This is a genomic window from Streptomyces sp. NPDC017448, from assembly GCF_044330565.1.
GTDB lineage: Bacteria > Actinomycetota > Actinomycetes > Streptomycetales > Streptomycetaceae > Streptomyces.
The window spans coordinates 1-55,456 of sequence record NZ_JBIRLM010000027.1; the positions used below are offsets into that span (position 1 = coordinate 1).

A 55,456-nucleotide genomic window follows, 5' to 3' on the forward strand; every position below is an offset into this window, starting at 1 on the left:
CGAATCGCTCCGCGATGCAGGCATTCCAGCGCCTTGCGATGCACCGCACCAGACGCCGCGGCCTCTCCGATCCTGATCCGCCGGACACACCCTAGAGCGGCAGCAGATCCGGCCGCTTCGCCTCGACGTGGTCGCCGGAGGACTCGCCGCGCAGTCGTCGGCCGATCCACGGGACCAGGTATTCGCGGGCCCACTGGACGTTGTCGCGCCGCGCGTCGAAGGGGCTGCGCTGGGCCTGCGGAGGCCAGGGCTGGTCGGGGTCGGCGGGCACGTCGTGGCCGAGGACCTGGGCGGCGCGCAGGGCGACGCGGGTGTGGCCCTCGGGCGACAGGTGCAGCCGGTCGGCGTCCCACGCGCGCCGGTCCTGGACGGACCGGAGCGACCACAGGTCCAGTACGGGGCACCGGTAGCGGTCGGCGATGGCCCGCAGGTGGACGTTGTACGTGGCGATCTTGCCGCGCATGTGGCGCAGCACCGGAACGCCCCGGGTGTCGAAGCCGGTGGTCACCATGACCGTGCCGACGGCGTTGCTCAGATCGGCGACCGCCCGCTCGTAGCGCTCGGCGAGGTCGTCGGGGTCGGTGCCGGGCCGGATGATGTCGTTGCCGCCCGCGCAGAAGCTGACCAGGTCGGGGGCCAGTTGCTTGGCGCGGGGGACCTGCTCCGCGACGATCTGGTCGAGGAGGCGTCCGCGTACGGCGAGATTGGCGTAGCGGAAGTTCCCGTGCGGGGAGTCACCGGGGACGGACGCCTCGTCGGGAACGGGGAGCCGGTCCGCCAGGAGCACCGCGAAGCGGTCCGCCCAGCCGACGAAGGTCCCGTCCGGGCCGGGGTCGCCGACGCCCTCGGTGAAACTGTCGCCGATCGCCGCGTACGACCCGATGGTGTTCTGCCGGTTGTTTCTCGAATCGTCTGCCACAACCCCGTATCCTGCACCGTTCGATGTGACCTACGCGACCGTAATATGGGGTTGACGGGTGGTGAGATAGACCACCCGGTCAGTTTTCGGTAAAGGCGGAATAAGCCGAGGGGTGATGTGCTGTCGCGCATCACCCCTCGCCCTTCTCGTCGTGCCGGATCAGACGGAGACGCCGTGCTGGCGCAGGTACGCGATCGGGTCGACGTCCGAGCCGTAGCTCGGGCCGGTGCGGACCTCGAAGTGCAGGTGCGGGCCGGTGGAGTTTCCGGTGGAGCCGGAGAGGCCGACCTGCTGGCCGCCGGTGACGGTCTGGCCGACGGAGACGTTGAGGGCGGACTGGTGGGCGTACTGGGAGTACATGCCGTCCTCGTGCTTGATGACGACCTCGTTGCCGTACGAACCGCTGTTGCCGGCCGAGACCACGGTGCCCGGTCCGATGGCCAGGACGGGGGTGCCGGAGGCGGCCTGGAAGTCCGAGCCGGTGTGGTAGCCGCTGGACCAGCTGGCGCCCGAAGCGCGGTACTGGGTGGTGACGTTGGGGTTGGCCAGCGGGGCGGACCAGCCCGATCCGGTGGCCTGGGAGGAACCGGTCTGCGCCGATTCGCCGGAGCCCTCGGAACCGTCCGCGGAGACCGTGTCGCCCCGGGGGGCCTCCTGGGGCGCGGCCTTCGGAGCCGGTGCGGCCTTCTTCGGCGCGGCCTCGGGGGCGGCGGACTTCGCGGCCGGGGCGGAGCCCTCGGCGCCGAGGGTCAGCTTCATGCCCGGGTGGATCAGGCCGGGGTCGTCGCCGACGGTGGAGCGGTTGTCCTGGTAGAGCTTCTCCCAGCCGCCCTTGACCTTGTGCTCGGCGGCGATCTTCGAGAGGTAGTCGCCGGAGACGACGGAGTACGTCTTGGAGGAGGCCGCGGCGGGGGCGGCGGCCGGGGCGGTGTGGGCGGCGGCGACCGAGGCGGCGGCGGGCTTCACGGCCGGGGCCGCCTGGTCCGCCGCGTTGGCGGCGGTGGCGCCGATGAACGGGAGGGCGAGTGCGGCGCCACCGGTCCCGGCGGCGAGGACGCCGCGGGAGATCGGGCCGGACTTCGGACGGCGGTGCTTACCCTGTGCGGGCATGGGGGATTTCCTCTCCGGCGCCTGCGAGGTGAGCTGTCGGGTTCGGGCTGGAGATGCCCGGTCGCGTTGCGGCGACTTCACCCCGAGCCGGTCCGGATCGCTCCGGGCCGGCGGCTTACCTGGTTCCCCCGCTCCTGCCACGTCTGTGTGGATGGGTGCGAATTCCGGGCGGCGGCAGGATTAGGCGGTCCGTCCGGATTGACGGTGACCGTAAACCGGCCGGGACGAGTGGAACAAGCCATCGGTTGCCCGGCGGAATCACCGATTCGACGGCGTCCGGGATTTCCCGTCACACTCCGTGGATTACGGATCTTGAATTTCCGCACGGGCCGGGGGAATGCCCCTGGGCGCGTTCACCACGGTCCGTCACCGATATGATCCCGCTCACCCCCGAATTCCCATCTCCCCCGTTAGCGGGGCATGTTCACCGAAATACACCAATACGGACAGGGGGTGGGCGGCGCCCTGACGCCGGGTCGGCCACGGTCGGCGCCAGGGGCCGCCCCGGGGGGCGTGAACCGGGATGATTTCCTGCCGAATCCATGTCGTATCGTCACGGGAGCGCCCTCGCCGGCGAGCCGCGCCGGCGCCAGAGACCCCAGGAGCCACCGTGACGCAGCAGGTGCCGCAGGTCCCTCCGACAGAGACCGTGCTGAGCGGAGTCCGCAACTTCCGCGACGTGGGCGGGCTCCCCACCACGGACGGGCGGCGCACCGCCTTCGGCCGGCTCTACCGCAGCGGCCACCTCGCGCACGCCACCGCCGAGGACGCGGCCTTCCTCGGCGGGCTGGGACTGCACACGATCTTCGACTTCCGCCACTCCGCCGACCACCGGCTCGACGGGTACGACATCGAGCTGCCCGGTGTCCGCAACATCAGCATTCCGCTCTCGGACCCGGCCGACGGCGCGGAGTTCTGGCGGCTGGTGGGCGACGGCAACATCGAGCAGCTGCGCTCGGTCCTCGCGGGCGGCAAGGGGGTGGACCGCATGATCCGGATGTACCGCGCGACGATCGAGGAGCGCACCGCCGAGCACAGCCGGGTCCTGCACGCCTTGGCGGAGGACAGCGTGCCGGCGCTGATGCACTGCGCGGCGGGCAAGGACCGGGCCGGCCTCTCGATCGCGGTCGCCCTGCTGGCGGTGGACGTGGAGAGGGAGGCGATCGAGGAGGACTACCTCAAGTCCAACGACCTCCACCGCCGCTACGCCGTGAAGCGTTCCGACACCTCCGAGTCCGGCATGTCGCCCGAGGTGGTGGAGCTGCTGGATCCTCTCTTCGGGGCGCGGCCCGCCTATCTCGCGGCGGCTTTCGGGGCCATCGAGGAGAACTGGGGCACGACGGACCGCTACCTGGCCGAGGGGCTGAAGGTCTCCGCGGCGACCCGGGAGCGGCTGCGCGAGCGCCTGCTCGACCAGGGCTGAACGCCCCGGCGGCGGGCCACCCCCGGGCGGGCCCTCACTTGCTCCCGGCCACCACGAAGAGCACGTAGAGGAAGCCCGCGACGACGTGGCCCGCCACCAGATAGGCGAAGAGGCGGATGATGAGGCCGCGCGGCATCCGCTTCTCCTGCGGATCCTCGCCGGCCCGGCGTCCGGGGCCCAGCGGGTCGTAGTGTTCGGAATCGGACATGACGGTCCTCTCTGTCGGCCTCGCGGCCGGTGGAGCGAAGGGCGGATCCGGCGGTGAGCGCCGGTCAGCGCGGGTGGAGCCCACTGCCGAGGCAGAGCTCGGCGGCGGGACTCTGCAGCAGGGAGTGGACGAAGAGAAGCTCCGCGCCGCAGCGGTCGACGGCCGCGATCCGGTGCGGGGTGAGCGAGTCGAAGTGGGCGCTGTCGCCGGGTTCGAGGTCGTGGACGGTGTCGCCGAGCCCGACCCGCAGCCGGCCCTCCAGGACGTACAGCCACTCCTCGCCCGGATGGACCCGGACCAGGTCGCCCTGGGCCCCGTGGGGGACGCGCACCCGCAGCGCCTGCATCGCACGGCCGGAGCCGCCGGCCTGCCGGTACATCCAGCCGTCGGCCTCCGTCCCCGCGAAGGGGCCGCCGCGTACGATCGCGTCACGTTCGGGCGGCTGCTCGCCGAGCAGCTCGGAGACCGTCGTACCGTAGATGCGGGCGAGCCCCAGCAGCATGGGCAGCGAGGGCTGCCTGCGGCCGGTCTCCAGCCGGGAGAGGTGGGCCGGGGAGAGCCCGGCCCGGCCGGCGGCGGTCTCCAGGGTGAGACCGCGGGCGCGGCGCAGGTCACGCAGGCGGGGTGCGACGCCGGGGAGCTCGTCCGGCGCCCCTTCGTCCGGAGGGTTCATGGAACCATTGGGCCAGGATCTTTCCTCAGAGGCAAATAACTTGCCCCAGAGGCAAATAACCCTCGCCTCCCGGGCCGGTCAGCGGTCGGCCACCGCCTGTTTGACCAGCGTCCGGCCGAAGTCCCACATCAGTCCACCGCCGCTGTGCGCGTCGTCCATGACGGAGGTGAACGCCGTCACGAAGCGGTCCACCTCCGCGTCCCCGATGATCAGCGGGGGGATCAGCTTGATCACCTCCAGGCGGTCGCCGGACACCTGGGTGAGGATGCGGTGCTTCCGGAGCAGCGGTACCACGACCATCTGGGCGAAGAGGCCCTTGCGGGCCGCCTGGAGCACGGTCCAGCGGCTGCGGAGCTTCAGCGAGGCGGGCCGGCCGAACTCGATGCCGATCATCAGCCCGCGCCCGCGCACCTCGTGCAGCAGCTCGTAGCGGTCCACCAGGGCGGCCAGCCGCTCGCGCAGCAGGTCGCCGGTGCGGCGGGCGTTCGCCACGGTCTCCTCGTCCTCCATGACCGCGAGGACGGCGAGGCCGGCCGCCATCGCCTGGGCGTTGGACCCGAAGCTGGCGGAGTGGACGAGGACGCGGTCCATCGAGGAGTAGACCTTGCGGAAGATCCAGTCCTTGCCGAGGGTCGCGCCGACCGGCACGTAGCCCCCGGAGAGCGCCTTGGCCACGCACACCAGGTCGGGTTCCACGCCCTCCTCGTGCTGGTAGGCGTAGAAGTCCCCGGTCCGGCCCAGGCCCGTCTGGACCTCGTCGGCGATCAGGAGCGCCCGGTGCCGGTGCAGCAGCTCCTGCGCCTCGCGCAGATAGCCGGGCGGGGCCGCGTGCACGCCCTTGCCCTGGATGGGCTCGACGACCAGCGCCGCCACGTCGCCCCGCCCCAGCTCGCGGCGGAGCGCGTCCAGGTCGCCGAGCGGGACGGCCGTGTCGGGCAGCAGCGGGGCGAAGCCGTCGCGGAAGCCGCGTTCCCCGTTGACGGACAGGGCTCCGGTGGTCAGCCCGTGGAAGGCGTGGTCGCAGTAGAGGACCCTGGGCTTCCCGGTGGCGTACCGCGCGAACTTCAGCGCCGTCTCGACCGCCTCCGTGCCGCTGTTGCCGAAGAAGACCCGGTCCAGATGCGGGCTGTGGGCCAGCAGCCTCTCGGCGAGCAGGCCGGGCAGCGGCTGGCAGTCGAAGCGGGTGAGGTCGGCGAGCTGGGCGTCCAGCACGTCGTGCAGGGCCCGGCGGACGACGGGGTGGTGGCGGCCGAGGCCCATGACGCCGAACCCGGCGAGCATGTCGAGGTAGTCGTCGCCCTCCGCGTCCCAGAAGTACGCTCCCTCGGCCCGCTCGTAGACCTTGTCGAAGCCGATGGTGTGCAGCATGCGCGGCAGCTGGTGGTTGAGGTGGCGCGCGTGCAGGTCGTACCGCTCGGCCCCGCGCTCGGCCAGGAGCCGTGCCAGGTCGAAGCCCTGGCGTCCGCCGTCCGTCATCGCCCGCTCTTCTCCTTCGAGGTGCTGCCGCACAGGGCCGGGGAAGTGCTGCCGCGCGGGTCCGGCCGCCCCGGGGGCGCCGTGGCGGCCGGACCCGCCGCGTCGGTCACCGGCTCACCGGTTGCTGCTGACGGTCTCCCGCGCCGCGCGCAGGGACTCCTTGAGGGACCCCATGGTGGCCAGCACCGCCGTGGGCTCGTAACCGCAGTGCGCCATGCAGTTGGCGCAGCGCGGGTCCTTGCCCCGGCCGTACTTCTCCCAGTCGGTCTCCTCGATGAGCTGCCGGTACGTCGGTACGTAGCCGTCGTTCATGAGGTAGCAGGGGCGCTGCCAGCCGAAGAGGGAGTAGTTGGGGATCGCCCAGGCGGTGCACGGGAAGTCCGCCTTGCCCTCCAGGAAGTCCAGGAAGAGCGGCGAGTGGTTGAGCCGCCAGCGGGCCCGGTTGCCGCCCGCGAACGCCTTCCTGAACAGCTCCCGGGTCTGCTCGACGCCGAGGAAGTGCTCCTGGTCGGGTGCCTTCTCGTAGGCGTAGGCGGGCGAGATCATCATCTCGTCGACGTGCAGGTCGTCGTTGAGGTAGTCGAGCACCTCGATGATGGTCTGCGGGGTGTCGGTGTTGAAGAAGGTGGAGTTGGTGGTGGTGCGGAAGCCGCGCCGCTTGGCTTCCTTCATCGCGGCGACGGCCTCGTCGAAGACGCCCTCCTTGGCGACCGACTCGTCGTGCCGCTCACGCAGTCCGTCGATGTGCACGGCGAAGGCGAAGTACGGGGACGGGGTGAACTTGTCGAGCTTCTTGCGCATCAGCATCGCGTTGGTGCAGAGGAAGACGTACTTCTTCCGCGCGACGAGCTGGCGCACGATCTCGTCGATCTGCGGGTGCATCAGCGGCTCGCCGCCGGCGATGGAGACCATCGGGGCCCCGGATTCGAGTACCGCGCCCACCGCCTGGGCGACCGGCATGCGCTGCTTCAGCACACCGGCCGGGTGCTGGATCTTCCCGCAGCCCTCGCAGGCGAGGTTGCAGGCGAACAACGGCTCCAGCTCGACGATCAGCGGGAACTTCTCACGCTTGCGGAGCTTCTGTTCGAAGAGATACGTCGCGACCTTGATGGACTGACGGAGCGGCATGGCCATCTGGCTCACCTCCTGGGGAGCGTTGAGGATCGGTGCCATTCGTGGAAAGCCGGAAGGACGGCACGAAGAACGAGGAACGCCGATATTCCACCGCGTACGGTGCCGATGCGGACGAGCTCATGCTCTGGAGCGTCCACGACCACCCGGACGGCCGCAACCGGACGGGGCCCGTGGCACAGGGCGGTACGCAGGGTCGCGGCGGACTCCATGTCGACCGCGACGGCCCCGCCCGCCCGCAGCGCGGCCCGCTCGGGCCCCCGTACGACGTGGTCGGAGCCGGTGAGGGGGCCGGTGTGGACCGTGCGGCCGGGGAAGGCGCGGGAGAGGGCGGCGACCAGGACGCCGGTGCCCGTACAGGGGGTGGTGCCGTCGGCGTCGCGGGTCTCCTCGGCGACGACGAGGTCTCCGGGGTGCATCCCCGGGGCGAGGCCCGCACAGAAGCCGGAGGCGACCACCGCCGCCTCGGGGGCCCCGCCGGGCCCGAGGGCCCGCGCCACGGCCGCCTCCGCCGCCCGCGGCCCCATCCCGGTGCGCAGCACCCGGAGCGGGCCCGGGGCGCCCCGGGCGCTGCGCAGGGCCGCCTGCTCGATACCCAGGGCACAGGCGACCAACAGCGGCGGCACCGTCCCCCCGGGCCCCCGCGGATCGCCCATCAGGCCCCCTCGGCGGCGTCCGGGCGGGCGGCGAAGGGCTCGCCGTGCACGAAGCGGCCGAGTGCGGTGAGGGGGAAGACCTGGCGGTAGAGGTGGTAGTTGATGGAGAAGTCCCAGGGGAAGCCGGTGCCGGTGAAGTACGGCTCGTCCCAGGAGCCGTCGGCCTGCTGCGCCTCGGTCAGCCACAGGACGCCCCGGGCGACGGAAGGGGTGTCCCGGCGGCCCGCGGCGAGGAGCGCGAGCAGCGCCCAGGCGGTCTGGGAGGCGGTGGACTCGCCGTGCCCGATCCACTTCTCCTCCTGGTAGGAGCGCAGGTCCTCGCCCCAGCCGCCGTCGTCGTTCTGCACGGACTCCAGCCAGGCGACGGCCCGGCGGATCGCGGGGTGCCCCGCGGGCAGCCCGGCGGCGATCAGGGCCGGCACCACGGACCCTGTGCCGTAGACGTAGTTGACGCCCCAGCGGCCGAACCAGGCGCCGCACGCCTCCTGTTCGGCGAGCAGCCACTCGACGCCCTCGCGGGTACGGGGGTGGCGCGCGAGCCCCTCGACGGCGAGCATCTCCACGACATGGCCGGTGACGTCGGCCGAGGGGGGATCGATGACCTCCCCGAAGTCGCAGAACGGGAGGCGGTTGGGGAAGGCGCTGGTGTTGTCGGCGTCGAACGCTCCCCAGGCCCCGTTCCGGGACTGCATGCCGAGGCTCCAGCGGACCCCGCGTGCGATGGCCGCCTCCAGGCGGGCGGGATCGGGATGGCGCACCCGGCGCAGCGCCAGGACGACCTCGGCGGTGTCGTCGATGTCGGGGTAGTTGTCGTTGTGGAACTCGAACGCCCAGCCCCCGGGGGCCAGTTCGGGCTTGCGCACCGCCCAGTCTCCGGGACGGGTGATCTCCTCGGCCAGCATCCAGTCCGCGGCCTTCACCAGAGCGGGGTGGTCGGGTCTGAGTCCGGCGTCGGCCAGCGCGATGGTGGCCAGGCAGGTGTCCCAGACGGGCGACTGGCATGCCTCGACCATCCGGGCGCCGTCCTCGCGCCGGACGGCGAAGCGGTCGAGGGAGGCCAGGCCCGCCTTCATCACCGGGTGGTCGAGGTCGTAGCCGAGGAGGTGCAGGGCGATGATGGAGTAGACGGCGGGCGGCTGGATCCCGCCCCAGCAGCCGTCGTTCTCCTGGCGCTCGATGATCCACCGGGCGGCCGCGTTCATCGCGATCCGGCGCACCGGGCCCGGGGCGACCTTGTGGTAGAGGTGCAGCCCCTTGTCGAGGCGTTGGAAGAGCCCGTCCCAACTGGTGGGCGGGGCGAGCTTCCTGGGCGGGTTGGGGTGGTCCGGGTCGGTGTGCAGCTCGTCCAGGGGGAAGGGCGCGGGGCGTACCGGGCGCTTGGCGGAGACGATGGTGAGCGGCACGATGGTCTGCCGGGCCCAGCAGCCGAAGTCGTAGATGTTGAGCGGAACCCACTTGGGGAAGAACATCAGCTCGGGCGGCAGTTCGGGGAGGTCCTCCCATTTCCACCAGCCGAACAGGGCGAGCCAGATGCGGGTGAAGACGCGGGCGGCGGCGATGCCGCCCTGCTCCCGGATCCAGCCGGAGGCGCGTGCCATGTGCGGCTCGTCGGGGCGGTCCCCGGCCAGCCGCAGGGCGACGTACGCCTCGATGGTGGCGGAGAGGTCGCCGGGCCCGCCGTAGAAGGTGTTCCAGGTGCCGTCGCCGAGCTGTTCGCCCCGGATGAAGAGGGCGGCCGCCCGGGTGGTCGCCGCGTCCTGGATCCCGAGGAACTGGCGCAGGAGCAGGTCCTCGGCGTCCATCGTGACGTTGGTGGCGAGGTCGCCCTTCCACCAGCCCTGCTCGTCCTGTCTGCCGAGGAGGTGCTCCACCGAGCGTTCCGCGGCCCGTCGCGCGGCGGCGGTGACGTCGTCCGCGGGAGTGGTGACGTCCTCCGTGGCGGTGGTGGCGCCGTCCGTGGCGGTGGTGACGCCCTCCGCCAGGGTGGTCGTGTCGGTCGGACCGTGGGCCATGGCCCTGACGGGGTTCGCGGCCCCGGTCGATCCGTCGGTCGTCGCTGTCATGAGCTTCCCCTTACGTGCAGTCGGTTCTCTGCTGTGCTGGGGTCTCCGTCGGCCGACGCCCCGTCAGGGGCGCCGGCCGGCGACTGCGAGTCATATGCGAAGCGTGGTCATCTCTTGCGTACCACCACGAAGTCGGCGAGTTCGGTGAGCTGTGCGCGCACCCGGTGCGGCATGTCGACGGCGTGCAGCGCCTCGATGGCGATCGCGTGCTGACGACGGGCTTCCTGGGCGGTCCACTCGCGTCCGCCCGCCTCCTCGATGAGCGCCGCGCGGGCGGCGAACTCCTCTTCGGAGAAGCTGTCGAAGTCGTTGCTCTTGGCGTCGGCGGCGAGCAGTTCGCCCAGCCGTTCGGAGGCCTCGCCGCCGGCGGCGAGCGCCGCCACGACGGGCAGGGACTTCTTGCGCTGGCGCAGGTCGCTCCAGGTCTGCTTGCCGGTGGACTCCGGGTCGCCCCAGATGCCGAGCAGGTCGTCGACGGCCTGGAAGGCGAGACCGAGGTGGTAGCCGTACGCCTCCAGGGTGTCGGCGGTGCGGTCGTCGGCGCCGCCGAGGACCGCACCGATGGAGACCGCGCAGGCCAGCAGGGCGCCGGTCTTGTTGCCCTCCATCTCCAGGCACTCCTCGACGGTGACCCGCTCGCGGTGCTCGTAGGAGATGTCCTGGGCCTGCCCGTCGATGAGCTTGCGGCTGGCGGTGGTCAGCCGGCGGGCCGCGCGGCCCGCCTCGGCCGTGCCGAGCTCCAGCAGCAGGTCGTAGGCGAGCGCGAAGAGCGCGTCGCCGACCAGGATCGCCTGGGCGGGTCCGTGCACCTTCCAGACGGTGTCGCGGTGGCGGCGCTGCTCGTCGCCGTCCATCAGGTCGTCGTGCAGCAGCGAGAAGTTGTGCACGAGTTCGACGGCCACGGCGCCGGGGATGCCGGCCTCGGCGGGGGCGCCGGCCGCCTCGGCGGACAGCAGGGCGAGCGCGGGGCGCACGGCCTTGCCGCCGTCGCCGTCCGAGGGCCGCCCCTCGGCGTCGATCCAGCCGAAGTGGTAGGCGGCCACGGTGTCCATGGGCGGTGCGAGCCGGTCCACGGCAGCCCGCAGGACCGGCGCTGACAGGGCTCGTCCACGCTCCAGAAGCGCGGTGACGTCCGCGGTGTCCACCACGGTGTCGACAGCCGGATTCGCCGGGGTCACTGACTCTCCTCTTGTTCCGGTGGTACTGCTCATGCCGCCTCCTGCAGCGGATGTCCTGGGGGGCGGCCGAGGCCGTGGAGGGCCGCGTCGGCGGCGGCGGCGCCGCTGCGCACGGCGCCCTCCATCGTCGCGGGCCAGCCGGTGTCGGTCCAGGCCCCCGCCAGCTGGAGGCCGGGCAGCCGGGTGCGGGGGCCGGGGCGCAGCCGTCCGACGCCCGGGGTGGGTGCGAAGGTGGCGGTGCGCTCCCGGGTGACGAAGAAGTCGCGGATGCCGGCGCCGCGCGCGGCGGGCAGCAGCCGCTCCAGCTCGGGCAGGTAGCGGGCGCGCAGTTCGGCGACGGGCAGGTCGATCTCGTCCTGGGCGGCCGACTGCGAGACGGCCAGGTACTGTCCGGCGCCGGTCAGCCCCGAGGAGTGGGTACGGTCGAAGACCCACTGGACCGGGGAGCCGATCGCGGCGAAGAACGGCCTGCGCAGCACCTTGCGGTCGTAGACGACGTGCACGTTCAGGATGGGCGCGTTGTCGATGTCGAGCAGCAGCTCGGGCTCGTCCAGCGCCCCGGCGGGCAGCAGGTCGTGGGTCTCGGTCTGCGGCACGGCGAGCACGACGGTGTCGGCGGTGATCCGCTCCCCCACCCGCTCCACGGCCCAGCGGCCGTCCTCGGTGCGGGTGAGGGAGCCGACCTTGGCGCGCAGCTCGGTGCGGACGCCCGCGGTCTCCAGCGCCTTGCGGGCGAGGGTGTCGTGCAGGTCGCCGAGCGGCACGGTGGCCCAGCCGATGTCGGCGGCGCCGGGATCGGAGAGCAGGCCGGTCCGGAAGACCTTCGCCGCGAGCGCCATGGAGGCGTTCGGGGCGGTGGCGTTCAGCGTGGCGACGCCGACGAGGTCCCAGAGGGCTTCGATGGTGCGTTCGGACTGGCCGTGGCGGCGCAGCCAGGTGGCGAAGTCGATCCGGTCCAGCTCGGGGTCGGCGGGGTCCAGGCGGCCCAGCGCGAGGGCGGCGCGGCCCACGCCCGCCTTCTCGGCGAGGGAGAGGTGCGGGTAGGCGGCGAGTCCGCCGGCCAGGTGGAACGGCACCGGCAGGGCGGTACGGCGCAACCGTCCCAGGCGGGGCCCGGCGGCCCGGCCGACGTCCAGCACGGGCACGTCGAGGCGGTCCTGGAGCGGGGCCAGGGAGGCGCCGTCGATCCGGTCGAGGAACCAGCGGTAACCGGTGCAGCAGCGCAGGTAGACGTGCTGGCCGTTGTCGACGGTGAGGTCGCCGCGCTGGAAGGAGAAGGCGAGGCCGCCGAGGCGGGGGCGGCCTTCCAGAAGGGTCACGTCGAGTCCGGCGTCGGCGAGCCGGAGCGCCGCGGTGACGCCGGCGAGGCCGCCGCCGACGACGACGCCGACGGGGCGCGTGCTCTCGTCGCTCATCCCTGCCCCTCTCGCCGGATGGTGGCCCTGTTCCGGGCGCTCACCATGAGGATCGTCGCAGTCGGTGACGCGTCGGGCCACCGGAGGGTTGCCCGGGGGCCGGGTCCGTACGGGGGCATCAGGCACGCCCCCTGGCGGTGAGACGGGAGACGTGGCGGGCGTCCATACCCGACAGGCCGCGCACCGCGACGTACGCCTTCTCGTGGCCGGGCAGCGAGACCCGGCCGCGCAGGACGGCCCCGGGGTCGCGTTCGATCCGGTCGAGGAGGCGTCGGTAGATGCCGGCCATCGCCGCGACGCACGCGCCGCTGCGGCGGTCGAGCATCGGCAGCAGCCGGTAGCCCTCGGCGAACAGGGCGCGGGCCCGGCGGACCTCGAAGTGGACGAGGCCGGCGAAGTCGGAACCGGTGGGCGGGGCGGCCCGGTGGAAGCCTGCCGAGCAGCCGAATTTGGCCAGGTCGTCGGCGGGCAGGTAGGTGCGTCCGTTGCCGGCGTCCTCGCGGACGTCGCGCAGGATGTTGGTGAGCTGGAGGGCGAGGCCGAGGGTGTCGGCGTACTCCGCGGCGCGCTCGGTCCCGGGGGCGCCGGGCGAGGTGCCGAAGACGCCGAGGCTGAGGCGTCCGATGGCCCCGGCCACGCACCGGCAGTAGGCCCTGAGGTCGCCCCACGTCTCGTAGGTGGCGCCCCGCACGTCCATCAGGACGCCGTCGATCAGCTCGTCGAGCCCGTCGAGCGGGAGCGGGAAGCGGCGGGCGGCGTCGGCCAGCGCGACGGCCACCGGGTCGGTGTCGTCCTCGTCGACGGCGTCCTTGCGGATGCGCTCCAGCAGCTCGCGGGTGCTCTCCAGCCGGCTCCGCTTGGTCTCCGGGTCCAGTTCCCCGTCGCCGATGTCGTCGACGCGACGGGAGAAGGCGTACAGCGCCGACATGGCCTGCCGCTTCTCGTTCGGCAACAGCCTGATGCCGTAGGCGAAGTTACGGGCCTGCTGTCCGGTGACGGCCTCGCAGTAACTGTACGCGGCCTGCACCGGCGGCGACATGGACGTCGTCTGTCCCTCCACGGCGCGGCTCACCTCTCTCCACGTGCTCTGCTCAAGACGGTTCCCACTTCCCGCAGCAGGCGGGTCCTGGTGGACTTCGGCGGTCCGGGCAGGACGTCGAACCCGGCGGCCGAGATCGCGCCCAGCGCGGCGCGGCCGCCTCCGACGAATCCGGCCAGGAGCAGTCTCAGCCTGCCCTCGACGCTGCCCACCAGAGGGGGGCCTTCCTCCAGCAGCTCGCTCGCCCGCTGCGCCTCGTACGCGATGAGGGCGCGTACGGAGGCTCCCGCGGAGGGCGCGGCCAGGTCGGATTCGGTGACCCGGAAGCGTTCCATGTCCTCGGCGGGCAGGTAGATCCGGTCGCGTTCCAGGTCCTCGGCCACGTCCTGGACGTGCTCGACGAGCTGGAGCGCGGTGCAGACGGCGTCGGAGCGGCGGATGCGGTCCGGGCTCGCGGTGCCGGTGAGGGCGAGGACCAGGCGGCCGACCGGGTTGGCCGAGAGTTCGCAGTAGGCGGCCAGCTCGGCGTAGGTGCCGTAGCGGCGGATCTTCTGGTCCTGGCGGTTGGCCTCGATCAGGCCGAGGAAGGGCTCGGGGGTGAGCGCCCGGCGTCGCACGGTGGGGCGCAGGCCGCGCAGCAGCGGGTGGCGCGGATCGCCGGTGGCGGCGAAGACCCGGTGGAGGTCGGCCTCCAGGGCGTCGAGCACGGCGAGGCGGTCGTCGCCCTGCTCCGGCTCCAGACCGAGGTGGCGGACGTCCGAGCCGCCGGGGGCGAGGTCGCCGTCACCGATGTCGTCGACGAGCCGGGCGAAGCCGTAGACCGCCATCAGGTCGTCGCGCCAGGCTCGGGGCAGGAAGAACGGCGCCACGGGGAAGTTCTCGTCCGCGGCCTTGCCGAGGGTGGCGTCGCCGGTGCGCGCCTCGGGGGTGGGGGTCACTGCCTACCGCCCGGCGCGGGGACGGCGGAACCACGTCGGAGCTGGAGATCTTCCGTCAATGCCGTCACATCTCCCGTTCTACACTGCTGACCCAAAACAACCCTTTTCGGACACGCCGCTCATTCTTTCGAGTGCATTGCGGCAAAGCGGGCGGTGCCGGGGCGATTCGCCCTACTCGCCATGAATCAGCACCGCTACAGCCTACGTTGTACAGCTCACAGGGGACCGGCGGGGTGGAGTGCCCGCTCCACTCCCCCGCCCGTACCTGTCAACTTTCCCCGCGCATGGCGGGGATGGCCTCATCCGCCGGGAGGAGATCGATCCCGGCGCGTACTGCGAACGCCTCCGGCCGGGGCGGGCACGGCGCGGCCCCCGCAGGACCGGTCCGGCGGGGGCCGCGGCCGGGACGCCTCCCGGCGCTCGGACTACTCGCTACTTGCCCGTCTCGCGCTCGTACGCCTTGAGGACTTCCTCGGTGGGGCCGTCCATCAGGAGTTCGCCCTTCTCCAGCCACAGCGCGCGGTCGCAGGTGTCCCTGATCGACTTGTTGTTGTGGCTGACCAGGAAGACGGTGCCCGCCTCCTTGCGCAGCTCGCGGATGCGCTCCTCGGAGCGCACCCGGAACTTGCGGTCGCCGGTGGCCAGCGCCTCGTCGATCATGAGGACGTCGTGGTTCTTGGCGGCGGCGATCGAGAAGCGCAGCCGCGCCGCCATACCGGAGGAGTACGTCCGCATCGGCAGGGTGATGAAGTCGCCCTTCTCGTTGATCCCCGAGAAGTCCACGATCTCCTGGTACCGCGCGCGGATCTCGTCGCGGCTCATCCCCATCGCCAGACCGCCGAGCACGACGTTGCGCTCGCCGGTCAGATCGCTCATCAGCGCCGCGTTCACCCCGAGCAGGGAGGGCTGGCCGTCCGTGTACACGTGGCCGGATTCGGTCGGCAGGAGGCCGGCGATGGCCCGCAGCAGCGTCGACTTGCCGGAACCGTTGGTGCCGATGAGGCCGATGGCCTCGCCCCGGTAGGCGGTGAAGGAGACCCCGCGCACGGCGTGCACCTTCCGTACGCCGCGCTCCTCGCCCTTGCCGCGCCGCAGCATGCGGCTCAGCGCGGCGGTGGCGCTGCCCCGGCCGCCACCCGTGCCGTTGACCCGGTACACGATGTGCACGTCGTCGGCGATCACCGTGGGGACGCGCCCCTGTGCGTTGTCATCAGCCACGGCCGTACCGTTCCTCTGCCTTCCAGAAGTACACGAATCCCACGACTCCCAGCAGCACGGCCCAGCCCAGAGCGACGGCCCAGACGTGGTCGGGCAGGTTCTCGGAGCCGTATCCGTCGATCAGGGCGAACCGGACCAGGTCCATGTAGACCGCCGCCGGGTTGTACTGGAGCACGTCGGCGATCCAGGCCGGCTTGTCCTTCAGCATCACCGGGATGGAGAACATGACGCCCGAGGCGTACATCCAGGTCCGCATGACGAACGGCATCAGCTGCGCGAGGTCGGGGGTCTTGGATCCGAGCCGTGCCATGACGAGGGCCAGACCGGTGTTGAAGACGAACTGGAGGAGGAGGGCGGGGATCACCAGGAGCCACGACGGCGAGGGGTAGCTGCCGAAGATGACGGCGACCGCGACCAGCACGATCATCGAGAACAACAGCTGCTGGAGCTGTTGGAGGGAGAAGGAGATGGGGAGTGAGGCCCGGGGGAAGTGGAGGGCGCGGACCAGGCCGAGGTTGCCGGAGATCGAGCGGACGCCCGCCATCACGGAGCTCTGGGTGAAGGTGAAGACGAAGACGCCGGTGACCAGGAACGGCACGAAGACGTCGTGGGAGATCCCCTCCCTGGTCCCCAGGATCAGCCCGAAGATCAGGTAATAGACCGCCGCGTTCAGCAAGGGCGTGACCACTTGCCACAGCTGGCCGAGCTTCGCCTGGCTGTACTGCGCGGTCAGTTTCGCCCGGGAGAAGGCCAGGATGAAGTGGCGCCGGCCCCAGAGCTGTCGCATGTATTCGAACAGCCCGGGCCGGGCGCCGCTCACGGTCAGGCCGTACTTGGCGGCCAGCTGGGCCGCGTCGAGGCCCTCGTCGGCGGACGGCGGGGTCCCGAGGGCTACCCCACCGTCGTGGGTGGTGTCACTCACAAGTTGAAACTCTCGTCTTCACGCGCAGCCAGTCGCGAGCGCGGCTCAGGCGGACAGGTTCCGGAAAGAAAATACGCCTCATGCTCTCAGAGGAAAGCCTCTCAGATGACCGGAGGTCGGCCCAGCCTCGTCAGCCGCCACACCGTACGCCACCTCATCGGGCGACGGGGCCCGCAGGGGGTCGACCAGCCCTCCCCGAACCCCCCGAACCATGCCTTGAGCGCGGGCGGCGACGGGCGTCTGACCAGGGTCAGCAGCAGCCAGACCCCGAGGTAGAGGGGGATCAGCGGGGCCGGCAGGTTCCGGCGGGCGAGCCAGACCCGGTTGCGGGCCACCATGCGGTGGTAGACCGCGTGCCGGGACGGGGCGGTGGTGGGGTGGTGCAGCACCATGTCGGCGCGGTAGTCGATCATCCAGCCCGCGTCCAGCGCCCGCCAGGCGAAGTCCGTCTCCTCGTGGGCGTAGAAGAACTCCGCCGGAAGCGGACCTACCTCGGCGATGACCCGGGTCCGCACGGCGTTGGCGCCGCCCAGGAACGTCGTGACGCGCGAGGAGCGCATCGGGTCGGCGGCCCGCAGCCGGGGTACGTGCCGCCGCTGGGTGGCTCCGGTGTCGGGGTCGGTGATGCGGAAGGTGACGATCCCGAGCTCCGGGTCGGCCGCGAAGGCCTGGCGGCACAGCTCGGCGGTGTCCCGGTTCGGGAGCAGCCCGTCGTCGTCCAGGAAGAGCAGGGCGTCCACGTCCGTCCCGCCGGGGCCGAACGCCTCGATGCCGACGTTGCGGCCGCCGGGGATGCCCAGGTTCTCGGGCAGCTCCACCGTGCGCACCCCGGCGGGCACCGCCGGGACCGGGGCGCCGTTGCCGACCACCACGACCTCGATCCGGTCACCGTGCTGGGCGGCGACCGAATCGAGGAGGGCGCGGAGTTCGTCCGGGCGGTCGCCCATGGTGATGATCACAGCGCCCAGCTTCACGGGCAGGGTCACTTCAGCCTGCTGGACGCCAGGACGGAGACCAGGTGCAGCAGGGTCTGCAGGAGCGCGATGCCGGCCATCACGGCCACGGTGAGGCGGGTGTAGAACAGGTCGCCCCCGATCGCGTCCACGACGGCCACCACGAGGATCACCAGCGACGCCTCGATGCCGAGGATCAGCCGGTGGAACTTGAGCGCCGCCGCGGCCCGGCGGGCCAGCGCCATGCCGGAGGAGCGCGGCTCGGAGGCCGCCTCCTTCACCGGCGGCAGCCCGCCCTGGTGGCGGGCCACGCCCACCAGGTCCGTCTCGGCCTTGATCAGGATCGCGCCGAGCGCGGCGAGCGTCCCGAGGAAGGCCCAGAGCCAGTCGATCCGGCCCTCGCCCCAGATGTCGGCGGCGCGCAGGCCGAGGCCGACCAGGACCGCCGCGTCGCACAGGTAGGCGGCGACCCGGTCCAGGTAGATCCCGCTGAGCGAGTACTGCTTCTTCCAGCGGGCCAGCTCGCCGTCCACACAGTCCAGCAGCAGGTAGAGCTGGACCATCAGCACCCCGAGCACGGCGCCCGGGACGCCCGGCACCAGCAGCGCCGGGGCGGCCAGGGCGCCGGCCAGCGTCATCACGTACGTCACCTGGTTCGGCGTGACGCGGGTGTTGACCAGGTAGCGGTCCACGCGCAGCGAGACCTCGCGCATGTACAGGCGTCCGGCCCAGTGCTCGCCGCTGCGCCGGTCCTTCACCCCCGGGGCGTGGACGACCGGACGGAGTTCAGCTACTGATGGTCGTCGCATAGTCGGCGTACGCGTCCCTGATCTGGTCGGTGGACAGGTTGAGGTGTTCCAGGATCGTGAAGCGCCCCGGCCGCGTCTGCGGCGCGTAGCCGACGGCTTCGACGAACTCGTCGACGCTGAACCCGATCTCCTGCGGCAGGACCGGCAGACCGTGGCGGCGCAGTATCGACGCCATCAGGAGGGACTCCTGGCGGGCGCCGCGCAGGTGCATGGCGAAGCAGGCGCCGAGGCCGACCTGCTCGCCGTGGCTGGCCGCGCGCTGGGGGTACAGCAGGTCGAAGGCGTGGTTGATCTCGTGGCAGGCGCCGGACGCCGGACGCGAGTCGCCCGCGACCGACATCGCGATGCCGGTGAGCACGAGCCCCTCGGCCAGCACCTTCAGGAAGGCGTCGTCGCCCACTCCGCCGGGGTGGCGCAGCACGGCCTCGCCCGCCTGGCGGGCCATCGCGGCCGCCAGGCCGTCGATCTCCTCGCCGTTGACCTCGTGGGCCAGCTCCCAGTCGGCGACGCAGGAGATGTTCGAGATCGCGTCGCCGATGCCGGAGCGGACGTACCGGACGGGCGCCTCACGGATCACGTCGAGGTCGATGACCACGGCGATCGGGGTGGGGACTCCGTAGGAGCCGCGCCCGTTGTCGTTGTCCAGCGTGGCGACCGGCGAGCACAGGCCGTCGTGGGAGAGGTTCGTCGCGACGGCGACCAGGGGCAGCCCGACCCGCGCCGCGGCGTACTTCGCCACGTCGATGATCTTGCCGCCGCCGAGGCCGACCACGGCGTCGTACCGGTTGCCCTTGATGCCGTCGGCGAGCTTCACCGCGGAGTCGATCGTGCCGTCGGACACCGGGTACCAGTCGGCGCCCGGCAGGACCGGGGCGAGCCTCTCCTTGAGGGCGCGCCCGGAGCCGTCGCTGATCGCGATGGCGAGCTTGCCCGACGAGGAGATCCGCTGATCGGCCAGAAGACCCGCCAGATCGTCCATGGCGCCCCGTCGGATGTCGACGACGACCGGGGACGGAATGAGCCGGGTCAGTACTGGCACGCGATCTCCCGGCCCTTGGCGAGGTCGTCGTGGTTGTCGATCTCGACCCAGGTCACGGTGCCGATCGGAGCCACGTCCACGGTGAAGCCGCGGTTGACGAGCTCCTGGTAGCCGTCCTCGTAGTAGAGGTCGGGGTCGCGCTCGAAGGTGGCCTTCAGGGCGTCCGCCAGCTCCTCGGCGGCCTCGGCCTCGATGAGGGTGACGCCGATGTACTCGCCGGTGGCGGTGGCCGGGTCCATCAGCTTGGTGATGCGCTGGACGCCCTTGCCCTCCGCGGTGATCACCTTCATCTCCTCGTCGGCGAGCGCCTTCTCGGTGTCCAGGGCGAGGATGATCTTCCGGCCCTGGCCGCGGGCGTCCAGGAGGGTCCTCTCCACGGAGACCGGGTGCACGGTGTCGCCGTTGGCGAGGATCACGCCGCGCTTGAGGACGTCACGGGCGCACCACAGGGAGTAGGCGTTGTTCCACTCCTCGGCCTTGTCGTTGTCGATCAGCGTGAGGGTGACGCCGTAGGTCGCCTCCAGCTCGGCCTTGCGGGCGTAGACGGCCTCCTTGCGGTAGCCGACGACGATCGCGACCTCGGTGAGTCCGACCTCGGCGAAGTTGGCCAGCGTGAGGTCGAGGACCGTCTTGTCGCCGTCGACAGGGACGAGCGCCTTGGGGAGCGTGTCCGTGTAGGGGCGCAGACGTCGTCCTGCACCGGCTGCCAGTACGAGGCCGATCATGCGAGTTCTCCTTCGTCGTGTACGGCGGGGGCCGAGGAGGACACCCAGAAGCGGATGGACTCCACGAGCACCACCAGAGCCACGGCGACCGCGAGTGCGGTCAGGGCCGTGGTGAAACCTGAGGCGTGGGTGAGTACGGCGGCGAGGACGGCCACCAGCGCGGTACGGCCCTCGTGTCCACCGATCGTCCGCACCAGCCACTGGGGCGGCGCGCCGGTGCCTCCGCGGATGCGGTACACCGTGTCGTAGTGATGGTAGGCGACGGCCGAGACGAGCCCGAAGGCCGCCGGAACGGCGTGCGGGACGTCGCTGCGGACCGCCAGTACGAGGATCGTGACGTACTCCCCCGCCCGGAAGAACGGGGGCACCAGCCAGTCGAGCGCGCCCTTGAGCGGGCGGGCGACGGCCAGGCCGGAGAGGAGCGCGTACACCGCGGCGGCTGCGACGGTGAGCCAGCTTCCGTACGGGAGGAAGAGGGCGGCGCCGATCATCACGAGGGCGCCGAGCAGGGCCGTCGCCGGGGCCGTGAACGTGCCCGGGAGGCCGGGGGCGACGGCGGCGACGGCCCGGGCGAGCGGGCCGGAGTCGGCGAGGTCCGCGAGCGCCCGCGCGGCCCGGTCGGTGCGGTGGGCCCGGCGGGTCAGCGAGCGCAGCAGGCGGCCCGCGGTGGTGTAGCAGGCGGCCAGGGAGCAGCCGACGAGCAGGGCGTAGAAGACGATGCGCGGGGTGGTGAGCGCGGTGAGCACCGCGATCATCGCCCAGCGCTCGCCGATCGGCAGCACGATCATCCGGCGCGCCCAGACCGTCCAGCCGACGCTGTCGAGCTTGTCGGAGAGGGCGGCGGTGGGACTGGTGTTGGCGACCGCGTCGTGGTTGGCCTCGTTGAACGAGAAGTCCACGACGTGGCGGCAGGCCTGGAGGACCATCGCGCCCAGCGCGAGGGCCCATACGTCGTCACTGCCGCCGCGTACGGCGCCGATGGCGAGCCCGGCGTAGTACGCGTACTCCTTGGCCCGGTCGAAGGTGGCGTCCAGCCAGGCGCCCATCGTGGAGTACTGGAGCGAGTAGCGGGCGAGCTGCCCGTCGGTGCAGTCCAGCACGAACGAGACGAGGAGCAGGATGCCCGCCGCGACGTAGCCGCTCCGGGTTCCGGTGGCCGCAGCGCCCGCCGCGACGAGCGCGGTGATCAGCGAGGCGGTGGTGACCTGGTTCGGGGTGAGGCCGCGGCGGGCGCACCAGCGGGCGATGTAGCGGGAGTACGGGCTGATGCCGTAGGTGGTGAAGAAGCCGTCGTGGGCCTTGACCGCGCTGCGCAGCCGTACCGTCTCGTCGTCGACGGAGGCGAGACCGGCCTCGGCGGCGGCCTGCTGCTCCGGATCGGTGGGGACGGCCGCGACGAGCGAACCGAGGGCGGGGCGCTGTACGGCGATGCCCTCGGCCTCCAGCGCGACGGCGATACGGCCCGGAACCGTGCGGTCCTCGGGCGCCGGGTCGGCGTCCGGATCGACGACGGGGGCGCCCGCGCCGACGGCCGCCGTGGTGCGTCGCAGCGCGCGCAGCAGGGCGCCGCGCGCCTCCGGCTGGGCGGTGAGCGCGCCGGGGACCGCGGCGGCCGGGAAGCGCGGGTCGGTCAGCCCGAGCCGCAGCGCGTGGACGTGGCCCACGAAGCGCGGATCGACGAGGGCGACCCGGCGGCCGGCCGGGACGGCGGCGAGGAGGGATGCGGCGTCACCGGCGTCGGCGGCGGTCTGCACCTCGAAGCCCAGGGACCGCAGGTCGTCCGCGAGCGACGACCCGGGTACCGGCGTACCGGTGAGGATGGCGGTCGACAGACGAACTCACTCCTTGGCACTGGCGTGGACGGCACACCGGGGCGCGGCCACATGGCGGGCCGGCGGTATGTCGGCTGAGGCTATCGGATGAACGGAAGGCCGAGTTCACCGCCCGTTTGTGCGCCGTTCGGGTGGACCCGCGAGCCCGCCCGGCGCCGGCGATCATCATCATCGATCGGGGCCCCGGCCCACAAACCGCCGGTCGGTCCCGGGCGGCGGGACGCTTAGGCTGGCGGTCATGACATGGCTGATCACAGGCGGGGCGGGGTACATCGGGGCACACGTGGCACGCGCCATGGTCGCGGCGGGCGAGCGGGTCGTGGTGCTCGACGACCGCTCCAGCGGCCTGGTGGACCGGCTGCCGGAGTCCGTCACGGTGGTGGAGGGCTCCGCCTCGGACCGGGCCCTGGTGGAGAGGGTGCTCACCGGCCACGGGGTGAGCGGTGTGGTGCATCTCGCGGCGAAGAAGCAGGTCGGCGAGTCCGTGGAGAAACCGCTGCTGTACTACCGGGAGAACGTCGCCGGGCTGGCCGTCCTGCTGGAGGCCGTGGTCGCGGCGGGGGTGCCGCGTTTCCTGTTCTCCTCCTCGGCGGCCGTCTACGGCGTACCGGACGTGGGCCTGATCACCGAGGAGACGCCCTGCCTGCCGATCAACCCGTACGGCGAGACCAAGCTCGCCGGGGAGTGGCTGGTGCGGGCCGCGGGCAGGGCCCACGGGATCTCGACCGCCTGTCTGCGCTACTTCAACGTGGCGGGCGCGGCGGCCCCGGAGCTGGCGGACACCGGGGTCTTCAACATCGTGCCGATGATGTTCGAGCGCGTCACGCGGGGCGAGGCCCCGAGGATCTTCGGGGACGACTACCCGACGCCGGACGGCACCTGCGTCCGCGACTACATCCACGTCGCGGACCTGGCGGAGGCGCACCTCGCCGTCGCGCGGCGGCTGGACGGGGCGGGCGCCGGCGACCTGACGCTGAACGTGGGCCGGGGCGAGGGCGTCTCGGTGCGGGAGCTGGCCGAGGTGATCGGCGAGGTGACGGGGCACGAGCTGACGCCGGTGGTGGAACCGCGCCGGGCCGGTGACGCCCCGAAGGCGGTGGCCTCGGCGGCGCGGATCGCCGAGGAGGTGGGCTGGACGGCCCGGCGGGGTGTGCGGGAGATGGTGGAGTCGGCCTGGGAGGGCTGGTGCCTGCGCCACCCCGAGGCCCGGGCACGGCGGTGCCCTTGACCGTGGCGGCGGGGCGGCGTCCCGGGCCGTGTCCGCACGGGGGCGCCCCGGACCGTGGCCGCGCCGGGGCTTCCCGGACCGTGTCCGCCCCGGGGGCTCCCCGGTCGTCGGCGCTCTGACCTGCGGAACGTTTCCGCAGGTCAGAGCAGATGACAACGGTGTTCAGTCCCGTGTTGCCCGATACCCCCCACCCGTAGTTCACTGGGCCGGGCCGGGCGGTTCCGCGCCGGCACGTCCTACGGAGCTGGAGGCGTTTCGCATGGGGGCTGGCCACGATCACGGGCACACGCACGGCGGGCCGCCTCCGACGGGCACGGCGGCCGCCGCGTACCGGGGCAGGCTCCGGGTCGCCCTGGCGATCACCCTGGGCGTGATGGTCATGGAGATCGTCGGCGGCGTGCTCTCCGACTCGCTGGCCCTGATCGCGGACGCCGCCCACATGGCCACCGACGCCCTGGGGCTCGGCATGGCCCTGCTCGCCATCCACTTCGCCAACCGCCCGCCCTCCCCGCACCGCACCTTCGGCTTCGCCCGTGCGGAGATCCTGGCCGCGCTCGCCAACTGCCTGCTGCTGCTCGGCGTCGGCGCCTACCTCGTCTACGAGGCGGTGGAACGGTTCATCACCCCGGCCGAGACGAAGGGCGGGCTCGCCATCGTGTTCGCCGCCGTCGGGCTGGTGGCCAACGTCGTCTCCCTCTCCCTGCTGATGCGCGGGCAGAAGGAGAGCCTGAACGTGCGGGGCGCCTACCTGGAGGTGATGGCCGACACCCTGGGTTCGCTCGCCGTGATCGTCGCGGCGGGCGTCATCATGGCGACCGGCTGGCAGGCCGCCGACCCGATCGCCTCGCTGGTGATCGGCCTGATGATCGTCCCCCGGACGGTGAAGCTGCTGCGGGAGACCCTGAACGTGCTCCTGGAGGCGGCTCCCAAGGGCGTGGACATGGCGGAGGTACGGGCTCACATCACGGCGCTGCCCGGGGTCCTCGACGTCCACGACCTGCACGCCTGGACGATCACCTCGGGCATGCCGGTCCTCTCGGCGCATGTGGTGGTGCGCCAGGAGATGCTGGACTCGATAGGGCACGAGAAGGTGCTGCACGAGTTGCAGGGCTGCCTCGGGGACCACTTCGACGTGGAGCACTGCACCTTCCAGCTGGAGCCGAGCGGTCACGCGGAGCACGAGGCGCGCCTCTGCCACTGAGGCGTCACGGACGCCGTCCGCACACCCCCCGCGTACCGGGCGGTCCGGCAGGTTTTCACGGTGCCGGACGCCGGGGTGCCGGCCCCGGCCCCGGGGGGGGCTCCGTTCCCCTTCCGGCGGGCGTGATCCGTCGTCCGGCGGCCTCCGGGGCCGACGGGCCGTCCGCCACGCCGCCCCCGCCGGGTGCGGCGGGACGGACATGCCCGGACCCGAAGTACGGACAAGCGGCTTTTGTGCGGCAGACTTGACCGGACTCCAGGGGCCCGGCGCACCAGGCCGGGGACCAAAGCGAAGGATGGGTATGCCGACCACACCAGCCACCGCGACGCACAGCTCGTCGGACGGAACCGCAGACGCGATCATGCTCGAACTGGTCGACGAGAACGGCACCACCATCGGCACCGCGGAGAAGCTGGCGGCCCATCAGGCCCCGGGCCAGCTGCACCGCGCCTTCTCCGTCTTCCTCTTCGACGAGCAGGGGCGGCTGCTCCTTCAGCGCCGGGCGCTCGGCAAGTACCACTCCCCCGGCGTCTGGTCGAACACCTGCTGCGGCCACCCCTATCCGGGCGAGGCCCCGTTCGCGGCAGCCGCCCGGCGTACGCACGAGGAGCTGGGGATCTCGCCCTCGCTGCTGGCCGAGGCGGGCACGGTCCGCTACAACCACCCGGACCCGGCCTCGGGGCTGGTGGAGCAGGAGTTCAACCACCTGTTCGTGGGGATGGCGCAGGAGGCGCTGAAGCCGGACCCGGAGGAGGTCGGGGAGACGGCCTTCGTGACGGCGGCGGAGCTGGCGGAGCGGCACGCGCGGACGCCGTTCTCGGCCTGGTTCATGACGGTGCTGGACGCGGCGCGGCCGGCGATCCGCGAGCTGACGGGGGACTCGGCGGGCTGGTGAGGACCGCCCGGCCCCGGGGTACGCGTGCCCCGCCGCCGGGACGTTCGCGGGGCGGCCAGAGCTGCGTCTTCAACGGTCAGAGCTGCGTCTTCAACGGCAGCACCGCCCAGATGGTCTTGCCGCCGCTCGCGGTGTGCTCGACGTCGCAGGTGCCGCCCGCCTCCGCGGTGATCACCTTGACCAGCAGCAGGCCCCGGCCGCCGGTCTGCGCGTAGTCCGTCTCCAGGGCGGTGGGGCGGTAGGGGTGGTTGTCCTCGACCGAGACCCGGACCCGGTCGGCGGCGACGGCCACCTCGACGGCCAGCTCGGGCGAGAGCAGCGCCGCGTGTTTGACGGCGTTGGTGACCAGCTCCGAGACGATCAGCAGCAGCCCCTGGAGGACGTCGTCCTCGATCGGCACGCCCTGCCGATCGAGGAGGTCGCGTACGGCGTGCCGGGCGCTGGGCACGGAGGCGTCCACGGCGGGGGCGGTGAAGCGCCACACCCCCTCGTACGACACGGGGTCGGCGGGGGCACTCCCGAGGCTCTCCATCGTCCGGCACCAGCTCTCACTCGCACTGCACTGACCGTCGAGTAAAGAGTGTTGGGAATGGCTTGGTCCGCCCCGTGCCACTGGCCGGAAGTAGCGAGGTATCGGCGCTATTTGACCAAACGTGCGGAACCTTGCACGGCCCTGGACTATTTCTGTTTTCTTTCCGGCGACTTGCTCCGCCTGCCGCCGTGCGGCGCCCTCTCGTCGCGTCGCCCCGACACCGCGCCCACGATGCGCCGGCCGCCGAGGCCGAGGGCGAGCAGGCCGAGCCCGTCGAACAGCAGCGCCAGCGAGAAGAAGCAGCCCAGGACGTACAGACTGCTGTGCGGCCAGTCGAACAGCACCAGCAGGCCCAGCAGCAGGCCGAAGGCGCCCTGGAGCAGCGTCCACCCCATCTGCGGACCGCGTACCACGACGCTGCCGACGAGCCGGAAGACTCCGCCGGTCAGGAAGAGCAGGGCGGCGAACATGGTCAGCGCCTCGGCCGTGCCCTCGGGGTGCTTGATGACGACGACGCCCGCGGCGAGGTTGAGGGCCGCGACCACGACACCCAGCCAGAAGTAGTTCGTGCCGCGCGAATCGATCGCGTGCAGCAGCCCGACCAGGCCGCCGACGAGCAGCAGCCACCCGAAGAGGAGCATCGAGGTGAGGGTGGCCACGCCGGTGTAGACGAGGCCCAGGGCCCCCGCGATCACCAGGAGGGCGCCGAGCAGGGCGAGCCGGCCGAAACTGCGGTTCAGCCTCCGGCCCTCGGCGGTCGGTTCGTTCATCGACGGCTCCTCACGGTGCGTGACCGGATCGCACCCCCTTCTTGATCATAGGTTCGAACCGTGGGGATAGCATCCGGCGCATGGACCGTACGGAACCTCGGCTCGTCGCGACCGTCGAGCACGGCGTCGCCACCGTCGTGATCGCCAACCCCGCCAAGCGCAACGCCATGACCCCCGCGATGTGGCGGAGCCTGCCGGAGCTGCTGGAGCGGCTGGCGGCCGATCCGGCGGTCCGGGTGCTGGTGCTGACCGGGGCCGGTGACACGTTCTGCGCCGGGGCCGACATCTCCACGTTGCGGGAGGGCGCGGAGACCGCGCAGGGCCTGGCGGTGGCAGCCGAGGAGGCGCTCGCGGCGTTCCCCCGGCCGACGCTGGCGGCGGTACGCGGCTACTGCGTGGGCGGCGGCAGCCAGCTGGCCGCCGCCTGCGATCTGCGGTTCGCGGAGGAAGGGGCCTCCTTCGGGGTCACCCCGGCCAAGCTGGGCATCGTCTACCCCGCCTCCTCGACCCGGCGGCTGGTCGCCCTGGTGGGTCCGGCCACGGCCAAGCACCTGCTGTTCTCCGGCGAGCTGATCGGCACGGAACGGGCGCTGCGCACCGGCCTGGCCGACGAGGTGCTGCCGGCGGGCGGCCTGGACGAGCGGGTCGAGGAGTACGTACGGGTGCTGGCGTCGCGCTCCCGGCTCACTCAGGCGGCGGCGAAGGAGTTCGCGGCGGGGCGGACGGACCGGGAGGCGCACTGGGCCGGCGAGGCGCGGGGCAGCGCGGACGCGGCGGAGGGCGTCGCCGCCTTCCTGGAGCGGCGGGCGCCCCGCTTCACCTGAGGGCCGCCCCGCGCCCCGGCGGGCCGCCGGTACCGCCGGGGCGAGGGGGCGAACGGCAGGGTCTACCGCGCGCCGTGGCGGCTCCTGGCCCGCCACTCCTCGACGAGGGCCGCCGGCGCCTTCTCGGGCGAGCCGCTGTCGTAGGGCGGCTGCGGGTCGTACTCCGTGAGGAGCTGCACCGAGCGCGCCACGTCGTCGCCCGCGATCCGGCCGAGCAGGGTCAGACCCATGTCGATGCCGGAGGAGACGCCGGCGGCGGTGACGTACTTGCCGTCGAGGACGACGCGTTCCCCGGTGGGCTCGGCGCCGAACTCCTTCAGCGCCTCCAGCGCCAGCCAGTGCGAGGTGGCCCGCCGGCCCGTGAGCAGTCCGGCGGCGGCCAGCAGCAGCGACCCCGTGCAGACCGAGGTCGTCCAGGTGGTGGCGGCGTCGGCCGAGCGCAGCCATCCGAGCAGGGCCTCGTTCTCCATCTGGTCGCTCTGGCCGGGGCCGCCGGGCACGATCACCACGTCGGGGGACGGGACCTCGGCGAGCGTCCTCTCCGCGACCAGCGCGAGGCTTCCGGTGTCGTTGCGGACGGGACCGGTCCGCTCGGCGACGAAGACGGTCTCGGCGCCGGGCGTGCGGCTGAGGATCTCGTAGGGGCCCACCGCGTCCAGGGCGGTGAAGCGGTCGAAGAGCACGATGGCGATCTGCACGGGAACGGCCTCTCTGTCGGTCGGTCAGGGGGTGCGGTTCAGGTGCCCGTACGGTTCAGGCACGGGGTGCGGGCAGGGGGGCGCGGAAGCGGCGGCGGTATTCGGCGGGCGCGGTCGCCAGCGTCTTGACGAAGGCCCGCCGCATGGCCTCCGAAGTGCCGTAGCCACTGGCGCGGGCGACCTGCTCGACGCCCTCGGCCGTGTCCTCCAGGAGGCGGCGCGCGTGCTCCAGGCGGACGCGCTCGACGTACCGTCCCGGCGTCGTCCCGGTCTCCGCCCGGAACGCGCGGGCGAAGTGCCGGGGCGAGAGCCGGGCGCGCGCCGCCAGGGCGTCGACCCCGAGGTCGGCGGCCGGGTTCCGGTCGATCCAGAGCTGGACCTCGCGCAGCGGTTCGCGCTGCGCGGTCTGGGCGCTGAGCTGGGCGCTGAACTGGGCCTGGTTGCCCGGGCGGCGCAGGAACACCACGAGGTGCCGGGCGATGTCCAGCGCGAGCTCCCGCCCGTGGTCCTCCTCGACGAGCGCGAGGGCGAGGTCGATTCCGGCGGTGACACCCGCCGACGTGGCCAGCCTCCCGTCCCGTACGAAGATCGGTTCGGGGACGACCTCGACGGCCGGGAAGTCGCGGGCCAGCCGCTCGCAGTAGTTCCAGTGGGTGGTGACCCGGTGGCCGTCCAGCAGCCCCGCTCCGGCCAGCAGCAGCGCCCCGGTGCAGACGGAGACGAGCCGGTCCGCCCGGGGTGCGTGCTCGCGCAGCCAGCCGGTCAGCTCCGGGTGGGAGCCGCGGGTGCCCCGGCCGCCGGGGACCAGCAGGGTGTGCGGTACGGGCGCCTCGGCCAGGCGGCCGTCGGGAACCAGGGTGAGGCCGCTGGTGGAGCGGACCGGGCCGCCGTCGAGCGAGGCGGTCCGCAGGTCGTAGGAGACCCCCTCCGCGCGGGAGGCGCCCGCGAAGACCTCCATGGGGCCGCTCACATCGAGGCTCTGGACGCCGTCGAACAGGACGACGAGCACGGTTCGCTGCTTCACGTCCGCCATCCTGGGCGGCGGGCGGTGATGGCCGCAATGACGCGTACCCCACCTTTTCTGCCACGGTCCGGCCCGGCGCATCCGTCCGCCGTCTTCCGGGCGCGGCCCGCCGCCCCGGGGTTCCCTGCCGTACCGACCAGTCGGTAACGTTCTGGTATGGATACTCTCCCGGCCCGCGCGGAACGCCGCTGCCACAACGCCGTCAACCCGCTGCACTCCTGTCTCTTCTTCTCCCCCGACCTGGGCGCGGAGATGGGGAAGATCGGCATCGAGGACCCGGCCGCCGCCTACTTCGCGACCCGGGCCGCCGCGCTCGGCGCGGTCGGCGCGGGCGCCGTAGCCGCCGCCTTCTACAACTTCAACCCGGTGCTGGTGGCCCGCCATGTGCCGGCGGTCTGGGAGACCGCCGGTCCCGAGGTGGTCCTCGGAGCCCGGCTGCGGGCGGCGGACACGACGCTGCGCCGGCTGCTCGGCGAGGAGGCCGTCGCCTCCGAGGAGATGGCGGAGGCGGCCCGCCTCGCGCTGCGCGCCACCGAGGCGTGCACCCCGCACGCCCGTCCGCTGTACGCCGCGCACGCGGACCTCCCGGTGCCCGAGGAGCCGCACCTGGCGTTCTGGCACGCGGCGACGCTGCTGCGCGAGCACCGGGGCGACGCACATCTCGCCGCCCTGCTCACGGCCGGCCTGGACCCGCTGGAGTCGCTGGTCAGCCACACGGCCACCGGGAAGGGCATGGCGATCGGCTGGATCCTCTCCTCCCGCGGCTGGCGCCGCACCGACTGGGAGGCGGCCTGCGGTCGGCTGCGGGAGCGCGGACTGCTGGAGGCGGGCGGGGAACTGGCGCTGACCGAGGCGGGGACGGCGCTGCGCGCGGAGGTCGAGGAGGCGACGGACCGCATGGACGTCGCCCCGTACGCGCACCTGGGCGCGGACGGCGTGGAGCGGCTCACCGAGCTGGCGCGCGGCTTCCTCTTCACGGCCGCGGCGGCGGGAGCCTTCCCGGCCGCGGCGACCGGCCGGGGCTGACCCCGCGCCGCCCGGGGCCCGGCACGCACCGCCGGGCCCGGGCGTGTCGTCCGAGGGCACGCGACACGGCGCCCGGCCACGCGGCACAATGCAGGCCCGGGGGCGCCCCGGTACAGCAAGAACGTGCTCAGCGGGACCGGGCACGGCCAGCACAGCCAGTACGAGAAGGCGAGTCGGGAAAACCGTGACGACGTCCATCGAAGGCAGGATCGCCGAGGAGCTCGGCGTACGTGAGCGGCAGGTCAGGGCGGCCGTCGAGTTGCTCGACGGCGGATCGACCGTGCCGTTCATCGCGCGCTACCGCAAGGAGGCGACCGAATCCCTCGACGATGCGCAGCTGCGCACGCTGGAGGAACGGCTGCGCTACCTGAGGGAGCTGGAGGAGCGGCGTACCGCGATCCTGGAATCCGTACGCGAACAGGGCAAGCTCGACGAGGCGTTGGAGGCGAGCATCCGGGCCGCCGAGACGAAGGCGCGCCTGGAGGACATCTACCTGCCGTTCAAGCCGAAGCGGCGGACGAAGGCGCAGATCGCCCGCGAGGCGGGGCTCGGACCGCTGGCGGACGGCCTGCTCGGCGACCCGTCGGTCGACCCGCTCGTGGCCGCCGCCGCGTTCGTGGACGGCGACAGGGGCGTCGCGGACGCGGCGGCCGCCCTGGAGGGCGCCCGCGCGATCCTCACCGAGCGGTTCTCGGAGGACGCCGACCTGACCGGCGAGCTGCGCGAGCGCATGTGGACGCGCGGCCGGCTGGCGGCGAAGGTGCGCGAGGGCCAGGAGGAGGCGGGCGCGAAGTTCGCCGACTACTTCGACTTCGCCGAGCCGTTCACCGCGCTGCCCTCGCACCGGGTCCTGGCGATGCTGCGCGGCGAGAAGGAGAACGTGCTCGACCTGGTCCTGGAGCCGGACGCGCCCGAGGCCTCGGAGCAGCCGGGTCCGACCGCGTACGAGAACATGATCGCCCGCCGCTTCGGCGTCGCGGACCGGGGCCGCCCCGGCGACAAGTGGCTCGCGGACACCGTGCGGTGGGCGTGGCGCACCCGGATCCAGGTGCACCTCGGCATCGACCTGCGGCTGCGGCTGCGCACGGCGGCGGAGGACGAGGCGGTACGGGTCTTCGCGTCGAACCTGCGCGACCTGCTGCTCGCCGCCCCGGCCGGGACGCGGGCGACGCTCGGCCTGGACCCCGGCTTCCGTACGGGGGTGAAGGTCGCGGTCGTCGACGCCACCGGCAAGGTGGTGGCCACCGATGTGATCCACCCGCACGTGCCCGCCAACAAGTGGGACCAGGCGTTGGCGAAGCTCGCCCGCCTCGCCGAGGAGCACGCGGTCGACCTGATCGCGATCGGCAACGGCACGGCGTCCCGCGAGACGGACAAGCTCGCCGGGGAACTGATCGACAAGCACCCGGAGTTGAAGCTCACGAAGGTGATGGTCTCGGAGGCGGGCGCCTCGGTGTACTCCGCCTCCGCGTTCGCCTCGCAGGAACTGCCCGACATGGACGTGTCGTTGCGCGGGGCCGTCTCCATCGCCCGGCGGCTCCAGGACCCGCTGGCCGAGCTGGTGAAGATCGATCCGAAGTCGATCGGCGTCGGCCAGTACCAGCACGACCTGTCCGAGGTGAAGCTGTCCCGTTCGTTGGACGCGGTCGTCGAGGACTGTGTGAACGGCGTCGGTGTGGACGTCAACACCGCGTCCGCGCCGCTGCTTTCGCGGGTCTCCGGCATCAGCGCGGGGCTGGCGGAGAACATCGTGGCGCACCGGGACGCCCACGGCCCCTTCCGGTCCCGCAAGGCGCTCAAGGACGTGGCACGGCTCGGCCCGAAGGCGTACGAGCAGTGCGCGGGCTTCCTGCGCATCCGGGGCGGCGACGACCCGCTGGACGGTTCCAGCGTGCACCCCGAGGCGTACCCGGTGGTGCGGAGGATGGGGAAGACGGCGGGCGGTGAAGTGGCCTCGCTGATCGGGAACACGGAGGCGCTGCGGGCGCTGCGCGCGGCGGACTTCGTGGACGACATGTTCGGGCTGCCGACCGTGACGGACATCCTCAAGGAGTTGGAGAAGCCGGGGCGCGACCCGCGTCCGGCGTTCCGTACGGCGACCTTCAAGGAGGGCGTCGAGAAGATCGGCGACCTGGAGCCGGGCATGGTGCTGGAGGGCGTCGTGACGAACGTGGCGGCGTTCGGCGCCTTCGTGGACGTCGGCGTCCACCAGGACGGGCTGGTGCACGTGTCGGCGCTGTCGAAGGCGTTCGTGAAGGACCCGCGCGACGTGGTGAAGCCCGGGGACATCGTGAAGGTCAAGGTCATGGACGTCGATGTGCCGCGCAAGCGGATCTCGCTGTCGCTGCGGCTCGACGACGAACCGGGCGCGGGCGGCGGCTCCGGCGGCGGGCAGGGCCGGGGCGAGCGGGGCGGTCGTCCGCCGAAGCAGCGCCAGGGCCAGGGGTCCGGTGGCGGCCAGGGCCGACAGGGCGGCGGCCGGGACCGGCGTGGCGGTGGCGGATCCCGTCAGGGCGGCCAGGGCGCCCCGGCCCCGGCGAACAGCGCGATGGCGGACGCCCTGCGGCGGGCCGGTCTCACCGAGCCGAAGCCGGGCGGCGGCGGCCGGGGGCGCTGAGCCCCGGGGGTCTTGGGGGGGGCGGGCCGCCGGGTGCGGCCCGCCCCCCGGGCTCGTGCAGGGAGTCGCGGTGGTGGGGCGCGGTCCGCTGAACGCGCTGCGGCGGGTCCGGCCTCTGCTGCGGGCCGATCCGCGACTGACGTGCGGTGAGGCTTCGGTGCAGTAGCCGTCAGGGGCGATCCCGGCTCTGGCGGCGCGGACGGTAAATCGGTACGTCCTGACGGGGTCTGTCGGCGAGTACAGCTGAGGCAGGAGTCCGGGGTGGGCACGATGTTCTGCCGTCACACCCACACCGGCATTCCCCTGGACGATCGCGTGGGCATCGACATGGAGGGGGCCGCGCCCGGGCTTCGCCTGTCAGGGGTGGTCGTCATCATGTGGTTATGAACAACCCGAACCTGACCACCGGCAGCGTATGGCGACTCCACCACGGCGACCACGAGATCGCCCGGCTGACTGTGACCGGCGCCGACATGCCGTGGGTCCACGCAGAGGTGGAGACACTTACTGGTTTCGCAGAGTTCCGTCCTGACTTCGCCGGGCAAGAGCGGGCCATTGATGAGGAGGACTGGGAGCGGGCCGAGGCCTGCTGCACCCGGATCCAAAGCGCACTCACTCTGACGTTTCCCGACGGCAGCCCGGTCGCGGAGTTCATGTTGCACATCCACGACGACGGCACCGCCGGCTGGCGCTGGTACGACGAGTCCTTCGACGGGATGGGCCAGTGATGCGCTGGGTGCGCTGCCTCTGGGACGAGGAAGGCATCTCGTTCTCCTTCGAACTCGACGCTGACGGATACGTGATCCGGCAAGTCGAGCTTCAAGAGCCCGGAGGCGAGGCTTTGGCCGCCGCGTCGCTGACCGAATGGCAAGAAGCTCACAAGGGCGACCGGTCGTCGGAATACGAGAGTGTCTACGGGGTGACCGCAGAACTGCCCATTACCGCATGGGAGGGGCATGTTCCGCAGTGGCTGTCGGCCGACGAGTTCGAGAGGGTTTGGTCGACCGCCCGTCAGCAGATCGAGAACCGGCGTCCGCGACCTCCTGCCTGAACACGTCCACGACGTTCCGCACGATGATCAGCCGCTTGCGGGCACGAGGTGGTCGCCCAGCAGCACCAGGACATGTCCGCTGCACGCCGCGCCCCGAAGTCCGAGGGCTTCCCCGAGGTCCTCTACTCCGGCAGCCTCTGTCGGCTCCTGCCGTACCAGGAGCCTCCGGCGGCGTCGTCTGTCGGGCGATGCGCACGCCGATGTGTCCGGGCGCGCCGCGTCCTCCACATGGCGCCCACGTCCTGCTCAGACTTCCTTGACCCGGCCGTCCGCCACTTCGACGCGGCGGGTGGTGCGGACCGCCTCCAGCATCCGCCGGTCGTGCGTGACCAGCAGCAGGGTGCCGGTGTACGTCTCCAGGGCCGCCTCCAACTGCTCGATGGCGGGCAGGTCCAGATGGTTCGTCGGCTCGTCGAGCACCAGGAGGTTGACGCCCCGGCCCTGGAGCAGGGCGAGGGCCGCACGGGTGCGCTCCCCCGGCGACAGGCTGGTGGCGGGGCGCGTCACATGGTCCGCGCGCAGCCCGAACTTGGCGAGCAGGGTGCGGACTTCGGCCGGCTCGGTGTCGGGCACGGCCGTGCAGAACGCGTCCAGCAGCGTCTGCGCGCCGAGGAACAGCTTGCGGGCCTGGTCCACCTCGCCGACGACGACGCCCGAACCCAGCGCCGCGTGACCGGAGTCCAGCGGCAGCCGCTCCAACAGGGCCGCCAGCAGGGTGGACTTCCCCGCCCCGTTGGCCCCGGTGATGGCGACCCGGTCCGCCCAGTCGATCTGGAGCGAGGCGGGGCCGAAGGTGAAGTCGCCGCGTACCACGCGTGCTTCGCGCAGCGTCGCGACGACGGAGCCCGACCGCGGGGCGGAGGCGATCTCCATCCGCAGCTCCCACTCCTTGCGGGGCTCCTCCACGGTGTCGAGGCGTTCGATCATGCGCTGGGTCTGGCGGGCCTTCGCGGCCTGCTTCTCGCTGGCCTCGCTGCGGGCGTTGCGGCCGAGCTTGTCCCCGTCGGTGGCCTTGCGGCGGGCGTTCTTGACCCCCTTGTCCATCCAGGAGCGCTGCATGTGGCCGCGCGCTTCGAGGGACGCCTTCTTGTCGGCGTACTCCTCGTACTCCTCGCGGGCGTGCCTGCGGGCGGTCTCCCGCTCCTCCAGGTAGGCCGCGTAGCCGCCGCCGTACAGGGTGATCTGCTGCTGGGCGAGGTCCAGTTCGAGCACCTTGGTGACCGTGCGCATGAGGAACTCGCGGTCATGGCTGATGACGACGGTGCCCGCGCGGAGGCCGGACACGAAGCGCTCCAGGCGCTCCAGGCCGTCGAGGTCGAGGTCGTTGGTGGGCTCGTCGAGGAGGAAGACGTCGTAGCGGGAGAGGAGCAGCGAGGCGAGTCCGGCGCGGGCCGCCTGGCCGCCGGAGAGCGCGGTCATGGGCCGGTCGAGGCCCACGGTCAGCCCCAGCTCGGCGGCGACCTGCGCGGCCCGTTCCTCCAGGTCCGCGCCGCCGAGGGCGAGCCAGCGCTCCAGGGCCTCGGAGTACGCGTCGTCCGCGCCCGGGGCGCCCGCCACGAGGGCCTCGGTCGTCTCGTCCATGGTGCGCTGGGCGTCGGCGACCCCGGTGCGGCGGGCCAGGAACGCGGCCACGGTCTCGCCGTCGCGGCGCTCGGGCTCCTGCGGGAGGTGGCCCACGGTGGCGGTGGGCGGGGACAGCCGCAGCTCGCCCTCCTCCGGGCGGTCGAGTCCGGCGAGCAGGCGGAGCAGGGAGGACTTGCCCGCGCCGTTGACTCCGACGAGACCGATCACGTCCCCGGGGGCGACGACGAGGTCGAGCCCGGCGAAGAGCGTGCGGTCGCCGTGTCCGGCGGCGAGGTCCTTGGCGACGAGGGTGGCAGTCATCAGGGTGCCGATCCTAGTCTCCGCCGGGTGGTGCCCGCGGCCCTGCCGCCCCTGGCCGGGGGATTCCCGTTTCGGTTAGCGTCCGGGCAGCGACGGACGCGTGGCGGGAGGACAGGGGTGACCCCGATGGCGGATGTGATCGTGGTGGGCGGCGGGGTCGTCGGTCTCACCACCGCCGTGACGCTGGCGGAGCGCGGGCTGCGGGTGCGGGTCTGGTCGCGGGATCCGGCCGGTTCCACGACGTCGGCGGTGGCGGGGGCGCTGTGGTGGCCGTACCGGATCGAGCCGGCGGAGCGGGTGGGCGGCTGGGCGCTGGAGACGCTGGCGGTCTACGAGGGGCTGGCCGCCGCTCCGGAGGAGACCGGCGTACGGCGGGTGGCGGGGTTGCACGGCGGGGAGCGGCTCGCGGCGCTCGGGGCGTGGGCCGCGGGGTTGAAGGACGCCGCGGAGACGCCCGAAGGGCTGCGCGTGACCCTGCCGCTGCTGGACATGCCGGTCCATCTGGCGTGGCTGGAGCGGCGGCTTGTGGCGGCGGGCGGGGTGGTGGAGCGGCGGGCCGTGTCGGGGTTCGGCGAGGCGGCGAAGGTGAGCCCGGTGGTGGTGAACTGCACGGGGCTCGGGGCGCGCGAACTGGTGCCCGACGCCGGGGTGCGGCCGGTGCGGGGGCAGCTGGTCGCGGTGGAGAACCCTGGGATCGGGGAGTGGTACACCGAGGCGGATCCGGCATCGGACGCGACGACGTACTTCTTCCCGCAGCCGGGGCGGCTGGTGCTGGGCGGTACGGCCGAGGCGGACGATCCGCGTACGGAGCCCGATCCGCGGACCGCTCGGGAGATCGTGGCGCGGTGCGCGCGGATCCGGCCGGAGATCGCCGGGGCGCGGGTGCTCGGGCACCGGGTGGGGCTGCGTCCGGCGCGGGAGGCCGGGGTGCGGATCGAGGCGGAGGCGCTGCGGGGCGGCGGTCTGCTGGTGCACAACTACGGGCACGGCGGCGCGGGCGTGACCGTGGCCTGGGGCTGCGCGCGGACGGCGGCGGCGCTGGTGGGGTGAGGGGCCGGGCGCATGGGGGGCGGGGGCTCTGTCGGTGTGGGCGGCGCACGGCCGGAGCCCGCGGCCGGTGTGCGGTCGCGGGCTCCGGGCGGGCGTGCGGCTGAGCGGCTGAGCGGCTGAGCGGCTACAGAGTCAGTCGGCGGGCCGCTCCTTCTTCTCCGTGGAGAGGGCGGAGGTGGCCGTGGAGCCCGAGCCGCCGGACTCGTGCTGGTGGCGCTCGTCCGTGACCGGCGTGGTGCCGGGGCCGATGCGGATCTCGAAGTCGCCGTCGTACTTGGCGTGCCCCTCGATCACCGCGGACTCGACCGCCTCCACGCCGAACTCCCGGCGGACGATCTGCGGGTCCTTGCGCAGGTCCCGCATCAGGGCCACGCACATCCCGAGCATCACGATGACGAAGGGGGCCGCCACCAGGATGGTGAGGTTCTGGAGCCCTTGGAGCGCGTTGTCCTTGCCCTCGCCGATGAGCAGCATGATCGCGGCCACGGCCCCCGTCACGACGCCCCAGAAGACGACGACCCACGTGCCGGGTTCCAGGACGCCCTTCTGCGAGAGGGTGCCCATGACGATCGAGGCGGCGTCGGCGCCGGAGACGAAGAAGATGCCGACCAGGACCATCACGAGGATGCAAGTGACCGTGGCGATCGGGAACTCCTGGAGAACGCCGAACAGCTGCGCCTCGGGGGTGTCGGCGCCCTGGAGCCTGCCGGCCTCGTCCAGCTTCATGGCCGAGCCGCCGAAGACGGCGAACCAGATCAGGCTGACGGTGCTGGGCACCAGGATGACGCCGCCGACGAACTGGCGGATCGTGCGGCCGCGGCTGATCCGGGCGATGAACATGCCGACGAAGGGCGTCCAGGAGATCCACCAGGCCCAGTAGAAGACCGTCCAGCTGCCGAGCCAGTCCGCGACGTCGCCGCCGCCCGTGGCCTCGGTGCGCCCGGCGAGCTGCCCGAGGTCGCTGAGGTACGCGCCGATGGAGGTGGGCAGCAGGTCGAGCACGATGATCGTGGGGCCCGCGACGAAGACGAAGACCACCAGGAGCAGGGCCAGCACCATGTTGGTGTTGGACAGCCACTGGATGCCCTTCTCGACGCCGGAGACCGCGGAGAGGACGAAGCAGACGGTCAGCGCGGCGATGACGGCGACCAGCAGGCCGGTGCCGGTCTTCTCCATCCAGCCCAGCTCCTCGAAGCCGCTGCCGATCTGCAGCGCCCCGAGACCGAGCGAGGCGGCGGAGCCGAACAGGGTGGCGAAGATGGCCAGGATGTCGATGAAGCGGCCGAAGCCGCCGTAGGCGTGCCGCTTGCCGATCAGGGGCTCGAAGACGGCGCTGATCGTCTGCCGCCGGCGCCGCCGGTAGGCGCTGTACGCGATGGCCAGCCCGACCACGGCGTAGATGGCCCAGGGGTGCAGCGTCCAGTGGAAGAGGGTGGTGGCCATGGCCGTCTGCTGGGCTTCGGCCGCGGTGGCGGGGTCGGTGCCGGGCGGCGGGGTGCGGAAGTGGGCGAGCGGCTCGCTCACGCCGTAGAACATCAGCCCGATGCCCATGCCGGCGCTGAACATCATGGCGACCCAGGAGGTGGTCCGGAACTCCGGCTTCTCGGCCTCCTGCCCCAGGCGGATCTTGCCGTACCGGCTGATGGCCAGCCACAGCGCGAAGACGACGAAGCCCGAGGCGGTCAGCATGAAGGCCCAGCCGCCGTTGTGGATCAACCCCTCCAGCAGCGTGCTGGACACGCTCTCCAGGGAGTCCGTGGCCGTCGCCCCCCACACGACGAAGGCGAGCGTGAGGACGGCCGTGACACCGAACACCACTCGGTCGGTGGTGGGCGCTCTGGCGCTGACCGGTTCGGGGGGAAGGTCGGCTGTGACCGCCAGCCCTTCCCGCCCCTCCGCTGTCTGGTCGTCCTGGGACACAAATGGCACCTTTCACCGAGTCCGAAAAACGCTCTTCGTAGGCAGTACCACACCTGCCCAGGATCTCGAAGGATCAACAAGCAGTTGTGGCTTGACCGTTTACGAGGTGATATGTCGCTCGCTGATCGAGGAGCAGGGGAATCAGGGATCGAGCCGACTGCCGGAGGGGCACGAACACGCCATTCCGCTCCGGCCGGACTGTGACCCCGTGGAGGGCCAACTCGTCCCGCACCTCCGCGTACTGGGCGGCGTCCAGCCGGTAACCGCACGGCGGGTCGGCGAGGGTCTCGGAGGGCCCGGCCGGATCGTTGTCCGCGCCGCCGAGGTAGACGGGCCCCCGGTCGGCGAGACCGGCCAGGCGCGAGAGCGCGGTAGCCGCACGGAGCCGGGCGCGCTGCTCGTCGGCGAAGTCGAGGAGGCCGCCGAGCGCGGTGAGCTGGGAGGCGACCCGGCGGCGGTGGTTGCGGGCCGGGTCCGCCTTCTCCGCGTCGCCCAACGCGTCGATCCGGGATTCGACGAGCAGGCCGGCGGCGTGCTTGAGGCCGGAGACGTTGCGCAGGATGCGCTCCTGGCCGTCGCCCGCCACCTGTTTGACGGGCTCCCCGGTGGCCGGGTCGGTCCAGATGCCGTAGTGGCCGCTGGTGTAGCCGCCCGCCGTCGCGGCGGGGCGGACATAGCGCTCCGAGAGCGTGTGCGAGGCGTCGTGGACCCGGGCGTGGACGTTGAGGTTGCGCGGCCAGAGGGCGAACAGGTCCTTGTCGTAGTACGGCGGGGTCGCACCGTACTCGTGCAAGTCGTAGATCACCTGCGGTTGTTCGTCGCGCACCACGGCGGCGACGGCCCGCGCCTCGGCGGTCTTCAGCGCGATGTGGTCGCGGTTGACGTCGATCCCGGCCGCGTTGCCCCGGGTGTCGGCGGCGCGCCCGTCCGGGTTGGCCGTGGGCAGCACCAGCAGCGTCGTACGGGAGAGGAGGGCGCGGGTCGCCCGGTCCTCGGCGAACGCGAGGTCGCGGACCGTGGTCAGACACGCCTCGCGCCCGGCCGGCTCGTCCCCGTGCTGGCCGCAGACCAGCAGCACGGTGGTGGCGCCGGGCCGCTCCCGCCCCATCCGCACGAGCCGCAGGGGGCGGCCCTGAGCGGTGGTCCCGACGCGCTCCACGGAGACCCGGCCGCTCCCCCGGTCCACCGCGGCGAGGAAGTCCCGTTCCTCCGCCTCACCCGTCCAGCGCCGCCCCTCGCTCATCTCGAAGCCGGTGCGCGGCGGGCGGTGCGCCGCCTCGGCGGGGGCGATGGCGAGCGGGAGGGCGAGAGCGGCGATCACCGCCGCCACCGCCGTCCGGCGAACCGTCCGCGCTCCTCCGCTCGATGTCGCCGGTCCGGCGGCCGTGGCGCCTGCGACCGGTGCGAGCCACGGGTGCGGGCTGAGCATGCGGAGTGCGCGGGCGACGCGTGGGGTCATCGGCGGCTGCCTCCCGGGGCATGAGGGGACGGAACACCGTGACGCCCCGTCGGTCTGTCGGTCTGTCGGCGAAGTGCGGACGTTACCCCGGTCAACTCCTGTGCAACAGGGGGTGATCACTGCCGGTCGCCCGGTCGCGCGTCGTCGTCCGTGACGAGGGAATGGCGATCGTGTGACAGAAGTACCCGGAACAACCCGTACCGCTCCGACGGCTGCTTAGCCTCGTGGCGACCGGCCGGAAGACCATCCGGCCCGACCATGTGGAGCTTGCGTGCACCGCAGATTCATCGTCCCCACCGCACTGGCGGCCACCCTCCTGCTGGCGATCCCGGCAGCGGCAGCACCGGGGACCGTGGGCGCCCCGGGCATCGGCGACCCCTACTACCCGGCGAGCGGGAACGGCGGCTACGACGTCTCCCACTACGACCTGCGGCTGAAGTACCAGCCCACGACCGACCTTCTGGAGGGCACGGCGACGATCCTCGCCACCACCACGCAGGAGCTGTCCCGTTTCAACCTCGACTTCGGGCTCGACGTGTCCGAGGTGCGGGTGAACGGCAGGAAGGCCGGGTTCGCCACCAGCGGCGACCACGAGCTGGAGGTCACCCCGGCGGTTCCGCTCGCGAAGGGCAGGGCCGTCTCGGTGGTCGTCCGGTACGCCGGAAAGCCCTCCGAGCTGAAGATAGGCGGCTGGACCGCCTGGGCGCGGACCCCGGACGGCGGGGTCGCCGCGCAGGAGCCGGAGTCGGCCGTGTGGTGGTACCCGAGCAACGACCACCCGCTCGACAAGGCCACGTACGACATCTCGGTCTCCGTGCCCGACGGCACCCAGGCCATCAGCAACGGCGTCCTCCAGTCGCAGAGTTCGAAGCTCGGCTGGACCCGGTTCAACTGGCGCTCGGACAAGCCGCAGGCCACGTACCTCTCGACGCTGGCGATCGGCCGGTTCGACATCACCACCGACAGGACGGCCGACGGCCTGCCGGTCCTCAACGCCTACAGCAAGGACCTCGGCCCCAACGCCGGGGCGGCCCGCGCGAGCATCGAGCGGAGCACCGAGGTCGCCGAATGGCTGACCGGAGTGTTCGGCCCGTACCCGTTCAACGCGCTCGGCGGCTACGTGCCGAACGTGAAGAGCGGCTTCGCCCTGGAGACCCAGACCCGGCCCTTCTACAGTCCGAGGCAGTTCGCGAACGGCGCCAACGTCTCCGTCGTCGTGCACGAGCTCGCCCACCAGTGGTACGGCAACAGCGTGTCGGTCGACGGCTGGAAGGAGATCTGGATCAACGAGGGCTTCGCCCGCTACAGCCAGTGGCTCTGGTCGGAGAAGGAGGGCGAGGGCACGGCGCAGGAGCTGGCGGACTACACGTACGCGCAGCACCCGGCCGACGATCCCTTCTGGAAGGTGAAGCCGGGTGACCCCGGCCCGGACAACCAGTTCGACATCGCCGTCTACGACCGGGGCGCGCTGGCGCTCCAGGCGCTGCGCAACGAGGTCGGCGACGAGGTGTTCTTCGAGCTGCTGAAGGGCTGGCCGACCGAGCGCGCCCACTCCAACGCGAACGTGGGCGACTTCCTCCGGTACGCCGAACAGGTCTCGGGCAAGCCGCTCGCCGCCCTCTTCGACACCTGGCTGTACCGGCCGTCGCGGCCGGCCGGACCGGCGGCGGCCGGGGCGGGGCTGTCGGAGGAGGCGCTGTCGGCGCGCTGGGCGCCGAAGGTCGAGCGCCCGGCGTCCTGGAAGAAGATCGCGGCGACCAACACCGTGCACGACCACGGCGACCGGGGCCACCGCCATGACGCGGCCGACGGGCGCCCGGGTCGCGACCACCGCTGACGGCGACCGACGCCGAGGCGCGTCGGGGCGGCCGGGGGCGTCCGGCGGATCTCGACCGGGTCCGCGGGACGCCCCCGGCCCCGGGGGCTCCCTGGGCGCTCAGCCGTTCCGGCGCGCCTCGACGGTCCACGCCGCCCGCGCCGCCCGCGCCCTCGGCAGGTAGCGCAGCCGCTCGGGCAGGGCCGGGACCACGGCCCGCAGCACCGCGCACGTCCGGCGCAGCCTTTTCTCCTGGGCGGCGGTCCAGGGCAGGCCGATCGCCGCGCGGGCGTCGGGGGGCATGAGGCCGATGGTGACGAACCTCCGGAAGCGGGCCAGCGGCGGCAGGAGCACCGGCCACAGCACGCGCAGCAGGGGCCTCAACGGCCACGGCCCCCGGTCCGGCGGCGGTACGGGCTGGTCGGTGGCGACGAGTTCACGGACGACGGCGGTCGCCTCGATCTCCTCGGCGAGCATCTTCCTCCAGTACGGCCAGAACTCCTCGACGGTCTGCGGCATGTCCCGGTCGTGGATGCCGAGGATCCGGCCGACCTGGAGCCACTCCCGGTAGAGGGCGCGCTCCTGGGCGGGGGTCATGGGCCGGATCAGATAGCGGGCGGCGTGCCGGTAGACGGGGAAGCCGGTGGCGTGCACCCAGGCGTAGTTGGCGGGCGTCAGCGCGTGGTAGGGGCGGCCCCGGGTGTCGGTGCCCCGGATGGTGCGGTGCAGCACGCGCAGCCTGCGCCCCTCCTCGGCCGCCTCCGCTCCGCCGTACACCCAGAGCTGGAGCGAGCGCAGCGAGCGTTCGCCGCGCCCCCACGGGTCCGTACGGAAGACGGAGTGCTCGTCCACGCCCGCGCCGACGGCCGGGTGGGCGACCTGGAGGGTGAGGGCGGCGGGGAGCATCAGCAGGGCGCGGACGTCCCCGGCCAGGCTCCAGAGCACGCCGCCGGGCGGAGGCGGCGCGGGTTCGTTCACACCGTTGCCGCGAGGGTCCCGGGGCGCCGGTGAACGCTCCGTCGCGCGTTCCGCGCTGCTCATCCGTGCTCCCGTGGTCCCGGCGGGCCTGCCGTGCGCTGCCCGTGCCCTTCCCTCCATGGTCCCTCGCTCCGGAATACCCGGGAGGGCCGGGGGCCGGGAACGGCGGGCGGGCAGGCGGGCGGCGCGCCCGGCCGTGGCCGTACGCCGTCACCATTACGTCGGCGGCCGGCGGGCGGCCACTGACAACGGGCCCGGGGTGGACGCCGGGGCCGTGGTGCCGGAGACTTTCACAGAAGTGGTGAGACAGCGGAACTGTCCGATCCGAGGATTCGACCGGCGGGAGCAGAGATGGCGACGGGGACCGACGGGCCGACGCTCACGGTGGACGAGCTGGCGGCACGGGCCGGGGTCACCGTGCGCACGGTGCGGTTCTACAGCACCCGGGGCCTGTTGCCGCCCCCGGTGATCGGTCCGCGCCGGGTCGGCCACTACGGGCCCGACCACCTCTCCCGGCTCGCGCTGATCGAGGAGCTCCAGCAGCAGGGCATGACGCTGGCGGCGATCGAACGGTACCTGGAGCAGCTGCCGCCCGACCTGAGCGCCCACGACCTGGCGATCCACCGGGCGCTGGTCGCGTCCTGGGCGCCGGACCAGACCGAGGACTTCTCCCGGGCGGAGCTGGAGCGGCGGGCCGGGCGGGCGCTCACGGAGGAGGACGTGGAGCGGCTGGCGGCGATAGGGGTGCTGGTGGAGCCGCAGGAGCCCGGCGGGGAGTTCCGGGTGGATCTGGGGCTGCTGCGGCTCGGGGTGGAGCTGCTGGACGTGCCGATCGCGCACGAGACGATCCTCGCGGCGCGGACCGTGCTGCTGGAGCACACCCACTCGGCCGCGCAGGAGATGACCCGGTTGTTCCGGGACGAGGTGTGGAACCCCTACCGGGAGCGGGAGGGGGATCCGGAGCATGTGGCGGCGATGAAGTCGCTGTCGGCCCATATGCAGCCGATCGTGGTGCAGGCGCTGGTGACGGCGTTCCAGCGGTCGCTCAAGGAGGAGCTGCGGGCCGCGTTCACCGCCGAGTGACGGTGGACGCGGCCCGGGCGGGCGCCGGTCGGCGGCTCAGTCGTGGAAGGTCTCGCCCTTCTCCGCCTTCTCCACCAGCAGTGCGGGCGGCAGGAAGCGGTCGCCGTAGCGCTCGGCGAGTTCGCGGGCGCGGGCCACGAAGCCGGGCAGCCCGCCCTCGTACCCGTTGATGTACTGGAGCACGCCGCCGGTCCACGGCGGGAAGCCGATGCCCATGATGGAGCCGATGTTGGCGTCGGCGACGGAGATGAGGACGTTCTCCTCCAGGCAGCGGACGCTGTCCAGGGCCTCGGAGAAGAGCATCCGCTCCTTCATGTCCTCGAACGGCACGTCCGCGTCGGGCTGGGTGAAGTGCTCGCGCAGTCCGGGCCAGAGGCCGGTGCGCCTGCCGTCCTCGTCGTAGTCGTAGAAGCCCGCTCCCCCGCTGCGGCCCGGTCGCCCGAACTCGTCGATCATCCGGTCGATGACCCCGTCGGAGGGGTGGCCGGGCCAGGCGCCGCCGGCCTCCTCCACCGCCCGCTTCGTCTCGTCGCGGATCTTGCGGGGCAGGGTCAGGGTCAGCTCGTCCATCAGGGAGAGGACCTTGGCCGGGTAGCCGGACTGGGCGGCGGCCTGCTCGATCGAGGCGGGCTCGACGCCCTCCCCGACCATGGCGACGCCCTCGTTGATGAACTGGCCGATGACGCGCGAGGTGAAGAAGCCGCGCGAGTCGTTGACGACGATCGGCGTCTTCTTGATGCGCCGTACGAGGTCGAAGGCGCGGGCCAGGGCCTCGTCGCCGGTGTGCTCGCCCTTGATGATCTCGACGAGCGGCATCTTGTCGACGGGTGAGAAGAAGTGCAGCCCGATGAAGTCGGCGGGGCGCGCGACGCCTTCGGCCAGCACGGTGATCGGGAGGGTCGAGGTGTTGGAGCAGAGCAGCGCGTCCGGTTCGACGACGTCCTGGATCTCCTGGAACACCTTGTGCTTGAGGGCGGTGTCCTCGAAGACGGCCTCGATGACCGCGTCGCAGCCGGCGAGGTCGGACACGTCCCCGGTCGGGGTGATCCGGGCCAGCAGCTCGTCGCGCTTCGCCTCCGTCGTACGGCCGCGGGAGAGCGCCTTGGCGAGCAGCTTCTCGCTGTACGCCTTGCCCTTGGCGGCCGCCTCGGTGGTGACGTCCTTCAGGACGACCTCGATCCCGGCCTTGGCGCAGGAGTAGGCGATGCCCGCGCCCATCATCCCGGCGCCGAGCACGGCGACCTTGCGCACGGGGCGCTCGGGGACGCCCTTGGGCCGGTTGGCGCCGGAGTTGACGGCCTGGAGGTCGAAGAAGAACGCCTGGATCATGTTCTTGGAGACCTGGCCGGTGACCAGCTCGGTGAAGTACCGGGCCTCGATGGTCAGGGCGGTCTCGAAGTCGACCTGGGAGCCCTCGACGGCCGCCGCGAGGATGTTGCGCGGCGCCGGCATGGGCGCGCCCGCGATCTGCTTCTTCAAGTTGGAGGGGAACGCCGGGAGGTTGGCGGCGAACTTGGGGTTCGAGGGGGTGCCGCCGGGGATCTTGTATCCCTTGACGTCCCAGGGCTGCTGGGACTCGGGGTGGGCGTCGATGAAGGCGCGGGCCTTCTCGATCATCTCCTCCCGGGTGGCGGCGACCTCGTGGACGAGGCCGTTCTCCTGCGCCCGGCGCGGGGTGTACTGGGTGCCCTGGAGGAGCACCTTGAGCAGGGCGTCCGTGATGCCCATGAGGCGTACGGTCCGGGTGACGCCGCCGCCCGCCGGGAGCAGGCCGAGGGTGACCTCGGGGAGGCCGATGCGGGAGCCGGGGGCGTCGAGGGCGACCCGGTGGTGCGCGGCGAGCGCGATCTCGTAACCGCCGCCGAGGGCCGCGCCGTTGATGGCGGCGACGACGGGCTTGCCGAGGGTCTCGATGCGGCGGAGCGACTTCTTGATCGCGGTTCCGGCGTCGAAGACGGCCTGCGCGTTCTCCGGGCCGACCTTGATCATGTCCTTGAGGTCGCCGCCGGCGAAGAAGGTCTTCTTCGCGGAGGTGTAGATGATGCCGCGGATGGTGTCCTTCTCGGCCTCGGCGCGGTCCGCGACGGCCGCGATGGAGTCCTTGAACGCCTGGTTCATCGTGTTGGCGGACTGGTTGGGGTCGTCGAGGACGAGTGTGACGACGCCGGTCTCGTCCTGTTCCCAGCGGATGGTCGTGCTCTCGCTCATGTGGGTGTCTTCTCCGTAAGCAGATGGGCCGGGGCGGGTCAGATGCGTTCGACGACGGTCGCGACGCCCATGCCGCCGCCGACGCAGAGGGTGACCAGTCCGAACCGCTGGTCGCGGCGCTCCAGTTCGTCGATGACGGTGCCGAGGATCATCGCGCCGGTCGCGCCGAGCGGGTGGCCGAGCGCGATGGCTCCGCCGTTGACGTTGACCTTGTCCAGGGAGAGGCCCATGTCCTTGACGAAGCGCAGGACGACCCCGGCGAAGGCCTCGTTGATCTCGACGAGGTCGATGTCGTCGATGGTCAGCCCGGCCTTGGCGAGCGCCTTGCGGGTGGCGGGGGCGGGGCCGGTGAGCATGATGGTGGGCTCGGAGCCGGAGACGGCGGCGGAGACGATCCGGGCGCGCGGGGTGAGGCCGTAGCGCTCCCCGACCTCCTGGGAGCCGATGGCGACGAGGGCGGCGCCGTCCACGATGCCGGAGGAGTTGCCCGCGTGGTGCACGTGGTCGATCTTCTCGACCCAGTGGTACTTCTGGAGCGCCACCGCGTCGAATCCGCCCATCTCGCCGATGCCCGCGAAGGACGGCTTCAGTCCGGCGAGCGAGTCGGCGGTGGTGCCGGGGCGCATGTGCTCGTCGTGGTCGAGGACGAGCAGGCCGTTGCGGTCCTTGACGGGGACGACGGAGCGGGCGAAGCGGCCGTCCTTCCAGGCCGCGGCGGCGCGCTCCTGGGAGAGGGCGGCGTACTCGTCGACGTCGCGGCGGCTGAAGCCCTCGATGGTGGCGATGAGGTCGGCGCCGATGCCCTGCGGGGCGAAGCCGGTCTCGAAGCTGGTCATCGGGTCCATCGCCCAGGCCCCGCCGTCCGAGCCCATCGGCACCCGGGACATCGACTCGACGCCCCCGGCCAGGACCAGGTCCTCCCACCCCGAACGGACCTTGGCGGCGGCCAGGTTGACCGCTTCCAGCCCCGAGGCGCAGAAGCGGTTCTCCTGGACCCCGGCGACGGTGTCGGGCAGCCCGGCCGCGATGGCGGCGATACGGGCGATGTCGGAGCCCTGGTCGCCGAGCGGGCTGACCACGCCGAGGACGATGTCGTCGATGGCGGCCGGGTCGAGCTCCGGGAAGCGGCCCTGGATCTCGTGGATGAGGCCGACGACGAGGTCGATCGGCTTGGTGCCGTGCAGGGCTCCGTTGGCCTTGCCGCGGCCGCGCGGGGTGCGGATCGCGTCGTAGACGAATGCTTCGGTACTCAAGACAGCAGCCTTTCGGGGGTGATGGACGGCGGAGTGAGGGGGGTCAGGCGAGCAGCGAGCGGCCGATGATCTCCTTCATGATCTCGGTCGTGCCGCCGTAGATGGTCTGGATACGGCCGTCGGTGAACGCCTTGGCGACCTGGTACTCACTCATGTAGCCGTAGCCGCCGTGGAGTTGGAGGCAGCGGTCGGCCACGCGCTTCTGCAGTTCGGTGGCCCACCACTTGGCCATGGAGGCGTGCACGGCGTCCAGGACGCCGTCGGAGTGGTCGACGATGCACCGGTCGAGGAAGGTGCGGGTGACGGCGCACTCGGTGGCCATCTCGGCGATCTCGAAGCGGATGTGCTGGAGCTTGGCCAGCGGACGCCCGAACGCCTCGCGCTCCTTGACGTACCGGGTGGTGATCTCCAGCAGGTGTTCGGCGGCGGCGATCCCGGCGACCGCTATGCCCATGCGCTCCTGGGCCAGGTTGGTCATCAGGTGGAGGAACGCGCCGTCGCGCGTCCCGAGCAGGTTCTCCTTGGGGACGCGGACGTCGTTGAAGAACAGCTCGGCGGTGTCCTGGGACTTCTGGCCGATCTTGTCGAGGTTGCGGCCGCGCTCGAAGCCCTCCGCGCCGCGCTCGACGACGATCAGGGAGAGGCCCTTGGCCCCGCCCTCCGGGGTGGTCTTCGCGACGACGATCACCAGGTCGGCGAGGATGCCGTTGGAGATGAAGGTCTTGGAGCCGTTGAGCAGCCAGTGGTCGCCCTTGTCCTCGGCGGTGGTGCGGATGCCCTGGAGGTCGGAGCCCGCGCCCGGCTCGGTCATGGCGATGGCGGTGATGGTCTCGCCGGAGCAGAAGCCGGGGAGCCAGCGGCGCTTCTGCTCGTCGGTGGCGAGGCCGGTGAGGTAGGGGCCGATGATGTCGTTGTGCAGGCCGATGGCGAGCCCGGCGGCCCCGGCCCGGGTGAACTCCTCGGCCAGGACGGCGCTGTAGCGGAAGTCGTCGCTGCCGCCGCCCCCGTACTCCTCCGGGACGGCGAGGCCCAGCAGTCCGGCACGTCCGGCGGCGAGCCAGGCGTCGCGGGAGACGATGCCGTCCTGCTCCCACTGCTCGTAGTGCGGAAGGACCTCCTTGGCCAGGAAGGCCCGGACGGTCTCACGGAACGCGTCGTGTTCCTCGGTGAAGATCTGCCGTTGCACGGGGTCTCCTAGTCGTGAGAGGGGGGCCGGAGCCCCGGTACGTCCCAGTCGGCGGCGACGGCGTCCGTGTCGGCGCCCGGCCGCGCGGGTCCGCTGCGGACGGAGACGGGGGTGGCCGAGAAGCGGGGTGCGGGGGCGGGCTGGGTCTGGCCGCCGTGCTCGACGAAGGTGGAGCGGGCGGCGAGGTGCGGGTGGTGCGGGGCCTCGGTGAGCGAGAGGACGGGGGCCACGCAGGCGTCGGTGCCGTCGAAGACCTCGGTCCACTCGGCGCGGGTACGGGTGAGGAAGCGTGCGGTGACGGCGGCGCGCAGGTCGTCCCAGCGGGCGAGGTCCCAGCGGTCGGGGAAGGCGTCGGCGATGCCGAGGAGCCGGACGAACTCCGCGTAGAACTGCCCCTCCAGCGGGCCGACCGCCATGTGGCCGCCGTCGGAGGTGGCGTAGGTGCCGTAGAACGGGCAGCCGCCGTCGAACAGGTTGGCTCCGCGCCGGTCCTGCCAGCTCCCGGCCGCGAGCATGCCGTGGATCATCGAGGCGAGGTGGGCGGCCCCGTCCACGATGGCGGCGTCGACGACCTGCCCCTCCCCGTGGGCGCGGGCGTGCTGGAGGGCGGCGAGGACGCCGACGACCAGGTAGAGCGAGCCGCCCGCGTAGTCGCCGACCAGGTTGGCGGGGACGGTGGGCGGCTCGTCCGGCTTGCCGATCATGGACAGGGTGCCGGTGAGCGCGAGGTAGGCGATGTCGTGCCCGGCGCGCTCGGCCAGCGGGCCGTCCTGGCCCCAGCCGGTCATCCGGCCGTAGACGAGCTTCGGGTTGCGGGCGAGGCAGGCGTCGGGACCGACGCCGAGCCGTTCGGCCACTCCGGGGCGGTAGCCCTCGATGAGGATGTCGGCGCGTTCGGCGAGGTCGAGGACGCGGGCCGGCCCCTCGTCGCTCTTGAGGTCCAGGAGGACGGAGCGCTTGTTGCGGTTGGTGAGGTCGTACGCCGGGTCGATGCCGAGCGCCGGGCCGCCGGGCCGGTCGACGCGGACGACGTCGGCGCCGAGGTCCGCCAGCAGCATCGCGGCGAACGGCCCGGGGCCGATGCCCGCCAGCTCGACGACCCGGACACCGGTCAGCGGACCGTGCCCGGGTGGTGGGCCTTGCGCCATCTGTGAGCCCCCAAGGGTGTGACACAACCGATGTAACATCAATGATGCTAAGAACGCGCCCGGCTCCGCACAACCCCCCGGGGCGAGCAAGCGCTTAGTTCTTTGCTCCGATCCTCTCGCATCCGGCTCCGCCCGGCCGGGTGGAGCCACGGGCTCTCCGCTACCCTCTGCCTGCCATGTCGGCAACGGCTCCCAGCGGAGGTACTCGTGAACAGGCAGAACGGCGCGACACGCCCCTTGGACGTGGTCCTCTTCGGCGCCACCGGCTTCGTGGGGACGCTCACCGCCGAGTACCTGGCGGCCCACGCCCCGGCCGGACTCCGCTGGGCGCTGGCCGGTCGCAGCCGGGACAAGCTGGAGGCGCTGCGCCGGCGGCTCACCGCGATCGACCCGGTCTGCGCGGAGCTGCCCCTGGTGGAGGCGGACGCGGACGACGCGGCGGCGCTGGCCGAACTGGCCGCCTCCACGCGGGTGGTGGCCTCGACGGTGGGGCCGTACATCCGTTACGGCGAGAAGCTCGTCGCCGCCTGCGCGGAGGCCGGGACGGACTACGCCGACCTCACGGGCGAGGCGGAGTTCATCGACCGGATGTACCTGGAGAACGACGCGCGGGCCCGGGAGACGGGGGCGCGCCTCGTACACGCCTGCGGCTTCGACTCGGTACCGCACGACCTCGGCGTCTGGTTCACCGTCAAGCAGCTTCCCGCGGGCGTGCCGCTGACCGTGGACGGCTTCGTGCGGACCAGCGCGGTGTTCTCAGGCGGCACCTTCGCCTCGGCGCTGACCGCGATCGGCCGGGGGCCGCAGATGCTGGCCGCAGCCCGCGAACGCCGGCTGCACGAACCGCGCCTGGTGGGCCGGCGGGTCCGCACCCCCTCGGGCTCACCGCACTTCAACGGGTCCGTCGGCGCCTGGGCGCTGCCGCTGCCGACGGTGGACCCGGCGATCGTGGGCCGCTCCGCACGGGCCCTGGAGCGGTACGGCCCCGACTTCGGCTACCGCCACTTCGCCTCGGTCAAGACGCTGCCGATGGCCCTGGCCGCCCCGGTGGCGATCGGCGCGCTGGTGGCCGCCGCGCAGGTGAAAGGCGTACGGGAGTGGCTGATGGGGCGTTACGAGGCGGGGCAGGGGCCGAGCGAGGCACGCCGGGAGCGGAGCTGGTTCACCGTCCGCTTCGTCGGGGAGGGCGGCGGGCGGCGCGTGTTCACCGAGGTGTCCGGCGGCGACCCGGGGTACGGGGAGACGGCGAAGATCCTGGCCGAATCGGCGGTGTGCCTGGCGCTGGACGAGCTGCCGGAGACCTCCGGGCAGGTCACCACGGCGGTGGCCATGGGCGACGCGCTCCTGGAGCGGCTGACGGCGGCGGGGCTGCGGTTCCGGGTGGCGGCGGCGCGCTGACGTGGTCTTTGACCGGTGCGGCGTGGGCGAGGGGTCGTCGACTTCTTCGTCCGCCGCTTCGCGGAGCCTGGTTCACCGATTGCGCGCACGTCATAGCGCAGGGTGGGCCCGTTGTTCCCGCGGCCGGGGGCTGCCCTGGGCCTCGCCGAGAGGATGTCGGCGCTCGGGCCGGGCAGGCGGCCTTCGGCGGAGGTGCCGAGTACCGCGCCGGGCCCGCGCGGGTGTGGCCGGTTCCTCCCACGGCCTGCGGAGGTCCGCCGCCGGCGGGGCATGCAACCCGTCGCCCGCTGGGGCGACGGGTGGGGCCTGGCTCAGCCGGCCGGGGAGTCGCTGACCTTGCCCACCGGGCTGACCTCCATCTTCTTCGCGCCGTCCTCGTCGTCGGTGACGGCGAGCGTGCCCGCCGGCCACGTCAGGGTGAAGGGCTCGACCTCGTTCGGGGGTGTCACCACCATGTCGGTCAGCCGCACGCCGGAGCCACCGCTGTTGTTGACCGGGAACGTGATGGTGAAGGCTGCCGTCTCGCCCTCCTCGAGGATCTGCGGCATGGCCTGCTCGCCGTTGCGGTCCAGGGAGAGGGTGTCGCCCAGGGACGTCTTCAGATCGACACCCGGGAAGCCGCTGATGCGGCAGGCGCTGCCGGCGACGTTCTTGAAGGTGACGGTGACGACGCCCTCCGTCGTGCCCGTGGTGTTGTCGGCGGCGGTGGCGTCAAGCACGCCGGAGCGGCACATGTCGACCTTGCCGTCGCTGGTGTCCCCGGTGCTGGTGCCGGCGCTCCGGCCGCTTCCACCGGTGCCGGCGTCGGCGCTCCGGTCGCTCCCGCCGGTGCCGGCGTCGGCGCTCCGGTCCGCCTGGCCCGCCCCGCCGGTGCCGCCCGCCTCGTCCGCCGACGCGGTGGGGCCGGCCTGCGTGCTGCCCGACGCGTTGTCATCACCGTTGCAGGCGGTGAGGGCAAGGGCGAGGACGGCGGTGAGTGCTGCACCGACGGTGGCGGTGCGCTTGCGGGAGTGGAACGTCGTACGCATGTGGATTCCCCGAGTGTATGGCGGCCGAGTACGGAGGTGCAGTCGCAGCCCGGAACGCGCGGCGAGCCGCTACCCCGCGTGACCTGCTGACACGTGAAGCGTCCCACCCACCGCTCATGTCGGGCTGACGTTTCGCTTACGGTCCGCTGCCGTCCCTCGACACGGCGGCACCCGCCCTCGTCCGACTCCGATCACCACGCCCCGCACCAGGCCCTCCGGTCCCGGGGAGGACTGACCCCGAAGATCCGTCTCGCCACCGAGCCCCCCTGCCGGACCCCGGCCTTCGTTCTCACCGCCGGCCAGGCCGGCGACGCGCCCGCTTTCCCTGGCGTGACGGCCCGACTTCGCGTCCCTCGCCCACTCGGGCGGCCCCGGCCCAGGCCGGACACGGTCCTGACGGCAGGGCGTACTCCTCACGCGCCGTTCGCGAGCACTGACGCAAGGGCGCTATCCGCGCCGTGATCCCCATCCCGGCGTACCAGTGGGGCCACCGGCTGCGGCGCGACAGCCAGAGGGGGGCAGATCCCCGGCCTTCGACCGCGCGCAGCTGCTCGCCGCGGTCGGCCGTGTGCGGCCCGCGGGGCGGGGCACGCCCGGTCCCGGGTGGGGCGTCAGAAGACCCAGCCGACCAGCGTGTAGAGCATCGCGCCCAGCCAGACCAGCCCGGCGGCGCTCCCGAGGAGCATGCCGAGGGCCATGCGGCGCTGGGCCGGGTCGAAGGAGACGGGGCGGACGGCTGTGCGAGTGGCGTTCATGTGTTCAGCCTGCCCAGTTGTACGGATCCATGCCATCCGTACGCGTACTCAGTTGCAGGACTGTTCCCCGCCCGGGACGTCACACGGGCGGCGGCAACTGCTCGCGCACCCACGCCGGGTCCGGGTTGGTGTACGCCCGGCCGGCCACGACCACGGTCGGAACCGTCTCGTCGCCGCCGTTCGCCGCCCGCACCGCTGCGGCTCCCGCCGGATCGCGCCAGATGTCCACCCAGTGCAGCCGGGAGGCGTCGCGGCCCAGCCGGAGGCGGAGCCGCAGGCAGTACGTGCAGGCCGGGCGCCAGTGGACGACCGGGCGGCCGTCGGCGGCGCTGCGGCGCAGCGCCTCGGCGGCGGAAACCCGGCGCGGGAAGACCAGGGGCGAGTTCACGACGGCGAACAGGACGAACAGCCCCGGGAACGCGACGGCGGGGACGGGGTCGCCGCCGAGGGCGAACGCCGTCCCGGCGACCGCACCGGCCAGCAGGAACAGGACCGGCAGCCTCCACACGCGTCTCATGCCGGGGCACGCTACCGCCGTCCGGGGGCGCTCCTTCGAGCGGCCCCGTTCAGGCGGTGGCCTCCCGCAGGGTCCGCCGGCACAGGGCGTCCGCCCGGCGGGTGCTCTCCGGCTGCCGGTAGCGGCCGGCCAGGCGGAGGGTGTGGGCGCAGGCGTTGTCGAGGCTGATGCGGTGGCCGACCGAGACGAAGACCGGACTGGTGTTCTCCCGGGTGCGCAGCGCCCGGCCGACCACCTCGTCGCCGTCCAGCAGCGGGGAGGAGTCACCGCGCCGGGGGCCGGGGGCCTCGTAGGTGAAGGTGAACGGGTTCTTGCCGACGCCGATCACCGGCAGGCCGGTGAGCACGCCCAGGTGGCTGGCGAGTCCGAAGCGGCGCGGGTGCGCCACGCCGTAGCCGTCGCAGACGACGAGGCCGGGGTCGACGCTCAGCTCCGCCAGGGCCTCCAGCACCGTGGGGATCTCCCGGAAGGCCAGCAGGCCGGGCACGTACGGGAAGACGATCCTGCCGACGGCGGTGGCCTCCTCGACCGTCTCCAGCGTCGCGGCGTCCAGCACCACGGCCGCCGCGACGACGACGTCCTTCTCCTCGTCGTAGGCCACGTCCACCCCGGTGACCAGTCCCGTTCCCGGCTCCGGCCCCACCTCGTCGAGGATCACCCGGTCACGCAGCCGGTCCTGGACCGCCCGGCCCTCGGCTTCGTCGGCGGGTGTCTCGTGGGCGGGGGCGGGGGAGCTCGTCATACCGGGAAGCCTATGCGCCGCCGGAGCCGCACCACGACCGGGTGCGCGGCGAGGTGCGCGGGCGCCGGGGGTGCACCAAGTGCGGGCCGCTCCGCATACTGGCGCGATGGAGAGAGCGGACCTCGAACGGCTCGTCGGCCTGGCGCGCAATCCCGCCGCCCCGGAAGCGGTGCTCCTGCGGATTCTGAACGGCGCCGAGGGGCGGCTGCGGAGTTCCGTCTTCGAGCGCGCCGAGGTGCCGGACGCGGTGTGCGACGCCGCGGCCTCCCACCCCGACCGGGAGGTCCGCGGCTACCTCGCGGCGGGCGCGGGCGCGTCCGGTGCGCAGCGGGCGCGGCTCGCCGGAGACCCCGACCCGTGGGTACGCCGGCTGGTGGCGGCCGGGCCGGAGGTGCACGGCCGGTGGCGGAGGGCCGACCCCTTGCCGGACGAGGTGTGCGCCCGTCTCGCCCGGGACGGGGACCGGGGGGTGCGGGCCCGGCTCGGCATGTTCGCGCCGGTGCCGGACGAGGTGGGGGCGCTGCTGCTCGCGGACCCGGAGGCCGAGGTCCGCGCCTCCGCCCTGTACCACTGGCGGGGCGCCCCGGACGCGATGGTGCGCCCGCTTCTGGACGACCCCGACCCGGCGGTGCGGCGGGCGGCCGGCCATGTCACCGGCGTCGTCCCCGGCTCGGCGGCCGAGATCCTGGAGCAGGTGGCCGCGGCCGACTCCGGGTGGGAGCGGCGGGAGACGGCGGCGGGCGCGGTGCTCACCGACCGGCTCGCGGAGCGGCTGTACGCCACCGGCGACGAGGACGTACGCCAGGGGCTCGCCGCCAACCCCGGTCTGCCGGACCGGCTGGTCCGGGCCCTCGCCTCCGACACCTCCCCGGCGGTCCGCCTCGCGGTCTCCCTGCGCCCGGAGTTGACCGAGGAACAACGGACGGCGATCGATCACCATGTGGGCCCCGACGACATCCTCCGCCCGCCCCCCTGGGTGATGCGGTCGCTCGACGATCCCGTGCTCATGCGGGCGTGCGCCGAGTCCGCGCACCTCGGGATGCGGCGCTTCGCCGCGTACAGCCCGCATCTGCCGGGCGACCTGGTGGCCCGGCTCGCGGCCGACGACGACTTCGTGGTGCGGATGCTGCTGTGCGAGAACCATCCGGAGGCCCCCGGGGAGCTGCTGCTGGAGACGCTGCTCGCCTCGCCCTTCATCACCCGCTTCGACCAGCTGGACCGACCGCGGTTCCCGCGCGTCGGGCTGGCGCGGTTCGCGGACAGTCCGGACCCGGGGGCGCGGCTGCTGGTGGCGCGGGATCCGGAGGCCCCGGCGGAGCTGATCGAGCAGCTGAGCCACGACCCTTCGGCCGGGGTCCGCGGTGTCATGGCCCGGGACGCGCGGCTGCCGGTGGCCCGGCTACTCGAACTCCTCCACGAGCCCGAGACCGCGGAGGCC

At 72.7% G+C, this 55,456-nt stretch carries 50 protein-coding genes and 1 riboswitch (1 of these 51 cut by a window edge); of the genes, 15 read left to right on the forward strand and 35 right to left on the reverse strand.

The window, feature by feature from the left end:
* Positions 1-91: 91 nt before the first annotated feature.
* Both ACH4K1_RS30440 and ACH4K1_RS30445 read right to left on the reverse strand, forming a co-directional pair.
* Positions 92-919, reverse strand: coding sequence for an SGNH/GDSL hydrolase family protein (locus tag ACH4K1_RS30440; RefSeq protein ID WP_398092761.1), 828 nt, complete (start codon positions 917-919; stop codon positions 92-94).
* A gap of 159 nt (positions 920-1,078) precedes the next feature.
* Complete coding sequence (locus ACH4K1_RS30445) at positions 1,079-2,029, reverse strand: peptidoglycan DD-metalloendopeptidase family protein (RefSeq protein WP_398092762.1); 951 nt, start codon at positions 2,027-2,029, stop codon at positions 1,079-1,081.
* 5 nt (positions 2,030-2,034) lie between these two features.
* Positions 2,035-2,197, reverse strand: a riboswitch (cyclic di-AMP (ydaO/yuaA leader).
* A gap of 442 nt (positions 2,198-2,639) precedes the next feature.
* On the opposite strand from ACH4K1_RS30445, the gene ACH4K1_RS30450 reads away from it, so the two are divergent.
* On the forward strand, positions 2,640-3,452 hold the full coding sequence (locus ACH4K1_RS30450) for a tyrosine-protein phosphatase (RefSeq protein WP_398092763.1): 813 nt from the start codon (positions 2,640-2,642) through the stop codon (positions 3,450-3,452).
* A gap of 34 nt (positions 3,453-3,486) precedes the next feature.
* Here the strand turns inward: ACH4K1_RS30450 and ACH4K1_RS30455 are convergent, their stop codons facing one another.
* From ACH4K1_RS30455 to ACH4K1_RS30535, 17 genes are all read right to left on the reverse strand, one after another.
* A complete protein-coding gene (locus tag ACH4K1_RS30455; protein ID WP_199876463.1) occupies positions 3,487-3,660 on the reverse strand; it encodes a DUF6126 family protein in 174 nt (57 codons plus the stop codon).
* A gap of 64 nt (positions 3,661-3,724) precedes the next feature.
* A complete protein-coding gene (locus ACH4K1_RS30460) occupies positions 3,725-4,333 on the reverse strand; it encodes a helix-turn-helix domain-containing protein (RefSeq protein WP_228989347.1) in 609 nt (202 codons plus the stop codon).
* A gap of 78 nt (positions 4,334-4,411) precedes the next feature.
* On the reverse strand, positions 4,412-5,809 hold the full coding sequence (locus ACH4K1_RS30465) for an aspartate aminotransferase family protein (protein ID WP_398092764.1): 1,398 nt from the start codon (positions 5,807-5,809) through the stop codon (positions 4,412-4,414).
* A gap of 114 nt (positions 5,810-5,923) precedes the next feature.
* Positions 5,924-6,943, reverse strand: coding sequence for an adenosyl-hopene transferase HpnH (gene hpnH, locus ACH4K1_RS30470; RefSeq protein WP_398092765.1), 1,020 nt, complete (start codon positions 6,941-6,943; stop codon positions 5,924-5,926).
* A gap of 5 nt (positions 6,944-6,948) precedes the next feature.
* On the reverse strand, positions 6,949-7,596 hold the full coding sequence (locus ACH4K1_RS30475; protein ID WP_398092766.1) for a 1-hydroxy-2-methyl-2-butenyl 4-diphosphate reductase: 648 nt from the start codon (positions 7,594-7,596) through the stop codon (positions 6,949-6,951).
* Positions 7,596-9,659 (reverse strand): squalene--hopene cyclase, encoded by a 2,064-nt coding sequence (gene shc / locus ACH4K1_RS30480; RefSeq protein ID WP_398092767.1) that lies wholly within the window; start codon positions 9,657-9,659, stop codon positions 7,596-7,598. The genes ACH4K1_RS30475 and shc overlap by 1 nt, the downstream gene beginning before the upstream one ends.
* Positions 9,660-9,766: 107 nt before the next feature.
* Positions 9,767-10,870 (reverse strand): polyprenyl synthetase family protein, encoded by a 1,104-nt coding sequence (locus ACH4K1_RS30485; RefSeq protein WP_228989342.1) that lies wholly within the window; start codon positions 10,868-10,870, stop codon positions 9,767-9,769.
* Positions 10,867-12,252: a hydroxysqualene dehydroxylase HpnE gene (hpnE, locus tag ACH4K1_RS30490; protein WP_398092768.1), complete on the reverse strand. Its 1,386-nt coding sequence runs from the start codon at positions 12,250-12,252 to the stop codon at positions 10,867-10,869. The genes ACH4K1_RS30485 and hpnE overlap by 4 nt, the downstream gene beginning before the upstream one ends.
* A 118-nt stretch (positions 12,253-12,370) precedes the next feature.
* Entirely contained in the window at positions 12,371-13,291 is a 921-nt protein-coding gene (hpnD, locus tag ACH4K1_RS30495) for a presqualene diphosphate synthase HpnD (protein ID WP_398092837.1), read from the reverse strand.
* A 29-nt stretch (positions 13,292-13,320) separates the two neighbouring features.
* Positions 13,321-14,229 (reverse strand): squalene synthase HpnC, encoded by a 909-nt coding sequence (hpnC, locus tag ACH4K1_RS30500; RefSeq protein WP_398092769.1) that lies wholly within the window; start codon positions 14,227-14,229, stop codon positions 13,321-13,323.
* Positions 14,230-14,661: 432 nt separating this feature from the next.
* Positions 14,662-15,447, reverse strand: a complete 786-nt coding sequence (locus tag ACH4K1_RS30505) for an ABC transporter ATP-binding protein (RefSeq protein WP_073770203.1) — start codon at positions 15,445-15,447, stop codon at positions 14,662-14,664.
* Positions 15,440-16,369: an ABC transporter permease gene (locus ACH4K1_RS30510; RefSeq protein ID WP_228989337.1), complete on the reverse strand. Its 930-nt coding sequence runs from the start codon at positions 16,367-16,369 to the stop codon at positions 15,440-15,442. Before ACH4K1_RS30510 ends, ACH4K1_RS30505 begins: the two co-directional genes overlap by 8 nt.
* A 101-nt stretch (positions 16,370-16,470) precedes the next feature.
* Positions 16,471-17,343 (reverse strand): glycosyltransferase family 2 protein, encoded by an 873-nt coding sequence (locus ACH4K1_RS30515; RefSeq protein WP_398092838.1) that lies wholly within the window; start codon positions 17,341-17,343, stop codon positions 16,471-16,473.
* Between the two features lie 8 nt (positions 17,344-17,351).
* Complete coding sequence (locus ACH4K1_RS30520) at positions 17,352-18,131, reverse strand: CDP-alcohol phosphatidyltransferase family protein (RefSeq protein ID WP_228989336.1); 780 nt, start codon at positions 18,129-18,131, stop codon at positions 17,352-17,354.
* Complete coding sequence (locus tag ACH4K1_RS30525; RefSeq protein WP_398092770.1) at positions 18,109-19,170, reverse strand: iron-containing alcohol dehydrogenase family protein; 1,062 nt, start codon at positions 19,168-19,170, stop codon at positions 18,109-18,111. The genes ACH4K1_RS30520 and ACH4K1_RS30525 overlap by 23 nt, the downstream gene beginning before the upstream one ends.
* Complete coding sequence (locus ACH4K1_RS30530) at positions 19,158-19,895, reverse strand: sugar phosphate nucleotidyltransferase (RefSeq protein ID WP_398092771.1); 738 nt, start codon at positions 19,893-19,895, stop codon at positions 19,158-19,160. The genes ACH4K1_RS30525 and ACH4K1_RS30530 overlap by 13 nt, the downstream gene beginning before the upstream one ends.
* Positions 19,892-21,649 carry a DUF5941 domain-containing protein gene (locus ACH4K1_RS30535; protein ID WP_398092772.1) on the reverse strand — a complete coding sequence of 586 codons (1,758 nt, stop codon included), beginning with the start codon at positions 21,647-21,649 and terminating at the stop codon, positions 19,892-19,894. Before ACH4K1_RS30535 ends, ACH4K1_RS30530 begins: the two co-directional genes overlap by 4 nt.
* Positions 21,650-21,965: 316 nt before the next feature.
* On the opposite strand from ACH4K1_RS30535, the gene galE reads away from it, so the two are divergent.
* The 3 genes from galE to idi all read left to right on the forward strand — a co-directional run bounded on the left by galE (position 21,966) and on the right by idi (position 25,051).
* On the forward strand, positions 21,966-22,955 hold the full coding sequence (gene galE, locus ACH4K1_RS30540) for a UDP-glucose 4-epimerase GalE (protein ID WP_398092773.1): 990 nt from the start codon (positions 21,966-21,968) through the stop codon (positions 22,953-22,955).
* A 259-nt stretch (positions 22,956-23,214) separates the two neighbouring features.
* Entirely contained in the window at positions 23,215-24,156 is a 942-nt protein-coding gene (locus ACH4K1_RS30545) for a cation diffusion facilitator family transporter (RefSeq protein WP_398092774.1), read from the forward strand.
* A gap of 301 nt (positions 24,157-24,457) precedes the next feature.
* Positions 24,458-25,051 carry an isopentenyl-diphosphate Delta-isomerase gene (gene idi / locus ACH4K1_RS30550; RefSeq protein WP_398092775.1) on the forward strand — a complete coding sequence of 198 codons (594 nt, stop codon included), beginning with the start codon at positions 24,458-24,460 and terminating at the stop codon, positions 25,049-25,051.
* Between the two features lie 76 nt (positions 25,052-25,127).
* Here idi and ACH4K1_RS30555 read toward each other — a convergent pair whose 3' ends face one another.
* The gene (locus ACH4K1_RS30555) at positions 25,128-25,583 is read right to left on the reverse strand and encodes an ATP-binding protein (RefSeq protein ID WP_398092776.1); all 456 of its coding nucleotides are present in this window, start codon (positions 25,581-25,583) and stop codon (positions 25,128-25,130) included.
* 146 nt (positions 25,584-25,729) lie between these two features.
* The gene (locus ACH4K1_RS30560; RefSeq protein WP_398092777.1) at positions 25,730-26,353 is read right to left on the reverse strand and encodes an HdeD family acid-resistance protein; all 624 of its coding nucleotides are present in this window, start codon (positions 26,351-26,353) and stop codon (positions 25,730-25,732) included.
* A gap of 80 nt (positions 26,354-26,433) precedes the next feature.
* On the opposite strand from ACH4K1_RS30560, the gene ACH4K1_RS30565 reads away from it, so the two are divergent.
* On the forward strand, positions 26,434-27,177 hold the full coding sequence (locus ACH4K1_RS30565) for an enoyl-CoA hydratase/isomerase family protein (RefSeq protein ID WP_398092778.1): 744 nt from the start codon (positions 26,434-26,436) through the stop codon (positions 27,175-27,177).
* 62 nt (positions 27,178-27,239) lie between these two features.
* On the opposite strand, the gene ACH4K1_RS30570 is transcribed toward ACH4K1_RS30565, so the two are convergent.
* Positions 27,240-27,875, reverse strand: a complete 636-nt coding sequence (locus ACH4K1_RS30570; RefSeq protein ID WP_398092779.1) for a DJ-1/PfpI family protein — start codon at positions 27,873-27,875, stop codon at positions 27,240-27,242.
* 55 nt (positions 27,876-27,930) lie between these two features.
* Positions 27,931-28,908, reverse strand: a complete 978-nt coding sequence (locus ACH4K1_RS30575) for a GlxA family transcriptional regulator (RefSeq protein WP_398092780.1) — start codon at positions 28,906-28,908, stop codon at positions 27,931-27,933.
* A gap of 147 nt (positions 28,909-29,055) precedes the next feature.
* On the opposite strand from ACH4K1_RS30575, the gene ACH4K1_RS30580 reads away from it, so the two are divergent.
* The 5 genes from ACH4K1_RS30580 to ACH4K1_RS30600 all read left to right on the forward strand — a co-directional run bounded on the left by ACH4K1_RS30580 (position 29,056) and on the right by ACH4K1_RS30600 (position 33,593).
* Complete coding sequence (locus ACH4K1_RS30580) at positions 29,056-29,925, forward strand: hypothetical protein (protein WP_398092781.1); 870 nt, start codon at positions 29,056-29,058, stop codon at positions 29,923-29,925.
* Between the two features lie 184 nt (positions 29,926-30,109).
* Positions 30,110-32,542 carry a Tex family protein gene (locus ACH4K1_RS30585; RefSeq protein WP_398092782.1) on the forward strand — a complete coding sequence of 811 codons (2,433 nt, stop codon included), beginning with the start codon at positions 30,110-30,112 and terminating at the stop codon, positions 32,540-32,542.
* A gap of 261 nt (positions 32,543-32,803) precedes the next feature.
* A complete protein-coding gene (locus tag ACH4K1_RS30590) occupies positions 32,804-32,929 on the forward strand; it encodes a hypothetical protein (RefSeq protein WP_398092783.1) in 126 nt (41 codons plus the stop codon).
* The gene (locus ACH4K1_RS30595) at positions 32,926-33,270 is read left to right on the forward strand and encodes a hypothetical protein (protein WP_398092784.1); all 345 of its coding nucleotides are present in this window, start codon (positions 32,926-32,928) and stop codon (positions 33,268-33,270) included. The genes ACH4K1_RS30590 and ACH4K1_RS30595 overlap by 4 nt, the downstream gene beginning before the upstream one ends.
* Complete coding sequence (locus ACH4K1_RS30600; protein ID WP_398092785.1) at positions 33,270-33,593, forward strand: hypothetical protein; 324 nt, start codon at positions 33,270-33,272, stop codon at positions 33,591-33,593. Before ACH4K1_RS30595 ends, ACH4K1_RS30600 begins: the two co-directional genes overlap by 1 nt.
* A gap of 246 nt (positions 33,594-33,839) precedes the next feature.
* Here ACH4K1_RS30600 and ACH4K1_RS30605 read toward each other — a convergent pair whose 3' ends face one another.
* Positions 33,840-35,477, reverse strand: a complete 1,638-nt coding sequence (locus ACH4K1_RS30605; protein ID WP_398092786.1) for an ABC-F family ATP-binding cassette domain-containing protein — start codon at positions 35,475-35,477, stop codon at positions 33,840-33,842.
* A gap of 126 nt (positions 35,478-35,603) precedes the next feature.
* On the opposite strand from ACH4K1_RS30605, the gene ACH4K1_RS30610 reads away from it, so the two are divergent.
* Positions 35,604-36,527: an FAD-dependent oxidoreductase gene (locus ACH4K1_RS30610; RefSeq protein WP_398092787.1), complete on the forward strand. Its 924-nt coding sequence runs from the start codon at positions 35,604-35,606 to the stop codon at positions 36,525-36,527.
* Between the two features lie 132 nt (positions 36,528-36,659).
* Here the strand turns inward: ACH4K1_RS30610 and ACH4K1_RS30615 are convergent, their stop codons facing one another.
* Entirely contained in the window at positions 36,660-38,447 is a 1,788-nt protein-coding gene (locus tag ACH4K1_RS30615) for a BCCT family transporter (RefSeq protein ID WP_398092788.1), read from the reverse strand.
* Positions 38,448-38,520: 73 nt separating this feature from the next.
* The gene (locus ACH4K1_RS30620; RefSeq protein WP_398092789.1) at positions 38,521-39,906 is read right to left on the reverse strand and encodes a M14 family metallocarboxypeptidase; all 1,386 of its coding nucleotides are present in this window, start codon (positions 39,904-39,906) and stop codon (positions 38,521-38,523) included.
* 271 nt (positions 39,907-40,177) lie between these two features.
* Between ACH4K1_RS30620 and ACH4K1_RS30625 the strand changes: the two genes are divergently transcribed.
* On the forward strand, positions 40,178-41,743 hold the full coding sequence (locus tag ACH4K1_RS30625) for a M1 family metallopeptidase (RefSeq protein WP_398092790.1): 1,566 nt from the start codon (positions 40,178-40,180) through the stop codon (positions 41,741-41,743).
* A gap of 99 nt (positions 41,744-41,842) precedes the next feature.
* On the opposite strand, the gene ACH4K1_RS30630 is transcribed toward ACH4K1_RS30625, so the two are convergent.
* Positions 41,843-42,763 carry an oxygenase MpaB family protein gene (locus tag ACH4K1_RS30630; RefSeq protein ID WP_398092791.1) on the reverse strand — a complete coding sequence of 307 codons (921 nt, stop codon included), beginning with the start codon at positions 42,761-42,763 and terminating at the stop codon, positions 41,843-41,845.
* Positions 42,764-43,051: 288 nt separating this feature from the next.
* On the opposite strand from ACH4K1_RS30630, the gene ACH4K1_RS30635 reads away from it, so the two are divergent.
* Positions 43,052-43,783 carry a MerR family transcriptional regulator gene (locus ACH4K1_RS30635; protein ID WP_398092792.1) on the forward strand — a complete coding sequence of 244 codons (732 nt, stop codon included), beginning with the start codon at positions 43,052-43,054 and terminating at the stop codon, positions 43,781-43,783.
* Positions 43,784-43,819: 36 nt separating this feature from the next.
* Here ACH4K1_RS30635 and ACH4K1_RS30640 read toward each other — a convergent pair whose 3' ends face one another.
* The 4 genes from ACH4K1_RS30640 to ACH4K1_RS30655 are packed head-to-tail and all read right to left on the reverse strand — an operon-like array spanning position 43,820 to position 49,578.
* Positions 43,820-45,991 (reverse strand): 3-hydroxyacyl-CoA dehydrogenase NAD-binding domain-containing protein, encoded by a 2,172-nt coding sequence (locus ACH4K1_RS30640; protein ID WP_398092793.1) that lies wholly within the window; start codon positions 45,989-45,991, stop codon positions 43,820-43,822.
* 38 nt (positions 45,992-46,029) lie between these two features.
* Complete coding sequence (locus ACH4K1_RS30645) at positions 46,030-47,244, reverse strand: acetyl-CoA C-acetyltransferase (RefSeq protein WP_398092794.1); 1,215 nt, start codon at positions 47,242-47,244, stop codon at positions 46,030-46,032.
* A 43-nt stretch (positions 47,245-47,287) separates the two neighbouring features.
* Complete coding sequence (locus ACH4K1_RS30650) at positions 47,288-48,430, reverse strand: acyl-CoA dehydrogenase family protein (protein WP_398092795.1); 1,143 nt, start codon at positions 48,428-48,430, stop codon at positions 47,288-47,290.
* A gap of 8 nt (positions 48,431-48,438) precedes the next feature.
* Positions 48,439-49,578: a CaiB/BaiF CoA transferase family protein gene (locus ACH4K1_RS30655; RefSeq protein WP_398092796.1), complete on the reverse strand. Its 1,140-nt coding sequence runs from the start codon at positions 49,576-49,578 to the stop codon at positions 48,439-48,441.
* A gap of 207 nt (positions 49,579-49,785) precedes the next feature.
* On the opposite strand from ACH4K1_RS30655, the gene ACH4K1_RS30660 reads away from it, so the two are divergent.
* On the forward strand, positions 49,786-50,976 hold the full coding sequence (locus tag ACH4K1_RS30660) for a saccharopine dehydrogenase family protein (protein ID WP_398092797.1): 1,191 nt from the start codon (positions 49,786-49,788) through the stop codon (positions 50,974-50,976).
* 311 nt (positions 50,977-51,287) lie between these two features.
* On the opposite strand, the gene ACH4K1_RS30665 is transcribed toward ACH4K1_RS30660, so the two are convergent.
* From ACH4K1_RS30665 to ACH4K1_RS30680, 4 genes are all read right to left on the reverse strand, one after another.
* A complete protein-coding gene (locus ACH4K1_RS30665; protein WP_398092798.1) occupies positions 51,288-52,004 on the reverse strand; it encodes a DUF4232 domain-containing protein in 717 nt (238 codons plus the stop codon).
* A 611-nt stretch (positions 52,005-52,615) separates the two neighbouring features.
* A complete protein-coding gene (gene mmpA, locus ACH4K1_RS30670) occupies positions 52,616-52,759 on the reverse strand; it encodes a morphogenic membrane protein MmpA (RefSeq protein ID WP_228989307.1) in 144 nt (47 codons plus the stop codon).
* Positions 52,760-52,838: 79 nt separating this feature from the next.
* Positions 52,839-53,276, reverse strand: a complete 438-nt coding sequence (locus tag ACH4K1_RS30675) for a glutaredoxin domain-containing protein (protein ID WP_398092799.1) — start codon at positions 53,274-53,276, stop codon at positions 52,839-52,841.
* A 49-nt stretch (positions 53,277-53,325) separates the two neighbouring features.
* Positions 53,326-54,018 (reverse strand): endonuclease V, encoded by a 693-nt coding sequence (locus tag ACH4K1_RS30680; protein WP_398092800.1) that lies wholly within the window; start codon positions 54,016-54,018, stop codon positions 53,326-53,328.
* A gap of 106 nt (positions 54,019-54,124) precedes the next feature.
* Between ACH4K1_RS30680 and ACH4K1_RS30685 the strand changes: the two genes are divergently transcribed.
* Positions 54,125-55,456 carry the 5' portion of an LRV domain-containing protein gene (locus ACH4K1_RS30685; RefSeq protein WP_398092801.1) on the forward strand. 69 nt of this gene lie beyond the right edge of the window, so only the first 1,332 of its 1,401 coding nucleotides appear in the window; it begins with the start codon at positions 54,125-54,127; its stop codon lies beyond the right edge, outside the window.

What these genes read in the sequence shown, in the direction of transcription:
- ACH4K1_RS30445 (WP_398092762.1), bottom strand. Translation starts at nt 2,029, where the DNA reads ATGCCCGCACAGGGTAAGCACCGCCGTCCGAAGTCCGGCCCGATCTCC.
- ACH4K1_RS30455 (WP_199876463.1), bottom strand. Translation starts at nt 3,660, where the DNA reads ATGTCCGATTCCGAACACTACGACCCGCTGGGCCCCGGACGCCGGGCC.
- ACH4K1_RS30460 (WP_228989347.1), bottom strand. Translation starts at nt 4,333, where the DNA reads ATGAACCCTCCGGACGAAGGGGCGCCGGACGAGCTCCCCGGCGTCGCA.
- ACH4K1_RS30465 (WP_398092764.1), bottom strand. Translation starts at nt 5,809, where the DNA reads ATGACGGACGGCGGACGCCAGGGCTTCGACCTGGCACGGCTCCTGGCC.
- hpnH (WP_398092765.1), bottom strand. Translation starts at nt 6,943, where the DNA reads ATGGCCATGCCGCTCCGTCAGTCCATCAAGGTCGCGACGTATCTCTTC.
- ACH4K1_RS30475 (WP_398092766.1), bottom strand. Translation starts at nt 7,596, where the DNA reads ATGGGCGATCCGCGGGGGCCCGGGGGGACGGTGCCGCCGCTGTTGGTC.
- shc (WP_398092767.1), bottom strand. Translation starts at nt 9,659, where the DNA reads ATGACAGCGACGACCGACGGATCGACCGGGGCCGCGAACCCCGTCAGG.
- ACH4K1_RS30485 (WP_228989342.1), bottom strand. Translation starts at nt 10,870, where the DNA reads ATGAGCAGTACCACCGGAACAAGAGGAGAGTCAGTGACCCCGGCGAAT.
- hpnE (WP_398092768.1), bottom strand. Translation starts at nt 12,252, where the DNA reads ATGAGCGACGAGAGCACGCGCCCCGTCGGCGTCGTCGTCGGCGGCGGC.
- hpnD (WP_398092837.1), bottom strand. Translation starts at nt 13,291, where the DNA reads ATGTCGCCGCCGGTGCAGGCCGCGTACAGTTACTGCGAGGCCGTCACC.
- ACH4K1_RS30520 (WP_228989336.1), bottom strand. Translation starts at nt 18,131, where the DNA reads ATGCGACGACCATCAGTAGCTGAACTCCGTCCGGTCGTCCACGCCCCG.
- ACH4K1_RS30530 (WP_398092771.1), bottom strand. Translation starts at nt 19,895, where the DNA reads ATGATCGGCCTCGTACTGGCAGCCGGTGCAGGACGACGTCTGCGCCCC.
- galE (WP_398092773.1), top strand. Translation starts at nt 21,966, where the DNA reads ATGACATGGCTGATCACAGGCGGGGCGGGGTACATCGGGGCACACGTG.
- ACH4K1_RS30545 (WP_398092774.1), top strand. Translation starts at nt 23,215, where the DNA reads ATGGGGGCTGGCCACGATCACGGGCACACGCACGGCGGGCCGCCTCCG.
- idi (WP_398092775.1), top strand. Translation starts at nt 24,458, where the DNA reads ATGCCGACCACACCAGCCACCGCGACGCACAGCTCGTCGGACGGAACC.
- ACH4K1_RS30555 (WP_398092776.1), bottom strand. Translation starts at nt 25,583, where the DNA reads ATGGAGAGCCTCGGGAGTGCCCCCGCCGACCCCGTGTCGTACGAGGGG.
- ACH4K1_RS30560 (WP_398092777.1), bottom strand. Translation starts at nt 26,353, where the DNA reads ATGAACGAACCGACCGCCGAGGGCCGGAGGCTGAACCGCAGTTTCGGC.
- ACH4K1_RS30565 (WP_398092778.1), top strand. Translation starts at nt 26,434, where the DNA reads ATGGACCGTACGGAACCTCGGCTCGTCGCGACCGTCGAGCACGGCGTC.
- ACH4K1_RS30575 (WP_398092780.1), bottom strand. Translation starts at nt 28,908, where the DNA reads ATGGCGGACGTGAAGCAGCGAACCGTGCTCGTCGTCCTGTTCGACGGC.
- ACH4K1_RS30580 (WP_398092781.1), top strand. Translation starts at nt 29,056, where the DNA reads ATGGATACTCTCCCGGCCCGCGCGGAACGCCGCTGCCACAACGCCGTC.
- ACH4K1_RS30595 (WP_398092784.1), top strand. Translation starts at nt 32,926, where the DNA reads ATGAACAACCCGAACCTGACCACCGGCAGCGTATGGCGACTCCACCAC.
- ACH4K1_RS30600 (WP_398092785.1), top strand. Translation starts at nt 33,270, where the DNA reads ATGCGCTGGGTGCGCTGCCTCTGGGACGAGGAAGGCATCTCGTTCTCC.
- ACH4K1_RS30605 (WP_398092786.1), bottom strand. Translation starts at nt 35,477, where the DNA reads ATGACTGCCACCCTCGTCGCCAAGGACCTCGCCGCCGGACACGGCGAC.
- ACH4K1_RS30610 (WP_398092787.1), top strand. Translation starts at nt 35,604, where the DNA reads ATGGCGGATGTGATCGTGGTGGGCGGCGGGGTCGTCGGTCTCACCACC.
- ACH4K1_RS30620 (WP_398092789.1), bottom strand. Translation starts at nt 39,906, where the DNA reads ATGACCCCACGCGTCGCCCGCGCACTCCGCATGCTCAGCCCGCACCCG.
- ACH4K1_RS30630 (WP_398092791.1), bottom strand. Translation starts at nt 42,763, where the DNA reads ATGAGCAGCGCGGAACGCGCGACGGAGCGTTCACCGGCGCCCCGGGAC.
- ACH4K1_RS30635 (WP_398092792.1), top strand. Translation starts at nt 43,052, where the DNA reads ATGGCGACGGGGACCGACGGGCCGACGCTCACGGTGGACGAGCTGGCG.
- ACH4K1_RS30640 (WP_398092793.1), bottom strand. Translation starts at nt 45,991, where the DNA reads ATGAGCGAGAGCACGACCATCCGCTGGGAACAGGACGAGACCGGCGTC.
- ACH4K1_RS30655 (WP_398092796.1), bottom strand. Translation starts at nt 49,578, where the DNA reads ATGGCGCAAGGCCCACCACCCGGGCACGGTCCGCTGACCGGTGTCCGG.
- ACH4K1_RS30665 (WP_398092798.1), bottom strand. Translation starts at nt 52,004, where the DNA reads ATGCGTACGACGTTCCACTCCCGCAAGCGCACCGCCACCGTCGGTGCA.
- mmpA (WP_228989307.1), bottom strand. Translation starts at nt 52,759, where the DNA reads ATGAACGCCACTCGCACAGCCGTCCGCCCCGTCTCCTTCGACCCGGCC.
- ACH4K1_RS30675 (WP_398092799.1), bottom strand. Translation starts at nt 53,276, where the DNA reads ATGAGACGCGTGTGGAGGCTGCCGGTCCTGTTCCTGCTGGCCGGTGCG.
- ACH4K1_RS30680 (WP_398092800.1), bottom strand. Translation starts at nt 54,018, where the DNA reads ATGACGAGCTCCCCCGCCCCCGCCCACGAGACACCCGCCGACGAAGCC.